We start from the raw sequence: 53,014 nt of genomic DNA, 5'->3' as shown, positions 1-53,014 counted from the left end.
GCTGGGCCAAGGATGGCCCATCGCGGCGGCCCACGGTCCAAAGCCGGAGTGAGGGCACACCGAGCCTAGGCGAGGTGCCGAGTGGTGGGGCAAGAGCGTTTTGCTTACTTTTGCGCTTTTCAAAAGTGAGCCGCTGTAAGAGCGGAACCAATAGTAGCCGTAACAAAACCAACGGATATGCCCCCAATCACCGCCCCCAACGCCATATGCCTGACGCCCCGAACCGCTGAGTGAGCCGTTGTTGGCCTACCAGCGGTGAGTCACCGAACTCGTACTGTTTGCCTTAGGTGGGCACAAACACTTGCCCGGCCTTGCTCACACCCGCTACCGGGAAGAACGATTCGCTGTAGCTCAGGTACGGTGCCAGGCCGTTGTCAGCCTTGTACACCAACCCTGCGCGCGAGGTGGTGGCCTCGTCGAACTTGATCTGGTCCTGGAAATACACGCCTTTTTGCAGGGAGTCGATCTGCGAACCACGGTCGGTATTCGGTGATCGGTTGACCACGACCGGCTGGTTGTTGATGGAGTTCGCAAGGTGCAACGACGGAGCATTGCCACGGAAGTTGTGGGCGGTGTGCGTGGAATGAAAGCAAGCACGGGCCAGGTAGGACCCCTATATTTATGCGGCCCTTGCTGATAAATAGAGCGGGTGAGCCCCCAAGCAGATACCCGGTGTAATCCATCATGAAGCGCCATTTCGAAGATTTGCAGCTGGGCAGCATCGAACTGTTCTGCCTGGCTGCCGAGGCCAGCAGCTTTACCGCCGCCGCCCAGGTGGCAGGCGTGACCCCGGCGGCGGTGAGCCGCAGCATCTCGCGGTTGGAAGAGCGCCTGGGCTCCCGGCTGTTTGTGCGCACCACCCGCAGCATCCGCCTGACCGATGGCGGCCGGACATTTTTCGAGCAATGCCGCCAGGCGCTGACGCAACTGGTGGAAGCCCAGCAGGAAATGATGGGCGCGCAATCGGTGCCGTCCGGGCTGTTGCGCATCAGCATCCCGACCACCTACGGCCATCACCGGATCCTGCCGCTGCTGCCGAAATTCCGTGCGCTGTACCCGCAAGTCAGCGTGGATATCCACATCAGCAACCGCAACATCGATTTCGTCGCCGAAGGTTATGACCTGGCCATTCGCGTGCGGGCCCAGCCGGACTCGACGCTGATTGCGCGGTTGCTGGAAGACGCCAGGCTGGTGGTGGTCGCGACGCCGGCGTACCTGAAGCGTGCCGGCACGCCCCAGGCCCTGGAGGATTTGCCGAACCACGAGTGCATCCAGTACGAATTGCCGAGCAACGGGCGGCGCATTTCCTGGCTGTTCCAGGTGGACGGCAAGGAGCGGGAGTTTGCCGGGGAAGCAGGCTACAGCTGCTCTGACGATGTGCTGGGTGGCGTAACCCTGGCCAAGCACGGCGCGGGGTTATTCCAGACCTACAAGTTCATCGTCGAGGAGGAGTTGGCCAACGGCAGCCTGGTGGAGGTCTTACAGCCTTACGGCGGGCGATCACGGCCGTTTACCTTGCTGTATCCCCACGGCCGCTATGTGCCCCATCGGGTGCGGGCGTTTGTGGATTTTCTGCTGGAGCATCGCGCCGAATGGGCGGCGCTGTAGCGGCGGATAAGTCCCAGGTCAGCATCAGTTGGCCAATGGCAGTATCGATGGCATCAGCGTCGACGCCATCCCGGGCCAGGATCGACACGCCTTGCAGAAAACTGTCGTAGACCGTGGCCATGGCACGGGCGTTGGTCTCGGAGGGTAACTGGCCCGCCCGGATGCCGCGCTCGACACAATGCACGATGCCCGCCCGTGTGCGCTCTCGCGAATGGGTCAGCCCATGGGTGACTTGTGCGTTCTCGGGGGAGGGCGCGCTCATCACGCCCAGGGCTACCATGCAGCCTTTGGGATGCCCCTCTTCACACTGCATGCGTGCCGATTGGCGCAACGCCGTCTCGATGGCCTGGCGCGGTGGCAGGCTGTCATCCCACAGGCATTCGGTGACCTGGGCGAACGTCGCCAGATAACGCTGCACGCACTCCTGGAACAGCGCGTCCTTGGAGCCGAACGCCGCGTAGAAACTCGGCGCGGAGATGCCGCCGCCCAATCCGGCTTTCAACTGGCTCAGGGACGTCGCGTCGTAACCGTGCTGCCAGAACAGGTGCATGGCCTGTTCCACGGCCTGGTCGCGGTCGAAGGTGCGGGGGCGGCCCATCTGTGCCATGTGGAAATCCTCTCGGGTGATGAGATAAATACTAGTCGATACATAAGTCGTTGACAACGCTGCGTGGGGCGCCCAACATTTATATCGATCGGTATTTAAGTCCTCTCGCTCAAGGAGTTTCCCTGTGACCCCCTCAACCACCTTATCGGCAGACGCCGTTCCCGACCGCTTGCCCGTCGGCGCCTTGCTCGCCCTGGCCATGACAGGTTTCATCTGCATCGTCACCGAAACCCTGCCGGCGGGCCTGTTGCCGCTGATCAGCGATGGGCTGGGAGTTTCAGCGTCCATGGCCGGGCAGATGGTCACCGCGTATGCGCTGGGCTCGGTGCTGGCGGTGATCCCGCTGACCATCGCGACTCGCGGCTGGCGTAGACGCAATGTGCTGCTGCTGACCATCGTCGGTTTTCTGCTGTTCAATTCGATCACCGCGCTGTCGTCCCACTACGGGCTGACGCTGCTGGCGCGATTCCTTGCGGGGATGGCAGCGGGGCTGGCCTGGAGTTTGTTGGCCGGCTATGCGCGGCGCATGGTTGAGCCACATCAGCAGGGCAAGGCGTTGGCGCTGGCCATGGTAGGAACGCCGATTGCCCTGTCACTTGGCGTACCGCTGGGCACCTGGCTGGGTGGGCTGGTGGGCTGGCGCACCACGTTCGGGATCATGTCGGCACTGACCCTGGTGTTGATTGTCTGGGTACTGGTGAAAGTGCCGGATTATCCCGGCCAGTCGGCCCATCAGCGCATGCCGTTGCGCAAGGTGCTGACCACGCCGGGTGTGCGGCCAGTGCTGGCGGTGGTGATCTCATGGATGCTCGCCCATAACATTCTCTATACCTACATCGCGCCGTTCGTGGCTCCGGCGGGCTTGGTGGACCGTGTGGATCTGGTGTTGTTGGTGTTTGGTATAGCGGCGCTGCTCGGGATTTGGGTGACTGCCCGGTTGGTGGATGTGGCGTTGCGCAAGACGGTGCTGGTCAGCCTGGCGGGCTTTGCGGCGACGTGCCTGGCGTTCGGTTTTCTCGCGCAAGTGCCGGGCGTTATTTACCTCGGCGTGGCGGTCTGGGGCTTGAGTTTTGGCGGCGCTGCGACGTTGCTGCAAACCGCACTGGCGGATGCGGCAGGCGATGGAGCGGACGTGGCACTGTCGCTGAACGTGGTGGCCTGGAACAGCGCGATTGCCGGAAGCGGCGTGGTGGGTGGCGTGTTGCTGGATACCTGGGGCGTGGCGTCTTTCCCATGGGCAATGTTGGTGTTGCTGGCGGTGGGCTTCGCGATTGTGTGGTGCGCGCGACTCCATGGCTTCAAGCCGGGGCACCGGGCCCACGGTAAACCTGTGGTTGGCGGGCACTGATATTTCCAAAGTCTTTGGAAAAACCGCTTCTAACATCAGACAAATCTTAAAATAACCTGCTGCTCGGCCGATATCCCGGGGCATAGGCTTTATCACCCCCGGGAGTATCGGCATGCGCATCAAGAGAATGTCTGCAATCCATGTTGGCCTGTTGTTCAGCCTGTCCGGTGCCTGCATGGCCGCGAGCCAGGTGGGGCAGGGAGTCATCTCGTTTCACGGCAGCATCGTCGAAGCGTCTTGCACACCGCTCGCCGTGGCCAACGGGATGAAACTCAACAATTGCCCTACGTCCGCACGCGGCAGCGCCATCAGCGTGCGCAGTGTGCAACCGGTGGGCTCGGTCACGGCCCTCGACCACAGCGCCGTGAACGTGAAGCTGGTCGCCGACAGTGGCCGGGGAGACCGCTATTACCAGCAGCAATATGCGTTGGTGGATGGCCAAGGGAGGCCTGTGACGTCGGGGCAGTATCTGATTACATTAACGTCACCTTGAGAGATGGCAGTGGATCAACCCGATGAACCTGACTGGACACAACCTCGCGCTCCTGACTTCCCTCAGCGTCTTGCTTGAGGAGAGGAACGTCACGCGGGCGGCGGCGAAGCTCAACCTGACGCAGTCGGCGTTATCCGCGCAGTTGTCGCGGTTGCGTGACCTGTTCGGCGACCCTTTATTGATGCCTGCTCAGTCCGGAAAAGGCATGGTGCTGACAGCACGTGCCGAACATTTGCGTCAGCCGTTGCGCCAGGCGTTGCAGGTACTGGGGACGGTGGTCGGTGACCTTCCATGCTTTGATCCTGCCAAGTCGGACCGGACCTTTGTGATTGGCGCGAACGATAACGCCGCTGCGATCGTCGCGCCCCGGCTGGTGCAGCTTGTGCAGGCTGCGAGTCCTGGGGGCATCCGGGTTTCGATACGTGCGATCGACCAGGTGTTGCTTGGCGATCAGTTGGAAAGCGGCGAGATTGACGTCGCGCTGGTATCACACAGCCGTATCGGGAACCTGTCGCACGAGTTGCTGCTGCAGGAAGAATTCAAGATGGCCCAGCGCGCCGATCACCCTCGCGGATCCGCGCCACCAACGCTGGAGGAATACCTGGGCCTGGAGCATGTGGTGGTGTCGGGTGCCGTGAACAGCTTTCACGGTTTTATTGATGATGTGCTCGCGCAGAAGGGGCGTGCGCGCCGTGTCGCGGTGTCGGTGCCTTACTACAGCATCGTTCCATTGCTGCTGCAGAACAGCGACTGTGTAAGTGTGCTTCCGTCCCGTTTCCTGAGCCGTTATGAGCGCTCGCTGGCGGCCCTTGCTCTGCCCCTCGAGGTGCGCGACTTCAGTTTGTTCTCTGCCTGGCATCCACGGTTCGACAAGGACCTGGCACATCTCTGGTTGCGCGAACAACTCAAGCTCTGCGTGCTTTCCTGACGACATCAGGCCCTGGCAGGTATCTACGCCACACATACCTGGCATGCGGAGTTTCGATTTCAACTATAAAAAACGCTTGAATAGGATGCCGCCGATTCCAACTGGAGAGCTGCACCATGACCAAGCTGACATTTACCCGCGTGTTGAATTACACGGTCCTTGCTGCTGCCCTGGCACTGGGAGCCATCGCGGCACCGGCGGTGGCAGTTGCCGCCGCGCCCCAAGTCAAAACCCAGGCCCCTGGTTACTATCGCACGATGCTTGGAGATTTCGAGGTCACCGCGCTGAGTGACGGCACCATCGATGCACCGTTCGACAAATTGCTGAATGAGCCGGCTGCCAAGACCACTACCGCACTGCGCAAGGCGTTCCTCGGGGTGCCCACCGAGACCTCGACGAACGCGTATCTCGTCAATACCGGCACTCGGCTCATCCTGATCGATACCGGCGCTGGTGCGCTCTTCGGGCCGACCCTGGGCAAGCTCGCGGCCAACCTGCAGGCAGCCGGCTACAAGCCGGAGCAGGTCGATGACATCCTTCTCACGCACATGCACCCGGACCACGTGGGTGGGCTGGTTGCCGAAGGGGTGATGGTGTTTCCGAACGCCACGGTACACGCCGACAAGCGTGACGCCGATTACTGGCTCTCGCCGGCGAGGCTGGAGCCTGCCTCGGCCGACGCCAACAGCTTCGTACCCGAGTTCGCGAAGGGTGCAATGGCTTCCTTGAACCCGTATATCGCGCTTGGAAAGTTCCAGCCTTTCCAGGGCAGCGGGGAGATCCTGCCGGGGTTCAAGGCGCTGTCCAGCTATGGCCATACCCTGGGGCACACCAGCTACCTGGTTGAGAGCAAAGGCCAGAAGATGATTGTCGCCGGTGATCTGATCCACGCCGGTGCCGTGCAGTTTGCCGACCCGTCGGTGACTATCGAGTTTGATACGGACAAGAAAGCCGCCACCACGGCCCGCGAGACCGTGTTCAGCCTGGCTGCGAAAGAGGGCGCGCTGGTCGGCGCGGCGCACCTCTCGTTTCCCGGCCTGGGGCATTTGCGTGGTCAGGGCGCCGCGTGGCAATGGGTGCCGCTGAATTACTCAACCGAACTGAAGTGACTCGCGATTAGTACGCTTCACGGGGAATCATGGAAATAAACTCCGACCTGAAGATACCTTCCATGACCTGCATGAAATCCGAGGCGAGCTTGGAGCGCTGCTGGTGACCCGGAAATACCATCGAAACCTCGAAGGGTATGTCCTGGTCCAGCGGTCTGAACGTAAGGCCCGGGTACTTCGAGTAGGAGGCGGTGAATGGATCACACACGGTGATGCCGAGCCCCCCGGACACCATTCCGCAGGCGGAGTGCGCGGCGGTGGTTTCAACGCTGGAGACGCCTGCAACACCCCGAGCCTCCATGGCTGATGTGATGCGTCGCTGCAAAGGATTGTTGGCGTTCAGGGTAATCAGGCGTCGCCCGTGCAAATCCTCCAGGGTCACCACGTCTTTGGTGGCCAACATATCGTTGGCCGGCATCACGCACACCGCGCTGATGGGTGGCAGGTTGATCACCTGGATCCCGGGATATTCCCCTGAAGGAATCTGCACAAAACCAATATCGATCTGGTTGGCAGACGTCAGTTCCAGGATGCCCACCGAGTTGCGCACATCCAACGAGGTTCTGACCTCGGGGTGCTTTCGCGCGAATCGGCATACCCCCTCAGCCACCACACTGAGCCCCAGCGTGCTCATTGAACTGATCCTCAATGTGCCGGTGCGCAGCGTCACAAGGTCCTCTGCAACCCGCTCGATGCGTTCTATGCCTTGATAAAACTTGTCCACCTCCGCGTACAACACCTGTGCTTCCGCCCCGGGAATGAGGCGATTGCCTTCACGGCGAAACAGTCGAATGGAAAGGACAATTTCGAGGTCGCGGATGAGCCGGCTGATGGCCGGTTGACTGACCTGAAGTGCCTCGGCGGCGATAGTCATGCTTCCGGTGAGCATGACCGCCCTGAAAGCTTCCAATTGGCGAGGATTGAGTTTCATTGTGGCTCTCGATCGAATGTTGGAGGGCGCATTTTTGCGAGCGTATAACATTTTGTTATGTGCGTCCAACCTGTTACCGGTTTGCTATAAGCATGTAACGGCGCGATGATTTAGTTGCGTGGTTTTACCAAAGAAAAGCCGTTCCCGTTATTAATATCGGGTGCCGCTTAAGTAAAAATAAAAAAGAGGATAGCGCGTGCTGAATTATACCGTCCGCAGGTTGTTACTTCTGCTTCCGATGCTGCTGGGAGTCTCCATTGTGGTCTTCCTGGTCATGCACTTTATTCCGGGAGATCCTGCGCAGCTGGCAGCAGGTCCGGATGCAACAGCGGAAGATGTTGCGCAAATAAGGCAAAACTACGGATTGGATAAGCCGCTAATCAATCAATACCTTATTTATGTCAGGAAAGTTGTCGTGGGTGATTTTGGCGAGTCATTCCAGACATTCACGCCCGTGCTCGAAGGTATAGCCAGAACTCTTCCCGCCACGATTGAACTGACCGCTGCCGGAATGTTGCTTGCCGTCATCATTGGCGTTCCCCTCGGTATTGCGGCCGCTTTGAAGCCCAGAGGCTTCCTTGATAGTTCGCTGACCACCGTTGCAGTTCTGGGCATATCAATGCCTGGCTTCTTTCTGGGACTGATATTGATGCTGATCTTTTCAGCCAACCTCGGATGGTTGCCGCCGACCGGCAGAGGCGGGCTGCAACACCTGATATTACCGGCCTTGACACTTGGTTTGCCGTATGTTGCAACTTTTTCACGGCTGGCCCGATCCACCATGATGGATGTGCTGAGGGAAGATTATATTCGTACTGCCTATGCGAAAGGTGTACCGAGTTACAAGGTAGTACTCAAGCATGCACTTTCCAATGCGGCCATTCCATTGGTGACAGTATTCGGTATGGACTTCGGCCGGTTACTGGGTGGCGCGGTTATTGTCGAGACAGTATTTGCCTGGCCGGGAATGGGGCGGCTCTTGATTGATGCAATCATGGCTCGGGATATTTATGTCGTCCAAGGCACAGTTCTTGTGTTTGCCGCGGTGGTGGTAATTATCAACTTAATGGTGGATTTGGTTTATGGCGTCCTCGACCCTCGCGTCACTTACAACTGAGGCCGATATGAAACTTCCGAAAAAATATCGGTTGGGCTTTGTCAGTTTCCTTATTTCCAATAAGCGCTGGTTCGCGTTTGCTTCATTGATCGTGATCCTGGTGATGGTTGCTGCGGCGATAGCTGCCCCTTTGTTGTTTGATTGGGATTCGGTCACCAAGATCAACTTATCAACGTCCCTTGTCGAGCCCGGTGCAAGTTCCTGGCTCGGCACGGACCAATTGGGCCGTGACTTGTTGGGTCGAGTCGTGTGGGGGGCACGAATTACGCTCACCGTCGCAGTTTCAAGTGTCAGCATTGCGATGGTCATTGGCATCGCTTTAGGTGCGGCGTGTGGCTATTACAACGGCGCCATCGCCGGGGTGGTGATGCGGGTCATGGACTCGATGATTGCATTTCCCCGGACACTGGTTGCCATTCTGGTCATCACGGTGGCGGGCAACAGCATAGTAAGCCTGACACTGGCCATCGCCATTTCAACGATCCCGATTTACGTGCGTTTCTTTGCCGGGCCGGTCATGGCATTGAGAAACCGCGAGTTTGTATTGGCCTCCAAGTCGATTGGCGTCAGCGATCTGCGGCTGCTGCTGATACATATCCTGCCGAATATCGGTTCGCTGGTCATTATCCAGGCCACCGTCTCGCTGGCTGAAGCAATCCTCATTGGTTCCGGGCTCAGCTTTCTGGGGCTTGGCCCGCCGCCGCCCACCCCGGAGTGGGGCTCGATGATTGCCGAGTCGCGGCCGTTATTGACCACCCATCCCTACGTATTGATTGCGCCCGGATTTGCACTGGTTTTGACCATATTGAGTTTCAACATTGTGGGGGATGCGTTGCGAGACTATATCGACCCGAAATCACGTAACGCATAAATGAGTTCGGCGCGGTTAAACACGCCCTGTGTGTCCACCAGAATTATCAAGCGAGAAAGATTATGCGGCGTCTGAATTGCCTGGAAGTATTGATACGGAGTTTCGCTGTTGTCGGCATCCTTGGACTGTCGGCGGGCCTATCGTTTGTTGCCAACGCCAAAGACCTGAAGAAGCTGACATTCGTTCAAGGCGCTGATATCGATACCCTGGACCCAGCGATTTCGCGCAGTGTGCCTTCCTATAACGTGATTAATCACCTGTTTAATCGGTTGGTCGCATGGGACGGTCACGGGCATAACACGTTTGTAGCTGATTTGGCGCAGTCATGGTCAAGGTCCGAGGATGGACGGCAATGGATTTTTATCCTGAAACCGGGAATTACCTTTCATGACGGCACGGCGTTTGATGCTGCAGCGGTGAAGTTTAACCTGGACCGAATCATGAACCCCAAGCTCGGTTCTCCGCACCGGTCCTACTATGCGGATATAGCTTCGGTGGATGCGCTAGCGCCGAATGAGTTACGCATCACCACAAAAAATCCGTCACCCACAATGTTGGAGTTACTGGCAAAAGAATCTTCGTCAATCAGCAGTCCGGCCGCTGTCGTTAAATATGGACGGGCCTATGGGCACCATCCCGTCGGTACCGGGCCCTACGTATTTGATAGTTGGATACCCAACGACCAGGCCGTTATTCATAAGAACAACGCTTTTTATGGAACAACGGCAAAACCGGAAACCATCGTGTTCCGTCCGGTCAGGGAAGATTCTTCCCGAGTCATAGAGCTGCGAACGAACAATGCGGATATCGCGGCAAATTTATCGCCCGAGGCGGCTATTGAATTAAAGGAACTGAATAAATCCACCTTGCTGCGGGTACCCAGCACATTCCAGGTGTTCTTTGAAATGAACCTGACCAAACCGCCCTTTGATGACCCGCGCATACGGAGGGCGGTGAGTATGGCGATTGATCGCCAGGCATTGGTCGACAAAGTGTTGTTGGGATATGGAAAAGTACCCACTGGCCCATTTCCGGAGGGTACGCAAGCCCGACGTGAATTCCCTCCGGTGAAGTACGATCCTGATGCGGCAAGAAAAATAATTAACAAGGTATATCCAGGCGGTTATCCAGGCACCGTAGTTATATGGACCCCGGCGGGACGCTATACCAAAGATCGTCAGGTCTCGGAAGTTGTCCAAGGCTATCTTAACGCCGTGGGGCTGAAGACCGAGTTTAAGGTATGGGAATGGGCAACGTATCAAAAGAACTTGTATCGCCCCGAGCCGGGCAAGGGCACGGGCAAAGGTAGCAATGACGCAAACATGTGGTTACTGGGAACGGGCATATCTGACGCGGATATTCGTTTGCGTCGAAAGTTGTCCAGCGGCGACCCGCAGAATCTCACGGGTTACAGCAACCCTCAGGTAGACAAATTACTTCAGTTGGCCTCGCGTGAACTGGATGAAAAAACACGCATGTCCTATTACGGCCAGATTCAGCAGATTCTATGGGAACAAGACCCGGACAATCTGCCGCTGTTTGACCAGGAGCAAATAATTGGTGTGCGTAAAGCGTTGAATGGCCTGGATGTCGATTATGAGGGGACCATCGATTTGACGAATGTAGAACTTATTGAGCGGTGATTTAAATGTCGAATTTACATGCCAACGAAACACTGTTAACCGACGCTCGCCTGAGTGCTCCTCCCGCTGAACGCATGGTCAAGTACCATGATATTCCGGCACTTGAGACCGAGAAACGTCAGTTTCACGAGTTTGTCGAAGTGGACCTGGCGCACACCGTGATGCTGGTTGAACAGCAGATTCTTTCTGTGTCGGTCGGGCAAGCCATCCTCGCGGAGCTGCGGTTGATTCGGGACATGGTTCCCGCCGACTTCCCGTTTGATGTAAAGAAAGGCAGCTTCCTGCTTCAGGTTGAATCGTACCTTTTCTCCCGGATCGGCGAAGACTCGGCCGGGCAGATGCACACCGGCCGCAGCCGGATAGACCAAGGGGCAACGGTACGCCGCCTGTACGACCGCAAGCGCATCCTGGCGGTGCTGGACCGTATCAATGAGTTCCAGGTGGCGTTGATTCAGAAGGCCTCCACGCATTCGGGCACCATCATGCCCGGCTACACCCATATGCAGCATGCCCAGCCCTGGGTGTTCGGCCACTACCTTTTGAGTTTTACGTCGAGGCTGCACGACAGCTTCAGCCGCTTGATGCACGCTTACACCCGGGTCAATCGCAACCCCCTTGGTGCCGTCGGCCTGGCCGGCACGTCCTGGCCGCTGGACCGTGGGCGCACCACGCACCTGTTGGGGTTCGACAGCCTGGTAGAAAACTCCAAGCTGGGCCGCGAAGCATGGTACGCAGCAGAGACGATTGGCGCATTGTCCTTTGTCATGGCCGACCTGAACGACCTGGCAACCGACCTGCATATCTGGTCGAGCGTCGAATTTGGAACGGTGGAAAGCCACGACGGCTATTGCGGCACCAGCAGTATTTTCCCGCAGAAGAAAAACCCCAGCGGCTTGGAAACCATCAAGAAAGCTGCAGGTGGATCGGTGACCTGGCTCAGCACGGCCCTGGCCACTTTCCGGTCCGAAGGTACCGGCGACCAGGCGATGCGCGACCTGCCGTTGATCCATGATGCGCTGGCCACCACCGAAGGCATGCTGGACCTGTTTACCGGCATCATTGAAACCCTGGTGGTGCATGAGGACCGGATGACAGCCCTGCTCTCCGGGAGTTGGTGCACCGCCAGCAACCTCGCCGATGTGATCGTTCGGGACCGGGGCATCTCTTTCCGCCAGGTCCACCACATCGTGGCCCGCCTGGTGCGGAACTGCCTGTACGAGGGCGTGGCTCCTGCCGGGGTGACCGGCGCCGCACTGGATCAAGCCAGCGTGGAAACTGTCGGCTCAACCCTGGGCTACTCGGATGCCCAGGTCCGCGATGCTTTGAACCCGCGCCGTTTTGTCGAGACCCGCACTTCCGCGGGCGGCGTCGGCCCGGACGAGGTCCGGCGATTATTGTCGATCGCCCAGAACGAACTGGAGCAGGACCGTGAGTGGGTTGCGCAGAGCCGGCGCAAGGTCGATCAATCCCGTGCCGACCTTGACGCGGCCATCTCGGCGATCGTCGATTAAAGGAGCGCCCCATGAACGAGAATTTGGTAGCCCGGGTGAAAAACCTGAGTGTCGGCTTCGGCACCAGAGGGCGCGAGACGCCGGTGGTGCGCGATGTGTCCTTCGAGGTGATGCGCGGTCAGACGCTGGCGATCGTGGGTGAGTCCGGCTCCGGCAAATCCGTCACCTCAATGGCGATGATGGGCCTGATCAAGCGCGCCGGCGGACGGGTGCTTTCGGGCTCGATGGAGCTGCAAACCAGGAATAACCAGATTGTCGACCTGGTGGCGGCGCCCGAGTCTGTCATGCGCACACTGCGGGGCTCGTCCATGTCGATGATCTTTCAGGAGCCCATGACTTCGCTGAATCCGGTCTTCAAGATCAGCGCGCAACTCATCGAAGGCATCTTGCTGCATCAGCGGTGCAGCCGTGCGCAAGCCGAAGCCCAGGCATTACGCATGCTGGACCTGGTGCGTATTCCGGATGCGAAGCAGGTCATGAACCGGTTTCCCCATGAGCTTTCCGGCGGCATGCGCCAACGGATCATGATTGCGATGTCGCTGGTCTGCGAGCCCACACTGCTGATCGCCGACGAGCCGACCACAGCGTTGGATGTGACGGTGCAGGCGCAGATCCTGCGGATTATCAAGGAGCTGCAAGATAGCCTGGCCATGGGTGTGATCTTTATCACCCACGATATGGGCGTGGTGGCGGAAGTCGCAGACCATGTGATGGTGATGAAGAAAGGCGAGACCGTTGAGCAAGGTCCGGCAAGGGCAGTGCTGCAGGAGCCCAAGCAGCCCTACACCCGGGCATTGCTGGCGGCTGTTCCAAAAATCGGCTCAATGCGTGGCACTCAACTTCCCGCAAAATTTGCCTTGATCGATGATGACGTCGCAGCGGGTGCAGAACCTGCGCCTGGCGTGGCCCCGGACTACCAGAGTCCGCCGGTGCTCAGAGTCGAGTCGTTGTCCATTCGGTACGACCTCAAAGGTGGTCTCCTCGGGAAGGTCCGGCGCCGTGTGCATGCCGTCGAAGGCATCGACTTTGATATCTACTCAGGTGAAACGCTGGCCCTGGTGGGCGAGTCCGGGTGCGGGAAATCCACCAGCGCTCGTGCGATTGCCGGGCTGATGCCGATACAGGGCGGGAATATCGTTTTCGGTGGCAAGAACCTTACGACGTTGAACAAGAGCGATATGAACTCGCTGCGCCGCGATATCCAGATGGTCTTCCAGGATCCCTATGCATCCCTGAACCCGCGTCTCACGATCGAGAACAGCCTGCTGGAGCCGCTGCATGTTCATGGCATTGCACATGGCGCGCAAGCACGAAAGCAGGTGCGAATATTGCTGGAGAAGGTGGGGCTGTCGGCGGAGCATGCACAACGCTATCCGCACGAGTTCTCGGGTGGGCAGCGACAGCGGATCTGCATCGCGCGGGCGCTGACTCTGTCTCCGAAGCTGATCATCGCCGATGAAGCCGTCTCGGCGCTGGACGTGTCCATTCAAGCCCAGGTGATTAATCTCCTGCAGGACCTGCAGCGCGAGATGGGCATTTCATTCCTGTTTATTTCCCATGACCTGGCGGTGGTCGAGCGGGTCAGCCACCGGGTCGGGGTGATGTACCACGGACGCATCGTTGAGATCGGGCCACGCCAGTCAGTGTTCGAGCAGCCTCAGCACCCTTACACCCAAAGGTTGCTGAGCGCGGTGCCCTCGGCGGACCTGAACGTGCCCAGAAAGCCGTTCAGCCTGATGGAGGAGAGCGTGCCCAGCAGGATTTACGAGGTGGGCTACAAGGCTCCGCCGATCAGTTACCGCGAGGTCGCCGCGGGCCACTTCGTTGCAATTTGAGCGCCGGGTATCACAGGTCGACACACCGCCCTGTGCGGGCGGGTTCAACTGCCCTTAACGAGCATGTACTTGCTGAAATTGTTGATGTGATCATCAAGATTATCCTCAAGCATCATCCGGTACTGATCACAGAAATACTTCAGCATCGCCTCACGCGCCTGGGCCATTTCTTCGCCGGATTTAAAGCTGCGTGCGCTGACCCAGGCATTGAAGCGTGTGGTGCCGAACATCATCGAGGCGCTGACTTTGCCCAGGTCGGCGAACGCCCTGAACTGCTCGTTGGACAGCTCGATGTGCGCGTCCGCGCGATCATAGAAGCCGTTGTCGGTGGTGTCTGGCATTGCGGTTACCTTCCTGTTCGTGAGTGCGGCGAAGGTACCGCCGCGCTCCACAGGAAGGCAACCACATCGGCCGCTTCAGGCCTTATTTATTGCGCGTCACCCTCCACACCGTGTTGGCCAGGTCATCGGCAATGATCAGCGCACCCTTCGGATCAACCGTGACCCCCACCGGCCGCCCGCGAGTCTTGCCATCGTCCCCGCGGAAACCCGTGGCGAAGTCCAGCGGCTCACCGGCAGGCCGGCCATTGCTGAACGGCACGAAGATCACCTTGTAGCCCACCGGATTGTCCCGGTTCCAGCTGCCGTGCTCGCCGACGAAGACGCCGTCGGCATATTTCTCGCCCATGGCCGGGATGGAAAAGTCGACGCCCAGCGCGGCGACGTGGGAACCCAGGCTGTAATCCGGCTTGATCGCGGCGGCGACCTTGGCCGGGTTCTGCGGTTGGGCGCGGGTGTCGACGTTCTGGCCCCAATAGCTGTAGGGCCAGCCGTAGAATTCGCCTTCGCGCACCGAGGTCAGGTAATCCGGCACCAGGTCCGGCCCCAGTTCATCCCGCTCGTTGACCACCGCCCACAGCTGCCCAGAGCCCGGTTGAATGGTCAATGCTGTCGGGTTGCGCAAGCCGGTTGCATAAGGCTTGTGGGCACCGGTGGCGGCGTCGATCTGCCAGACCATCGCCCGGTCGATCTCGACCTCCATGCCGCGTTCGGTGATGTTGCTGTTGGACCCGATGCCCACATACAGCGAGCGGCCATCGGGGCTGATCGCCAGGGATTTGGTCCAGTGGTGATTGATCGCGGCGGGCAGCTCGGTGACGGTGGTGGGCGGGCCACCGGCCTTGGTCTGGCCGTCTTCGTAGTCGAAGCGCACCAGCGCATCCTGGTTCGCCACGTACAGCTTGCCGTCGGCAAAGGCCAGGCCATAGGGCGCGTTGAGGTTTTCGGCGAATACGGTTTTCAACTCGTAGGTGCCGTCACCGTCGGCATCGCGCAGCAGGGTCAGGCGATTGCCGCCCTTGACCTTGGTGTTGCCCTCGGCCTTGATCACGCTGGCGATCACATCCTTGGGCTTGAGTTTCGCTGCGCTGCCGCCCCGGCCTTCGGCGACGAGAATGTCGCCGTTGGGCAGCACCAGGGTCTGGCGCGGGATCCGCAGGTCGGTGGCGATGGCCGTGATGCTGAAACCCTCGGGCACCGTGGGTTTCTGCTCGGCCCAGGCCACCGGTTCGGCGATCTTCATGCTGGGCAACAGGCCGCGCTGGGGTTCCGGCAGCTTGGGGTCGGGGCCGCGAGCCTGAGTGCTGTCGGCTTCGCCACCGCAGGCGCTCAACAACATCGCCATGCTTAAAACGGTCAGCGTGCTGGAAGGCTTCATTGGGCACCTCCCGAGCGCAGGTTGGTCAGCCCGACCCACGTGGTCACGCAGGCCAGCAGGGTCACGACGGCAGACAGCACCAGGCCCGAAGGCATCACGGCCCAGGCATCCTTCGCATGTTCAAAGGCATTTACCAGGCCCAGCGCCCAGGTCACCAGCAACAGCAGGAAGTACGCCGTGGGGCGCCCGGCCTTGCGGTCGGCACGCAGCAGGTTGACCAGTGCAAACAACCCCGCCAGCCCGCAGAACAGCAGAGCGCCGGCGATCAGCCAGGCGGCGAAGTTGCTCCATTGGATCTGGTAGGTCTGGTAGTAGGCAATGTCGCTCAGCAGGGCGCCGAGAAACAGCGGGACGGTACCGGCCAGCAAGGTCGCGTGAAGCGGACCAGGCGTGCAGCGGTAGGTGAGGGTGGTGGTGTCGGTCACGGGCGGCTCCTTATCGTTGAGCGGCCCTGATGAGGCTCATCAGGGCCGCGCTGACTGCGCTTAAGGAAGGAGCGTGCTGCTTGCGCGTTAGTTCACCCGCTATTCGTTTCCAAATATGTTGCGTCAGTTGATGCGTGGATGTTGCTGCACCAGGTTTTCACGCTTGGCTTCCAGCTCGGCGATTTGCGCGTCGATATCTTCGATCTTCTGCTCGATATTGTCTTCGTGCTCCTGCAGCAGCTCCTTGGCTTCCTCGATATCCGACGCCGCCGGTGCCGCGCCGCGCAGGGGTTTGTTGGCGGTTTCCTTCATGGTCAGGGCGGTGAAAAGCCCCAGTACGGCGAATACCATCAGGTAATAGGCCGGCATGTACAGGTTGTTGGTGGTCTCCACCAGCCAGGCCATGGCGGTTGGCGTGAGGCCGGCAATCAGGATCGAGATGTTGAAGGCGCTGGCGAGCGCGCTGTAGCGGATGTGGGTAGGGAACATCGCCGGCAGGGTGGACGCCATCACGCCGATAAAGAAGTTGAGCACCACCGCAATGATCAGCAGCCCCGAGAAAATCAGCCCGAGCTTACCGCTGTTGATCAGCATGAACGCCGGAATGGCGAGAAAGAACAGCGCGATGCTGCCGAACAGAATGAAGGGTTTGCGCCCGATCTTGTCGCTGACAAAGCCAATCATCGGCTGCACGAACAACATGCCGACCATGATCGCGATGATGATCAACACGCCGTGGTTTTCGCTGTAGTGCAGGTTGTGCGACAGGTAGCTCGGCATGTAGGTGAGCAGCATGTAGTACGTGACGTTGGTCACCACCACCACGCCGACACAGGTCATCAGGCTGCGCCAGTGCTTGGTGGCGACTTCCTTGAACGAGACTTTCGGGCCGCCCGCCAGGCCTTCGCGGTCACCTTGTTCGAGTTGCTCCACGTGCTGTTGAAAGGCCGGTGTTTCTTCCAGGGCATGACGCAAGTAGAGCCCGATCATGCCCAGCGGCAGGGCGAGGAAGAACGGCAGGCGCCAGCCCCAGGACTGGAAGGCGTCTTCGCCGATTACCGCCGAAATCAGCACCACCACGCCCGCGCCGAGCACGAAGCCGGCGATGGAGCCGAAGTCCAGCCAACTGCCGAGGAAGCCGCGCTTGCGGTCCGGGGCGTATTCGGCGACGAAGATCGAGGCACCGGTGTACTCACCGCCCACCGAGAAGCCCTGGGCCATCTTGGCCAGCAGCAACAGGATCGGCGCCCAGATGCCGATCGAGTCATAGGAGGGGATCAGCCCGATGGCGAAGGTGCTCAGGGACATGATCACGATGGTCGCCGCCAGGACCTTTTGCCGGCCGTATTTGTCCCCCAGCCGGCCAAAGAACAGGCCGCCCAGCGGGCGAATCAGGAACGGCACCGAGAAGGTCGCCAGGGCCGCGATCATTTGTACGCTGGGAGACGCTTCGGGGAAGAACACCTTGCCCAGCACATAGGCGACAAAGCCATACACCCCGAAGTCGAACCACTCCATGGCATTGCCCAGCGCAGCGGCGGTGATCGCCTTGCGCATCTTGGCGTCGTCGACGATGGTGATGTCATCCAATCCAATCGGATTGACGGTTTTCTTGCGTGATTTCATGGGAATACTCAGCCGCAGGTCCATTTCGATGCCACTGTTTTGGTGGCATGCGCTTAATGGGTCAGATACATGCGGACACTGAATAATTCACCACTGGCTGGATTTTTTTGTTAACGGCCAGCGCCTTACCGGGACAACGCCACCGCATCCGCCCCGGCCGGGATACGCATCGGGCTGTTTGGGTCAGTCGCCGCGCGCCATACGGCTTCAGCCACATCCTCGGCCAACGTGACCTCGGAAGGCTCCCCCCAGGCGGCAAATATGCGTTCCGCCAGGCCTGCGTAAGCCTCGGGAATCAGGATGCGGTTGCGGGCGTTTTCGCCGAAGCGGGTGGTCGGTGCGCGCCCTGGCAATACCAGGTTGGCGCGTACATTGAACGCCGCCAGTTCCAACGCCAGGGATTCGGTGAAGCCGTTCACTGCGCATTTGCTGGCGGTGTACACGGCGAGCAACGGCAACGGTAGCAAGGTCACACTGGAGGTGACGTTGATTACCACGCCGGCCTTGCGCTCACGAAATTGCGGGAGCACGGCCTGGGTCATCGCGATGGTACCGAAGGTGTTGGTTTCGAATACCTCGCGGATCGTTTGCATGTTGATGCCTTCGACCGCGCCCAGCAGGCCGATCCCGGCGTTGTTGACCAGTACATCAACCGGCCCGGCGGCTTCGATGGCCTGCTGGATGCTGGCCTCGTCACTCACATCAAGCGCCAGCACCCGCAGGTGCTCCGAAGGCGGTAGAAGGTCTTCCCGGGGCGTACGCATGGTGGCGACGACCTTCCAGTCCCGGGCCAGGAAGTAGCGAGCGATTTCCAGGCCGAAGCCGGACGAGCAGCCGGTGATCAATACAGTATTCATGGACGTTCCTGCCAGTGGTGAGGGTCGTAAAACGATAGGCCGCGTTGATTGGACTTGCTATGCTTCAAAGTCCAAATTTCATTTGCAGGAGTCCGGTCATGGTCGACCCGCTGGCCGAGATCGTCACATTGCTGCAACCCACCGCAGGCTTTTACAAAGTGGTCAGCGGCGCCGGTGCCTGGCGCGTGCAGCGGGCCCACAATGGGCAGCCGTTTTACTGTGCGGTGCTTGAAGGCCAGTGCTGGCTGACCTTCGACGGCAGGCCGGCGGTACCTTTGCAGGCCGGGGATTTTGTGTTGATTCCGGCTTCCCGGGTGTCCGGCATGTCGAGTGCCGTTGACCTGGAACTGCCGGAAACCACACCCGTTGTGCAGCCTGATGGGGAGTTCCGGATTGGCGAACAGAGCGGGCCGGCGGATATTCGCTTGTTGGTCGGGCATTGTGCGTTTGCCTCACCCGACGCAGCCTTGCTGGTGTCGTTGCTGCCCGAGCTGGTGCATGTGCGCGGGGAGCCGAGACTGGCAACCCTGGTCCATCTTGTGGGTGAGGAGTCACGCAGCCAGCGGCCTGCACGGGAAGTGATTCTGGATCGGTTGCTGGAAGTGTTGCTGATCGAAGCCTTGCGCTCGACAGGCAGTACGACGGCATCCCCCGGGTTGCTGCAGGGCTTGTCTGACGAACGACTGGCGGTCGCTATCCGCCTGCTGCACGAACAACCCATGCGGGCCTGGACGGTGGCGGAACTGGCAAAACACGCCGCACTGTCGCGCTCGACGTTTTTCGAACGCTTCAACCGCGCCGTGGGTGTCGCCCCGATGGCGTACCTGTTGGCCTGGCGCATGGCGCTGGCGAAGAAGCTGCTGCGCAATCAGGCAGGCGGTATCGCCGACATTGCCGAGCAGGTCGGCTATGGCTCCGCCAGTGCCTTCAGCGTGGCGTTTACCCGGTATGCCGGGCAGTCGCCGACCGTTTATGCTCGCGGCGAGGGCGCACCGGTGGATTAACTGATCCGCTCGCCCCCCAGGGAATCACGCTGCATCGACTGCAGGTTTTTCTCGATGGTTTCGCAAAGGGCTTCCATCTGGATCTGGTGCTCGCTGTCGCGGAACGGGCTTTGCAAATCGGTGCCGATGCGTTCGATGGCCAGCAGCATGAAGCCCACCACCGTGGACGCCAGAGGGGTGAACCAGCCCAGGGATTCCACCAGGCCCACCGGCACGATCAGGCAGAACAGCGAGATGAACAGCCGCGGGAAATACACGTAAGGGTAGGGCAGCGGCGTATTGGCGATGCGCTCCATGCCGCCCTGGCTGTTGGACAAATCCACCAGGGTCGACTCCAGCCGCGCCAGGCGAATGCTGTCCAGGCGCCCGGCCTTGTATTCCTGGGCCAGCAGGGCTGCGGAGCCGTTGATGATGTCGTTGGAAAAGTTATTGGTACTGGTGCTGCGGGCGAACTCGTTGGCCGGCAGGAAGGCGCGGATTTCATCCGGGCAAGGCTGGCCCCGCAAGTGCGCCGCCAGGCAGTTCACATACGCCACGTGACGGCGCAGTAAGGTCGCCTTTATCGGGTTGACCTCATTGTCCGGGTCATCCAGCAGCGTCAGCACTTGCCGGGCGAAGCTGCGGGAATTGTTGACCATCGCCCCCCACAACGTGCGTGCCTCCCACCAGCGGTTGTAGGCGCTGCTGTTGCGGAAACTGATCAGCACCACCAGCGCCGAGCCGAGTAGGGTGAGCGGCATCAGCGGCAGGTTGATCTTGCTGTTGAGGAACAGCATGAAGTCCACGGTGACGGCGATATCCCAGAGCAGCAGCCAGAACAGCGCCCAGCCTACATAGCCCATGGTCTTGATGATCAGGCGGTATTTTTTGATGATGGCAGCTTTCAAACGGAAACCTCGCGGCGAGCGGTAAACATCAATGCCCTAGCTCGGACGGTGTTTACCGGGTAAAGGTTCGCCGGGGGGCCGGGTCTTCAGGCCTGGAATGTCAGGACAAAGCGGTTTTCGCCCTGGGGCTTGCCGTCCGGTGCGGGCTGGTCGGGCACGAAACCGCAGCGGGTCAGGACTTTTTGTGAGCCCACATTCTCGGGGTACACGTACGCCACCAGTTGGGTCAGTGCCCAGCGCGCCTGTGCCTCGCGGATCAGATGGTTCAGCGCCAGGGTTGCCAGCCCTTGCCCGCACGAGCGCTCACCCACGCGGTAGCCGACTTCGGCAGAGCCCTTTGGCGAGTCGATGCTTTTCAGGTTGGCGCGACCGACGATTTCGCCGTTGGCGTCTTCGATCACGAACGGGTGCCATGTGCCGGTGGCCAGGCCTGATAGATAACCGTCAATATGCTCGGCGACGCCCTGCACCGAGTAAAACGATGGGTCGCGCGCCTCGATATGCGACTCGAACCAGTCACGGTTACGGGCTTCGAAGGCCAGCAATGTTTCAGTGTCCGTACTGCTCAGCTCGCGAACGCGAAATGACGTCATTGCTCGAATCTCCAGGGTTGTTCTGTCCATTTAGTCATGTTTTCGTCATAAAGGCGTGTGAAATTTGCCTGCCAAAAATATGAAATCATGGAGTTTTTCCGATGAGGGTAGTCACCTCCGGCTCGGCGTATCTGGACATCGATGCATACGCCTGCTGCATTGCGTATGCCGAGTTGTTGAATCGTCAGGGAATCGAGGCGCGTGCCGTCAGCAGTGCTCCACTGAATGCCAGCATCTCCAGGACCGTGCTCGGCTGGCGATCGTCACTGGATGACTACCGACCCGGGCCCGGCGATGAGTTTGTGATGGTGGATATCTCGGACTTCCACCACTTCGACCCGGTGGTCGTGCTCGATCAGGTGGTGGAGGTGATTGACCATCACCCGGGGTTTGAAACCTATTGGGCGCAGAGGCTGGGAAGTGCCGCAGACATCCGTTTGATCGGTGCAGCAGCGACGCAGGTTTTCCTGCGTTGGGAAGCGGCCGGTTTGTTGCCGCTGATCAGTGAGCACAGTGCCGCGCTGCTGGCCACGGCAATCCTGGACAATACCCTGAATTTTACCGGGCAGTTGACCACCGCGGCGGATGTTCGGGCTTATGAAACCCTCGCGCTGCTGGCGAAACTCGCGGCAGACTGGCCTGAGCGGTATTTCTCCGAGTGCCAGGCCACTATCGAGTCAGACCTTGCAGGCGCGTTGGCGGGTGACCTGAAGTGGCTGAAAGCCGACAGCAACCTGCCGCAGGTTTTTGCGCAGATGACGGTGTGGGATGCCGGTGCGCTGATCCGAAAGCATCGCTCGATCATCGCTGATTGGCTGGCGGCGCAGGGGGAGGACTGGCTGGTGAATCTCATCAGTATCCGCGAGTGCAGAAGTTATTTCCTGGCTGAGCCCAAGGTCAGCCAGGAAAAACTGAGCCAGTTGCTTTCCATCGACTGGCAGGCCGGGATGGCGGTGCTGGATCGTTCGCTGTTGCGCAAGGAACTGGTAAGGCTGGCGGCCACTGATTGACGGCGCTCACCAAAGTGACGTTCCTCTTTGATGAACCCGCAATACAATGGCCAGGGTATTACCGAAAAGGAACGGCAGTTGAACGAACACACATTGTCCATGCGCCTTGAGCGCGTGGCGACGCACGTCCCCGCCGGGGCGCGCCTGGCGGATATCGGCTCCGACCACGGCTACCTGCCGGTGGCATTGATGCGCCGCGGCGCCATCGTGGCGGCGGTGGCGGGCGAGGTGGCCCTGACGCCGTTTCGCGCAGCCGAGCGCACGGTGCGCGAGAACGAGCTGGAGCAACACATCACCGTACGCCTGGCCAGTGGCCTGGCGGCGATCGAGCCGGGAGACGGGATCAACGCGATCAGCATCTGCGGCATGGGCGGCGAGACCATCCGCGACATCCTCGACAGCGACAAGGCGCGTCTCAGTGGCGAGGAGCGCCTGGTGCTGCAGCCCAACGGCGGCGAGCAACCGTTGCGCCAGTGGTTGATGGAGAACGGCTACCGCATCGTGTGCGAAGAGCTGCTGCGGGAAAATCGCTTCTTCTACGAAATCATCGTTGCCGAGCACGCCGGGCCTGTGACCTACACCGCCGAAGAACTGTACTTCGGCCCGCTGCAAATGCAGGCCCGCAGCCCGGAATTCCTGCTCAAGTGGCAGCGCATCCTGCGCCACAAACAGCAGACCCTGAGCGACTTCGCCCAGGCGCGGCAAGCGGTGCCCGAGGACAAGATGCAAGAGGTCGCCCAGCAGGCGCGGTGGATCGCAGAACTGCTGGCGTGAGGGTCAGCCTGCGAGGGTGTTCAGCTCTGCGAGTACCTCATCCGAAAGATCCAGCTCGCCCACCGCGATGTTTTCCCGTAGATGGGTGACCGAGGACGTTCCCGGGATCAGCAGGATATTGGGGGAACGGCGCAGCAGCCATGCCAGGGCCAGTTGCATCGGGGTGACGCCGAGGCGCTGTGCGACGTTCGACAACACCGCTGACTGCACTGGCGAGAACCCGCCCAGCGGGAAGAATGGCACATAGGCAATGCCGTCCCGGGCCAATTCGTCGAGCATCGCGTTATCGTGTTGGTGGGCGATGTTGTACAGGTTCTGGACGCACACGAAGCGCACGATTTTTCGCGCCTCGGCGACCTGCGTCGGGGTAACGTTGCTGATGCCGATATGGCGTATCAGGCCCTGTTGTTGTAGCTCGGCAATGGCACTCAGGGGTTCTTCGATCGAGCCTTCGGCAGTGCCCATCACGCCGTGCATGGCCCGCACATTCACCACGTCCAGCACATCCAGGCCCAGGTTGCGCAGGTTGTCGTGCACGGCCTGGGTCAGCTCGGCCTTCGACGAAGCGTTGAACCAGGCGCCATCGTCGCCACGGCGGGCGCCTACCTTGGTGACGATCGTAAGATCGTCTTTATACGGGTGCAGTGCCTCACGAATAATCTGATTGGTGACATGCGGCCCGTAGAAGTCGCTGGTGTCGATATGGTTCACGCCGCAAGCGACGGCCTCGCGCAGTACGGCCAGCGCTGCATCACGGTCCTTGGGCGGGCCAAACACGCCTGGGCCGGCCAGTTGCATGGCGCCGTAGCCGATGCGGTTGACGGTACGATCGCCGAGATTGAATGTGCTGGTGGTCATGGTCGGAGCTCTTGCTTGACGGGAGGAAGCCTATAATATGAAGGATCCTTCAGGTTTAGAATTCGCATTCCATGAGCCCTCTCAAAGCGTCGTTAAAGCCAAGAAAATCAGCGGTCCAGGCCCGGTCGGCGGCGACGGTGGAAGCGCTGCACACGGCAACCCTTCAGGTTTTGACCGCTCAGGGCCTGGTGCGCTGCACCACGACCCGCGTGGCCGAGCGGGCGGGCATGTCGGTGGGCAGTCTCTATCAGTACTATCCGAACCGCGATGCAATGCTTGCTGCGGTATTGGAGAAGCATCTGGTGCAGGTGGCCGAGACCGTCGAGCAGGCGTGCGATCAACACCAGGGCACCACGGTGGCGGAAATGGCATCGGGGTTTGTCACGGCTTTTCTCGCCGTGAAGCTGATGGACCCGACGGCGTCCAAAGCCCTGTATGCCATCGCAGGTGAGCGGGGCGGTGCGGAGCTTGTGGCGCGGATCAACAAGCGGGTGGTGGCCGCGATTGCAGCGATGTTGGCGACGGCGTCGGATGCCCGGTTTGAAGACCCATCCCTTACCGCCGCCATCTCGCTCAGCGCGGTGGTGGGACCGGTTCGGGCGTTGCTTGAAGGCAATGCATCTGCGGCCTTTGAAGCCGGCCTGGAACAGCAGGTGACCCGCATGCTGCGAGCTTATCTTCAAACCTATCAGTCACTTACGTAAACCGTGTTCAGGGTATTTTGCAGCGCTGCTTCGCACTAAAGTCACATCCATGGGTCCATAAGCCCCGCAATCGAACTTTGAAGATTTAACCCATGCACCTACGCAAAATTGCAGTTGGGCTGTCGGCCCTTGTTTTGCTCTCCACCGGGGCGCAAGCCCGTGGCCTGCTGGACCTCATCACACCACCTCAACCCCATACCTCCCGCTCGGGCTCCATCAGTCAGGGCGCGGCCCTGGGTCTGTATTCAAGCCAACAGAAAAAGCCATCGTTCGACAGTTGCGCCGACCTGTTCCCGGCCGCACAACCGATCAACACGGCCACCGTGCCGGCCACCATGAAACCCCTGGCGCTGTGTTCCGATAATTTCGCGGTGCTGTACTCGCAAACCAGCAAGACCCCGCTGGTGGTGGTCGAACGCCTGAATGCCGGCCAGTTGAAGGATGCCAAAGGCGAAGAACGCACCAACCAGTTCTACCCCGACCCGCGTATTCCCAAAGGCGCGCGCGCCGAGTTGAGCGACTACCGTGGCCAACACCCGGCCGTGGACCGCGGCCATCAATCCCCGGCGGCGGATGCGCCGAGCACCAACGCCATGGCCCAGTCCTTTGCGCTGTCGAACATGGTCCCGCAAGACCCGACCAACAACCGCAAGATCTGGAGCAAGGTCGAGGCGGACGTGCGCAAGTTTGCCAAGCGCGCCGACGGCAATGTGTTCGTGTTCACCGGGCCGTTGTTTGACCCGGGCTACAGCACCATTGGCGACAACAAGGTCTGGGTGCCGACCCGCCTGTTCAAGCTGGTTTACGACGTGTCGTCCAAGCGCGCCTGGGCGTATGTACTGCCCAACGCTGAAACCCGTATCGAGAAGCCGATGGACTACGCGACGTTTGTGAAAACCACCGGGCTCAAGTTGCTCGGGAATTTGCCGGTGACGGGGTCAGTCGGGCGTACTTGACGGCCTGAAACCGGGTGCGTCACTTGCCCTTTTTCAACGTCTTCAAGCGCAACGTTGCGCGCTGCACAGCGGCCATCTTCTCTGGCCGCTTCATCTTTTTCCATTTGCGAATATCGTCCTTGGTGCGTCCACAACTCACGCACAGCTCACCACTGAGCTGGCAGGTTGAGACGCACGGGTTCTCGATATCTTTAGCCAAGGCTTTACCCCTTTACCGCATACAGTTTGAGCAGGCGCAGGCGCCAATTGCCGCCATGCTGCAGGTGGCATTCTTCCTCGGAGTCGAAGCGCACGTAGCGGTGCGAAGAAGGGCGATCCACCCCGGCATCCTCCAGCGCGGTGGCCGTCAGTTCGCGCATGCGCAGGTCCAGTCCGGTAGAAAGGGCCAGTTCCCGGTTCGCCCTGGTATCGAATACCCAGATGACCAGCAGGCTTTGGGCAAAGGCCTGGTAGTCGACTTCGTGGGTCAGCCAGTCGAAGCCGGTAATTTCGGCTTTCGCGATCTCACAGGCATAGGTCAGGGTCGCGACCAGGCGACGTTCGATGCGTGCGCTGTCGCGTTTGCTTGAAGACATGGGGAGTCCTTGAGGAGCGAGGAGGGTGATGATACGCGAGAGATCCACTGTAGGAGCTGTCGAGCTTTAGCGAGGCTGCGATGGCGGACTGTCAGGCGACATCTTTATTGCCTGACAGGACCTCTTCGCAGCCTCGCTAAAGCTCGACAGCTCCCACACTGGATCGTGTTGCCCTTCAGATATTGATCGTTCCCACGCTCTGCGTGGGAATGCCACCTCGGACGCTCTGCGTCCAGCTGACGATGCAAGGCTCAAGCCCTGCGCAGGGGTGACGCGGAGCGTCACAGGATGTATTCCCACGCAGAGCGTGGGAACGATCAACTGTGCGAGCCTGCGAAGATCAACTGAGGGAGCTGTGTTGCCCATCACATATTTTTAGGCCGATCCAGCTTGCGCGTCATGGTGTACACCGCCACGCCGGCCGCCAGGATGCCCGAGGCCGCGCCGACCGCCAACGCCCAGCGCGGGCCAAGATGGTCGGCCACCCAGCCCACAATCGGTGCGCCAATCGGTGTGCCGCCCAGGGCCACGCCCACCCGCAGGGCGATTACCCGGCCGCGCATGGAGGGTTCGGTGGTGAGTTGCATCAGGCTGTTGGTGGTGTTGCTGAAGGTCAGGGCGCCCACGCCGATGATCACCAGCGCCCCGGCGAACAACCAATAGTTCGGGGCAATCGCCGCCAGCGTGCAGCCCACCCCGAACACCAGCGCGCCGATCAACAACGCCTTGAAGTGTGGCCGCTCGCGACCGGCTGCGAGCAGCGCCCCGGCAACGGTGCCGATGGCCAGGGTCGACGTCAGCAGGCCATAGCCGCGGGCATCGGCGTGGAACACGGTGACGGCCATGGTCGAGATGAAAATCGGAAAATTCATGCCGAAGGTGCCGATCAAGAACAGCATGATCAGGATCGCCATCAGGTCCGGCCGCGCCCACACATAACGCAGGCCTTCAGTCAGGCTGCCCTTGGTGCGCAGCGCCCGCAGGCTGGTGTGCAGGCCGGAAACCCGCAGCAGAAACAGCGAGGCCAGCACCGCGAAAAAACTCGCGCCATTGAGCAGGAACGCCCAGCCGGTGCCCACCGATGCGATGGTCACGCCGGCCACCGCCGGGCCAATCATGCGCGCCATGTTGAACGAGGTGGAATTGAGCGCGATGGCATTGGACAGGTCCGCTTCGCCCACCAGCTCCGCCACGAATATCTGCCGCACCGGTGCATCGAAGGCCGAGGCGCAGCCAGACAAAAACGCGAACACATACACGTGCCACAGCTGCACGATGCCGGTCAGGGTAAACACCCCCAGCATCAGCGCCAGCACGCCCATCACGCCCTGGGTGACCATCAGCAGCTTGCGCTTGTCGTAGTGATCGGCGGCGAAGCCGGTCCAGGGCAGCAACAGCAATTGCGGCCCGAACTGCAACGCCATGACGATGCCGACGGCCGACGCGTTATGCGGCGTGAGCTGGGTCAGCACCAGCCAGTCCTGGGCCGTGCGTTGCATCCAGGTGCCGATATTCGACACCAGGGCGCCGGCGGCCCAAATGCGGTAGTTGACGCTGCGCAGCGAGCGGAAAATGCCCATCGAACTCACACCGGCCCTGAGGAATGACCACCGTTGAAGCGCCCGAAATGCTGCGCCAGGAATACACTCAGGGCCAAGGCCCCGAGCCCGAGGGCGAGCACATCAGCGGTGCTTTTGAGGTCGAAGTCCCCGACCCGGCAGACCAGCACGTAGCCGATCACCAGGTTGAGAAAACCCCAGAGCACATTCAGCGTCGAGGAGGACCGCCCCTGGCCGCGCGGCTTGGCAAACGGCGTCTGGAAGGACTGGCCCATCAAGCCACTGAGGCAATGGGGCAGCGCGTTGGCGAGCAATACGCCGCCGAAGAAATAAGACACCAGCTCATGCCATTGCATCGTCACGCCCCCCTTGTTGCAAGCAAGCCGATGATCTCTTGCGCCGTGCCGGTTTCCCCCAGCTTCGGGAATACCTGGTTCAGGCTGTAGTGATGGGCCTCGGCGTTCGCGTCGGTCATGGCATCGACGGCCAGGGTCACGTTGAAGCCGGCCTCGTAGGCCTGGCGCGCGGTGGACTCCACGCCGGTTCCGGTAGCAACGCCGGTGATCACTACTTGGGTCACGCCGCGTGCTTTGAGTTGCGCCTCAAGATCAGTGCTGGCGAAGGCACCCCAGGTGCGTTTGGTCACCCCAATGTCGCCGGGTTGCTGATCGAGTTCGGGCAGCAGGTCGGCCCATCCCGGTGGAAATACATCGCTGCGCCGTGGCCGCTCGGTACGCCCGGGGGCGAAGCCTGTGACGTTGACCAGCACCACCGGCATGCCGCGCTCGCGGAACGCGTCGAGCAGTGCACGGGAGCGTTCCACCACGGCGCCGATGGGGTGGATGAACGGGTATTCGGCGATGCCTTTTTGCAAGTCCACGATGATCAGCGCGGTGTTGGGATCCAGCAAGGTGACGGCCATGGGATGTCCTCGAACGGATAGGGGGCTCAAAAGTCGGCGAGGCGCTCCAGCAGCTTTACCGCTGCCGCGAGTTCAGCTTGTTCTTCGGCAGACAGTTGCTCCTGCAGCGCCCGCAGCAGCCAATCGTCCTTGGCCGCCCGGCTGGCGATCAGGTGCTTACGAAAGCCGGGAGTCAGCTCGATCAGGGTTTGGCGCCCATCGCTGGGGTCGGGTTTGCCCCTGATCGCTTTCATCGTTTCCAGCCCGGCCACGGTGATGCGCATGGACTGCGGCCGCACGCTCTCCGCCCTGGCCAGGGCCGAGACGGTGCTGGGCCCGTCTCGGTCCAGGCGCAGCAGCACCGACTTCTGGGCGGAAGTGAAATCGTTCGGATGGGTTTGTTCCCGCAGCCGGCGTATCAGCTTGCCCAGGGAGATGCGCAGCTCGGCAGCCAGGGCGGCGGATTGGGTTTCGGAGGTGATGGAAGGTTTGTTCATGCTCGGACATTAGCATGCGTGCAGAAAAACTGTACAGTTTAGCTGTATGAATTTTTTGTCATAAAAGCCCGCGTCAACGGTCCTTTTGCCGGGGCGTTACCTGGTGTCGCGGCTGGGCGTGCTGTCGTTCATGGACCGGGATGGTGCAAGACCGAATGCTATGTGGGTGACCGATTGTTGGGCGTGGATGATGAACGGGTTCTGCAACTGTTCACGGACTTGATGAGCCGCGCATTGACCTGATCGATATTCATGCGCGGCTTTTTCCCGGCCTATCAAGTGTGTTGATAGCGGTACTCCTGAGTCACCCCTTCATAGCCGTAGGCACTGGCCCGGCAGTCGATGATGTGCACATTGGAGTGCGGGTGCAGGTTGCCGATCAACTCCGCCAACAGCGTGTAGGCCTCACGATGAAAACGCGCCTTTTGCGCCTTGGTGTTGGTCTCATCGGTCACGGTGACTTCCAGGCGGAATGCGTTGCGCCCATGTTCGGCCAGCGAGCGGTTATGAATGAACCACTGGTCATGCGGTACAAAATCGAGAATCAGCAAGGTCTGCTCCGGGCGTTTCTCGAGCACTTCACAGGTCAGTGCAGTGAGCTGTGGGACGAGCTGGCGCACCAGTTCGGGATTCCGTTCTCCGGATATTTTCAGGGTGATGCCTGGCATGGCGAATTCCTCGTAAGGGTAGGGTGAGGTGCCAGATTAAGAAAATTATTCGGATCTGAAAAACGGGAAGATATAATGATATCTATCGGAAAAAACGCAGGTTAGACATGCGCCCCTTTGACCTTGAGCAACTGCGCTCCTTCGTCGCCATCCTGGAATCCGGCAGCCTTTCGGCGGCCGCGCCCAAGCTGTGCCGTTCCCAGTCCGCGCTCAGTGAGCAACTTCGCAAGCTGGAAACCTTCACCGGCGTGACGCTGCTGGAGCGCGGCAAAAAAGGCGTGAGCCCCACACCTGCCGGGGAGCGCCTGCTGGCACATGCGCGTGAATTGCTCGCGCTGAGTGACTGCGTGCTTGAGGACATGCGCGGCGTGACCTTGAGCGGCGAACTGCGCCTGGCCATCACCGACTATTTTTTGCCGAGCGCCATCGCGGGCATGTTGAAGGGTTTGCGCACGCGATATCCGCAGCTTCGGTTGCATGTTTCGGTGCGCAAGAGCCTGCAAATCGAAAAGGGCGCCAACAGCGGCGAATTCGACATTGGCCTGTCGATGCGCATCCTCGATGGTCGCAGCCTTCCCGAAGGCATTCCCGTACGACGAGAGGCCCTGCGGTGGGTGGCACTCAGTGGGTTCGACGCACAGCACGAACTCGTGGCGCCGCTGCCGTTGGTGGTACTTCCCCAGGATTGCAGCTTGCAGCGGTTCACCATCGACCTGTTGGATGCGCGCGGGGTGCCGTATGTCATTGCGCATTCCGCGTCCGGGGTGGCGGGCCTGCAATCGGCACTGATGGCGGGGCTGGGCGTGGCGTGCCTGAACAGCTCGGCCGTGCCTGCCGGGGCCGAGGCATGCCGGTCGATTCAAACGCTTCCGGCGCTGCCCGATGTCGAGTTCAGCCTGTTACCGCCGCGTCCGGGCGAGGCTTCGCTGGTCAGTGCAGTGCGAGAAATGTTGATCACGCACTTTTCCTAGCGGCTCAAGATCGCCGGCTGGCCCCCGGCGGCTGCCCGGTGACGCGCTTGAATGCCCGGCTGAACGCGGCCTGGGAGTTATAGCCAAGGCGCTGCGCCACGGTTTCAATGGGCAGCCGCTCCAGCGTCAGCCACTGGCTGGCCAGGCGCATCCGCAGTTCGGTGGCGTAGCGCAACGGTGGCGTTCCGATTGTGGTTTGAAAGTGTTGGGCGAACACCGAGCGCGAGGTATGACACTGCGCCGCGAGCTCTTCCACCGTCCAGTCACGCCCAGGCTGTTGATGCAACGCCAGCAGGGCCTTGGCCAGGCGCGGGTCGCGTAGCGCGGCCACCAGGCCGGACGCATTCCCGCAGGCACATTCGACCCAGCCCCGAACAACCATGGCCGCCACCACGTCCGCCAGGCGCGCCAGTATGCCGGCGAAGCCGATGCGGGCGCTGCTGACTTCACGCTCCATGGCCGCCAGGATCGGCATCAACCCCGGATAACGTTGGCCCTTGGCGTCGATCAGCATCAGGTCCGGCATCAGGCGGCCAAGGCCGTGCAAACTCCCCAGTTCAAACTCCATGCAGCCGCTGAAGAGCAGGGTGCTTTGAGCCACGCCTGCATCGGCGCGGGCATCCACGGCACACACCGCATCGCCGAGGGCTGCGGCGTTGAAGCTGTCGATGTCCTGCACCGGCACCTCCGGGCTGGAGAGCAACTGATGGGCGCCCCCGTGGGAGATGAACACGGCGTTGCCCGGCGTCAGTTCGTACTGCGTGCCGTCCTCGGTACGCAGGGTGACGCCGCCGGCGGCGACAAGGTGGAAGTACGCATGCCCGGGTTTGGTCGCAAAGCCCAGGCCAAACGCCGGCCCGGCCTGGATACGGCGGTACTCGACGCCCCGCAGGCGCATGCCGCGCAACAGCTCGTTGATGAGGTCAGAGGACACGTCGAACGGTTCTGGAGGCATCATTTTCGGGGTTTCGGTAAAGAATTCAAGATTTTGCATCATAGATCATCCTGCCCTGCGTACCTAGACTGGCGGTCGCGATAACTTTTGGAGGGTGACCAGTGATGAGTAGTTGTGTGTGTGACGCCGTAACCGGTGCAGATGCAGCGCCCGCGACACCGGCCTGGATGGCGGTGTTTTCGTTGGCGATGGGCGTGTTCGGATTACTCACGGCGGAGTACCTGCCGGCCAGTTTGTTGACGCCGATGGCGGTCGAACTCGGCGTCTCGGAAGCCTTGGCAGGGCAGGCGGTGACAGTCACGGCGGTGGTGGCGTTGTTCGCCGGTTTGCTGGTACCGGGCCTGACCCGCGGGATCGACCGGCGCGTGGTGCTGTTGTGCTTCAGCGCACTGATGATCTGCTCCAACCTGCTGGTGGCGGTCTCGTCGAGCCTCACGGTGTTGCTGCTGATGCGCGTCCTGCTGGGCATCGCCCTGGGTGGCTTCTGGAGCATGGCGGCGGCGGTGGCGATGCGGCTTGTACCGGCGGCACTGCTGCCGCGTGCCTTGTCGATCATCTTCAGCGGCATCGCGGTGGGCACTGTCGTGGCGGTGCCGCTGGGCAGCTTTTTGGGTGGGCTGTACGGCTGGCGCAGCGCGTTTCTCGCCGCCGCCGCAGTGGGCGGCGTGACCCTGGTGTTCCAGCTGTTCACCTTGCCGCCGCTCGCACCCCGCAGGACCGCCCGCTTGAGGACGGTGCTGGAAGTGCTGCTGCGCCCGGGCATTGCCGTGGGCATGTTGGGGTGCGTGCTGGTGCACACCGGGCACTTTGCGCTGTTCACCTATATCCGGCCATTCCTGGAAAGCACCACTGGCGTCGATGCCGAGGGGCTGGCGTTGATGTTGCTGGGATTCGGTGTTGCGAACTTTGCCGGCACGCTGCTGGCCGGCTGGCTGCTGGTGCGTCTGCCGCGTGGAACATTGGTGCTGATGCCCGCGCTGGTGGGCGTTGCGGCGCTCGCCCTGGCGCTGTTGCCGGCAACCGTGACCGGCCAGGTGTGGTTGTTGATGCTCTGGGGCCTGGCGTTTGGCGGGGTGCCGGTGGCCTGGTCGAACTGGGTGGCGCGGGCAGTGCCTGACCAGGCTGAAAGCGCCGGGGGCATGGTGGTGGCTTCAGTGCAGTCGGCGATTGCAGCCGGTGCGGCGGCAGGCGGCGCGATGTTCAGTTTCAGTGGTATCGGCGGGGTCTTTGTCGCGGCAGGTATCTTGATGCTGTTGGCGGCACTGTTGATTGCGCTGAAGGTGAAGGTTGAAGCGCCTCCACAAGGTGCAGAGGCGGGGCCGGTGTTTCATCTCTGAAACCGTGTTAGAGGCAGGGGGTGAGAATAAACGCATGCGCTTCGCCCCCTTTCAGTTCGCTTGATCAATCCTGCTGGTTTTGGGCTCAGTTCCGACTCCGAGCAATCGTAGCTGAACGACCGCCTGCTGATCATTGACCTGCAGCGACCCTCGTATCTCTCTTTACTTCGGTAGCTGCGCAAAATAACCTCTGCCTCGCAGGCACCGTCCTGCTCCTTCAGGTTTGGCAAGGCGCTTCACACTCACCAGCACCGCCTGGCAGGTGTCATGGTGCTTGCACGTTGAGGTTCTGCGATGAGCGCAGTCGTTGATCATGGCGTCCGTTTCGGACGAATTGCAGTAACGCTTCCCGTAAAGGACATGGGCAGGGCCCATGATTTTTACACCAGGGCCCTGGGGTTTACGAAAGCATTCGAAAATGGAAACCCGATCGGCTTCATGATTCTGCAGCGCGACCAGGGCGAGCTGCATTTGACCTTGCAACCCAACCACCCAGCCGCCGCGTTCACGATTGCCCACCTGATGGTGGACGATGTCGACAGGCTGCACGCCGCTTGCGTGCAGCATGGGGCGAGGATCATCAAGCGCCTCAAGGATCAGGATTACGGGTTGCGGGCGTTTGTGTTCGAAGACCCGGACGGGAATCGTATTGATGTAGGTCAGCCGCTCTAACCGAGCAATCAGGGAAGATAATGTTGACGACTACCGATGTTGTTCACACGCTGCGTGCACCGTCAGAGCTTGATTACTACGACACCCGGTCAGCCCCGCTGCCTACTGAAATCACCGCGCTGGATGCCTGGAACATCATGACCGGCGAACCGGGGCCGTTGATGCAGGTGGCTTTCCGAATCAGGGATGCCATTTCCTCGTTGTTTGGTGTGAAGCGCATCGGTGGGTTCTCCGGCACCTTGCGCGAGGCTGTGCAGGTCGGCGACCGGCTGGACTTCTTCCTGGTGGAACGCAGCGCGCCCGACATGCTGGTGCTGACCGAGCGTGACCGGCACCTGGATGTGATGATCTGCCTTTCAATCGCTGACCGTGTACTCACGATCACCTCGTCGGTTGTCACCCATAACACCTATGGGCGCCTCTACATGCTGCCAGTGGGGCCAGCGCACAAACTCATTGTGAATGCTCACCTACGACGACTTGAACGAACGCTGCAAGAGACAGCCGCAACGCCCGGCGGGTAGGCACGTTCACCGCCCGCCGGGAGGTGGATCAATTGCCTTTTTCAGCCGCCAAGAAGTACGCAACCAACGCATTGGCGTGACCATGGCCCATGCCGTGTTCAGTCTTGAGCAAGGCCACAAGCTCCATATGCTTCCTGGAACTGGCGGCCTTGAGCAGATCCAGCCAGTGGCTAATGGGTTGCCCATAGTTTTTTTCGATGGAGGGGAAGTACGACGCTGGCCCTTTTGTTTTTGTGTCGTCGGTCATGATGCAAACTCCCTTTTTGCTGAGGTGATAATGCCCGGATAACGTTACCGCTCTGGACTCACCGGGTCCACCGTACGGCCCGTCCCTACACGCCCCCGTTGGCCTCGCCAATCAGAATATCCTCGAAGAACGCCCCGACCGGTTGTGTGGGATGGCAGATCTGTATCTCCAGCACCCAGACCATCTCGCTCGGTACGATCTCGACTTCAGCCAGCTTGTCCTGCCCGAACAGGGCATGGGGGAAGTCGGCGATGCGGTGTCCGGCCAGGTTGCGCTCAAGGCGCCAGCCCTTGGAGAGGGCGCTACCCTCAGCGAAGTCGTACAGCTCGCGCCCGGTCAGCCCGCGGTGCCAGGCGTTGCGGGTTTCGTCGAACACTTCATGCAGGGCCTTCGTGCAAGCGTCATGCAATGGGTGCTCGCCGAATACGAAGGTGTCGCCATAGTCGCCTTCATAGCCATCCCACACCGGGCCAAGGTCCACCACGGCGATATCGGTGGGCCGCAGCTTGCGCAGCAGGTCGATGCCTTGGCGGGGTGTGCGGACGGTGTCTTCGCCAAAGCGGATATAGGTGGGATGCCAGGTGTGAGACGCGCCCATGGCCTGCAATGTCTCGCTGGCCATTGCGAGGGCTTGCGCCGTGGTCATGCCGACTTTCAATTGATCGGCGATGGCGGCCAGGGCCCTGACCGTTTGCTCGCGGGCCGCGAGCATGCCGTCCAGCGAGTAGCGCGGGCCGACTTTTTCCAGCACCGGGTGCCGCGTGTTGAGCGACTCCGCTGGCGTCAATGCACCGCTGGGGACGAAGGCTTCGGCGACGAAACGATGCGCCTGCGCACCCGCCGCCAGGCAGGCTTCGCGGGCCTGGTTGATCATCGTGCTATTGCCGCAGGCGTAGATTTGGCTCTCGGCCCAGTCATGGGGCTGTGTCAACGCGACCTGCTGTACGCGGGCGTCTGCCGACAAAACCCGATGCCAGAGAAAGCGTGGATGGGCCTGGCTGGCCCGTTCGAGAAACTCGACGTCATAGAAGTCTGCAGGTGCCGAGTTACCCCAATACAGGGTGACCTCGGCCTGGCGGGCCAGGGCCGTCAGCAACAAGGGCTTGATACCGGCATAACCGGTCCCGGTAGCGAACAGCACAACAGGGCGTTCATCGTCGTGTTGCCAGGTGCAGGCGCCCACGGGGCCTTCGAGTTTCACCGCATCACCCACTTGCAAGGTCGGCAGGATGCGTTCGGAAAACAGGCCGCCGCTGACCTGGCGAATATGAAATACCAACCGGCCTTGATCCTGCGCGGGCAGATTGGCCACGGAGAAACAGCGGCTGTCGCCATCGTCGAGGCGAAACCTGAGGTACTGGCCGGCCCGGACTTCGAGTGGCTGGGCAGTCAGCAACACCAGCTCGACGATGTCGGCGCTCAACGCGCGTTTGCTGATCACCTGTGCGCTGGCTTCCAGCGCGGGCGTGTCCAGTGACCAGCCGGGGATTTCCAGGCGCATGTCGCTGCAGGCATGGCTCTGGCACAGCAACATCTCGTCAGCCGCGAGCGGGTAAGAAGGGGCAGGGGTGTCGGGTGTGCGCAGCTTTTCCCGGTGCTGGCCCGACACCACCTTGACCTTGCACGATCCGCAGGCGCCGCGCCGGCAGGAAAAGGGTACGGCGAGACCGCTGGCCAGCATGGCGTCGAGCAGCAATTGATCGGCAGCTTCGAAGGATTTGCCCGAGGGCAACAATTCAACGACATGGCGGTTTTGCATAAACACCTCGGGGCAATTGAGGCTCGATTGTTGCGGTAGACTAGGACCAGGAGAACCTCCAGTTTTGGATAATTCATATGGTCCAGCTTCGCAAATGGCGCCCGCTGCTCAAACTCGATGGGGAGCAGCCGCAGGCGTCCTACAGAAAGATCGTCGAGGGCCTGGTGAGCGCGATTGTCGAGGGCCGCCTGCGCCCCGGAGCGCTGTTGCCCGGCACGCGGGAGATGGCGCAACTTCTGGACGTCAACCGCAAGACGGTGATCCTTGCCTACGAGGAGGCGGTGACCAAGGGCTGGCTGGTCAGCCTTCAACGTCGCGGTACCTTCGTCAGTTCGCAGCTGGCGACAGGCGCGGTGCCGGCCACCCGCGCCCCGAAGTCGTTTGCCCCGGCATTGCGGGAGGTGCCTGCGGCGGCCTATTTCACCCCGGGCGAACAGGTGACAGCCCTGCAACACCGGCCCGGCGCGCTGTTTTTCGACAATGGCGCCTGTGACCATCGCTTGCTGCCGCAAGCCGTGCTGCACCGCTATTACCGCAATGCCTTGCGCAACAGCTTTACCACCAACACCGTGCGCCATGGCAGCGAAGGCAGCGGCCAGTACCTGCGCAACGCCCTGGCCGAAATGTTGCGCCACAATCGCGGCCTGACGGTCGGCGCGCCGCAGATTTGCCTGACCCAAGGCGTGCAGATGTCGCTGTACCTGACCGCCAGCGCGCTGCTCAAACCCGGTGATGTGGTGGTGGTCGAACGCCTGAGTTACCCACCGGCCTGGGAGATTTTCCGCCAGTTGGGCGCGCAACTGGTCACCGTGGACCTGGACGACGAAGGTTGCCGGGTCGACCAACTCGCCGAGCTGTGCCGCCTGCATGACGTACGGATGATGTACGTCACCCCCCATCACCAGTTTCCTACCACCGTCAGCCTGCGTGCCGGACGTCGCCAGCAGCTCCTGGAACTGGCCCGGCTGCATGACTTCTGCATCATCGAGGAAGACTACGACCACGAGTATCACTTTGCCGGACGGCCCTATTTGCCCCTGGCCAGTGACAGCGCCCAGCGTCATGTGATCTACATCGGCTCGCTGTCCAAGTCCCTGGGCAGCACCTTCCGTTGCAGCTATATCGTTGCCCCGTCGAACCTCATCGAAGTGCTTGAGCGTACGGCGGCGGTGAGCCTGGGCCAGGGCGATGCCGTGATGCAGCGGATGCTCGCGGACCTGATCAACGATGGCGAATTGAAGAAGCACCTGCGGCGGGTGTCCAGGGAATACCGTCGGCGTCGGGAGACCCTGCTCAGTTGTTTGCTGGAAGCTTTTGGCGAGCAGATCTCTGTGCAGGAACCCGAAGGCGGGCTGGCGCTGTGGGTAAAGTTCGCCGACTCAATCGACGTCGACCGACTGGCCGAAAAAGCACTGGAGCTGGACCTGGTGGTGCGCAGCGGTCGCCTGTTTTCACCGTTTGATCATCCTGAAAATGCCTTGCGCCTGGGCTTCGCCTCGCTCAATTCGGAGGAAATCCGCGTCGCTACGCAGCGTTTGGCTCAGGCGGCGCGGGCGATTGGGGAAGTGGCTAAATAGTTACGCCGGCTGACGCCCACACTGTTCAGTCCGGAAGTGGAGATCTAACAAGCAAAGAAAAACCAATGTGGGAGCGGGCTTGCTCGCGAATGCGGTGGGCCAGTCAGCACATTTTTCACTGACAGACCGCATTCGCGAGCAAGCCCGTTCCCACAGTTGATCTTTGTTGGATTGGGCATTGCGTTCACACCAGCCGAACCTAGCGCGACAACACCGGCGCTGCGCCTTTTTCCTCCACGCCCACCTCATGCAGCGAAATCCGCGACGTCTCCGGCAACGCCAACCCGCCCGCCAACGCCAGCACCGCCACCGCAATCAGATAAAACGCCGGCGACAGGTTGCTGCCCGTGGTACTGATCAACCACGTCGCCACCAACGGCGCCGTACCGCCAAAGATCGTGTACGCCATGTTGTAGGTAATCGCCGAAGCCGTATACCGAGTGCGTGTCGGAAAGGTCTCCGACAACAACGCCGCCGTCACCACTCCACACAACACCGCGCCCACCGCCAGCAACATCACCCCCACCACCGACGCCGCGAACGACCCGGAACTGGCCATCAGGAACGACGGGTACACCACCACAATCAACAACACACACGCCGTCATCACCGTGACCCGACGCCCCACCCGATCCGAATACAACCCCGCCAGCGGGCAGATCGCCGCCGCGAAAATCAGCGCAATCAGCGACACCAGCAACGCCACCGCCCGACTCAAGCCACCCGCCACCTGCAGATACGTCGCGAAGTAGGTGGTGAACATATAGAACGACAACGCCGTAAGCGACACAAAAGCGCCCAGGCAACAGATCGCCGCACCATGGTTGCGCAAGGTTTCCCTGAGGGGAGAGTGCGCGACCGCGTGCTCCTGCTTCACCGCCTGGAAGGCCGGCGTCTCATCCAGCTTCCAGCGCAGGTAAAGCCCCACCAGCCCCAGCGGCGCCGCGATCAGGAACGGCAAGCGCCAGCCCCAGCTGCCCATCGCCTCGGCGGACAGCGAAGCCTCCAGTGCGTACGCCACCACGGCCGCCGCAGCGAACGCAGAAAACGTCGACACCGGCACAAAACTGCCATACCAGGCGCGCTTGTCACTGGGCGCATGCTCCATCAGATAGGCACAGGCCCCGGCGTATTCGCCCCCGGCGGAAAAGCCCTGGCCGCAGCGAATCAACGACAACAGAATCGGCGCCGCCACGCCGATGGCGGCATAGGTGGGCAGCAGGCCGATCAGCGTGGTGGCGCCGGCCATCAGCAAAATCGTCATGGCCAGCGTGCGTTTGCGCCCGATCCGGTCGCCGAGCATGCCAAAGAAAATCCCGCCCAGGGGCCGGAAGGCGAAGGCCACCGCGAACACCGCAAAGGTCTTGAGCAACGCCGCGCTGGCGTCACCGCTGGGGAAGAATTGCTGGGCGATGGTGGTGGCGAGAAAGCCGTAGACGGCGAAGTCGAACCACTCCACGAAGTTACCGATGCCGGCGGCGATGATCACTCTGCGCAGGGTTTGGGGGCTGACCTGGTCGGTGGATGGGCTCGTCATGGGGGAAGGCCTCGGCGGTGGTAAGGGGATGCTTGATTATCGGGGGCGGGGATTGGGCGGCGGGGCTCAAAAGAGTCGTCCGCGTAGTTAGTAGCGACTTGGTGGGAGTGATGCAGGCAGGATTTGAGCCAGGTAAGGCGGGGAGCTATCCAGGGAGGGGGTGGGTGATTTCTACGCAAGGACCACAACGGAAAAGGGGTCAGACCACGTTTTCACTATCTGCCAGATGTAAAAGACAGTTCGCCGAGAGAAGTTTCGTGTGCCTTGATTCCCGAATGAGGATGAAGAAGACTCCATCAATTATCTGAGGTCGAACCAACGACCGAAGTTGTCGAAATGGGATTACTTTTGAGCATGGGGCCGCCGATGCAGGGAAAAACGTTCGAGATAGTGCGAATAGATCAGATCCACGAAATTGTTTCGCCAACCGTAGAGTCACTTTTACAGCCGTTAGGATTCGAAGTTCAGGGCCCGCTGTCCTGGCTTCGTAGCGTCGATGCTCCCATTCGCCAACTCTTTCGCCTTGAGCAGTGGAAAGGCGGCGCGCTAGCGCCGTCATGGGCTCTGTCACTGGACTTCGTTCCCCATCTTTCCGGCAATGAAATCAAATGGCACAGGACGTCAAAATCAGCACGACCTGATCTGACTTTCGATGTGCGCGATCGAGCGTTTGATATCTCATGCAGCTACGGACCTGATGCCATAGCAACCAGCGCACCCAATATCCTCCGGGCTGCCATTCCAAAAGCTGAATCGTTTTGGGACGAGGCTCGTTCGATAGCCGCCCTGCCTGGTGCTTTCGAGCGGGTCAAGCAGCATTTGTCGACGGGTGGCCTGGGTTTCTACAACTACATACAACATCCTCTTGCATACGCGTTTGTATTGGCCATGAACGGCAAGCCCGATACAGCCGAAGAAGAGTTTCAACGCTATTCACAGCGTCTTTCAGAGGCGGCTCGAAAAAACTCCGCAAGCTATTCATTGATGCAGGCGGTCACCTTGGCTAAGCGAGTACGGCTTTTTCAACAGAATCGGCCAGAAGCGGCCGCTCATGACCGACCGCTTCCGACCCAAAGCTGACTTTCGTCAGTGAATCAAATTCCTCCAAGCGCCCGTGGAGGTATGCAGAATAAATCACTCCAACTCAAGTTCCATGTGAATGATTTCTATGGGTTGCCCACCCACACCATGGCTGAAAAAACCGTGCTTTTGTGTCACAAAGCCATGTTTTTTATAGAAGCCTTCAGCATTCAAAGTCGACTCTACCTTTATGACGCGGATGCCAGGCCCACGCGCATTATCAATACCTGTCTTGAGCAAATGAGCACCGAGCCCCTTACTGGAGGCCTCGAGAAGAAGAAAAAGCCGTGTAACTTCTCCTGGCTCTGAATCCACAAATCCAACGATCCTTCCCAGATGCAGCGCCACGACCATTTGCCCTTGCTTTATCAGTTGCTCATAAAACTCTGGGGTTCTTTCGCCCATCCAGCCATTGAGTTGCTCTGGGGTATAGAGTCCGTTCGACAGCTCGGTTATTGACTGCCGAGTGACATGGAAAATAGCTAGGCCATCTCCTGGCAGTGCAGTCCGAAGGGTAAATTCCTTTTTCATGTCCGCTACTCTTTTTTCTGATTTATGGTGCCCTTGAATATTGTTCGAAGGTCAGCTTTTGGCCGAAACCAGCCCTTTAATTCCCATACCGGTCTACCATGGCCCCCCCGGCAGTGGTTCCACGCGCTACCGACCTCAATCTCAAGGTATCGCCCATGACCTCTTCACCCCGCATCACCCCATCCCGCACCTCATCCGAGGCATCCCAATGAGCATCGACCAAATCAGCCTCCCAAAAGGCGTAGGCCCTCACGCCATCAAGCTCCTCGACGCCATCACCGGTGCTGACACCAAAGAAGACCTCAACCGCGCAGGCGGGAAGGCTGAAGGTTTTGTATTGGGTCTGGAAAGCGCCAAGGCTATCAAAAGCCAAATCGCCGAGTCGCTGTATGTGGCATACGACGACGCGGCGAGTAATCGGTTGAGTGAGTTGAAGGGCTAGTCCCGCTGGACCGCGTTCGGCTTTAGCTTCGAGGTGTTTCGCGGTCCATCAGTTTGCGATCAGCAATTCGCTCAATTCGTTCAGTTGGTGGATGGTCAGTGCCGCATCGCGGTCTGTCCGGTCAGTTCGTCGGACAGCTCGAGCAGCAGGGCACCGACTGAGCAAACGGTTTTGTGTTTGTTGGCTATCAGAATTTCGCTGCTGACGCCGGAGAGTGCGCTGAAAAGGGCGGTCGTCTCTGGGACGGTAGCGGGATTCAGGCCGTGATCAAGAAGGAAAAGAAGTCTGGTTTTTTAATCGAAAAAATAAAGCCCCTTTCTGTTCAGCGTGGTGCCGGGTTATCCAGGCATATCAAGTCATTTCATTACCTGTCGGGCCAGGAAATATCATCAGAATTCAACCATGTTATCCGAGCTGATTTAACTCTCGGATTCTTTAAAAAATCTTCCACCGCTAACCATGCTACATCGGGCTTTAAAAATGAGCCTTCAGGTACGAACTGATCATCACCACAATTCTTAACGACATTAATTTTATTCAGTGTACCCACTGAATAAAACTCAGCGCCTGTTCGTTCTCCGGATATTCGGATGTTGTATCTAACTGAAATACCTAACTCTTTATTCTCTAGCACTGATAGCTCGGACTTGTCACCTTCGTCACTAATATAGCTAAATACTCCATCACCGGACCCTTTCTGCCACTTTGAAGATTGATAGTTCAAGAAGAACTCAGCATATGCCTGAGGATCTGGATCAATATCAACGTCATGATCAAGAAAGAAACATTTTAATTCAGGCATAGCACGCTCGCTAAAATTGAGTTAGGCAACCATCACATACAGTCTTTTAGAAAAGACGTGAAGTGATTCTGACCACATCAATCAATGACATTTGCGGCTTTGCCATTCACTCCAGCAGTTCTCCGCAACTATATCCGGATAGCCGCGTTCCCTTTCCATATCAAGCGCCACGCTGAATGGCAGGGTAATACAAACCGCCTGGTCTCGAATATTGCAGACCTCAGCCTCGGTAAGAGGTGAACCCTTTCTGTCTTCAGCGGCGGTGAGAACGGCTACGAGGGCTGGTACAAATACTAGGCATAGCGGATCAGCGTCCATGAATCACCTGTTGGGTTTCGACTAGGCCCATTACAACGAACCAGGCGGGGTTCAGCAATGGCTGAATGCACCGTGCGCCTCTCGCCGCGTCGCTGTATATGACATACGACGACGCGGCGAGTAATCGGTTGGGTGAGTTGAAGGGCTAGTCCCGCTGGACTGCGTTGGGCTCTATGCCCGAGGTGTTTCGCGATCCATCAGTTTGCCGATCAGCAGTACGCTCAATTCGCTCAGTTGGTGAATGGCCAATGCCACGTCGCGGTCTTTGCCGGTCAGTTCGTCGGACAGGTCGAGCAGCAGGGCGCTGACGGAGGAAACGGTTTCGTAGCTGTTGGCGATCAGGATTTCGCTGCTGACGCCGGAGGTGACGCTGAAGAGGGCGGTTGTCTCTGGGACTGTCTCGGTGCCGGGATTGAGGTAGTGATCAATGGCGCGCTGGGCAGCCTGGTGGAGTTTTAGATCCGGTTTCTTCGGAGGATTCGGCGTTACTTTGAACATGGTGCAATTCCTGAATGGGGCCGACACCCTTTCGCTACTACACAAGAGGGTGGCAGCTGTACGCAGGTTAGTAGACCGGGGAATTACACAAAGCCGGCGCACCCGAAGGCGCCCTACGCACAGCCACCATCAAGCACAGACAGGAACGTCTGATAGATGCAGCTCATGCACTATGTGTAATTGACCCTAGGGCTACTAAACCCGATCACTGAGTTTTCAGCGACCGAGCAACCTTAGAGATGACCAACCAGGTGCACAAGCCGGCGGATTCTGACGCAAGCGTAGGCAAAGGAGCAAGGTGCTACGGCCTACGCAAAGTCTCCTTTATCCCGCAAATGCAACCACCAGCCCATCGGCCTTTACGGTCCATTCACCTTTCAAACCGTGCTCCAACACTTCGGCGGTGGCCGCGAACAATTGCCAGTCGGACGTTTCCGAAATCTGTATTTCCATAAAGTTTCGCCGAAAGGTACTTGTCGTAGAATGTGACAAAACCTGCGCAGCTTTCAAAGGAATGACCCCCTGGCAACGCGCGCAACGACCTGCCGTGTCCGTTATGGAAAACCTATGCGCTCTTATCGCCTGTTGTACGTGTTACTGGCCCTGATCCTCAGCGGCTGCAGCATTCCGTATCAAACACCCGAAGCCCGGCAGCAAATCGAGCACGACCTACAGATTGCCCCCGGTTCGGTGCGGGCCCTGAGCCAGACCAACTGGTGCTACTTGCCCTACGGCTCGGAGAATGGCGGCGATGGCCAGTGCCGTGCCACTCAGGGGCTGGGCGTTCTGGTGGACGATGGCTTGATTCTGAGCACCTATTCCGGTGGCCGTTATCAGCGCTTTATCACACTGCGTACCCGCGATGTGCTGTGCGTGAAAACCTTCCGCAGCCGTGAAGCCGCCGCGGCGTTTTTCGCGTTCACTCGGGCGGGGGCTGCTCAGATCATTCCGCTGACGGCCGAGGGGCAGTTCAACACGCCGGTGAAAATCCAGTTTCTGGATTACCTGCTCGGTGAGAACCAGCCGGGCGATCTGACCACCGACAAGACCTATGTGCGTGACACCGGCAAAAATGCCTACTCCGTCGGGATCATTCCAGGCACGAAAATTCCGTATGTGTCTGCGGTGGCGGCGACGGAAGTGTTCAATCCCTGTCCGGAAAAGTAGTCGCCGGCAGTAACCCAGCGCGTATGAATCACTATCAAGGAGAGCGACATGGCGGGTGGCGAGATTGGGTGTGGTTCGTTTCAGGGCAGCGACAAGTCGGGGTCGGCCTTTGAGGCGGTGCTGGACGCGCTGCCGTTGCAGGCGCGGGACTGGGTCGAGGCGGCCAGGCAGCAACTGGACTCGGCTGACGTTGTGCTGCTGGAGGTTGATCATGCGCAGGGCTTGCTTCCCTTTTTGAAGGACTACCAAACACGCTTGATCGCCGATATCGGCCACGATGATTGGGAGCGGGCCGCGCGGGATGAAGCGGCGTCGTTTGATGATGTGGCTGCCAAGTGGGGCGCGGGCAAGGGCTGGCGACTTTATTGTGTACGGGATCTGGTGCGTGCTTGTGAGCAGTCGGCGGTGGAGCAGCAGCCTGTTTACATCGCGTTCAGCTAGGGCATCTGTGGCGGGGCACGGAGCAAAGAAAAATACACTTTTTGCTGCGCGGGGCGTCCAACCCTGAAACCGCCGTCAAGGCTTTCATCTCCAGGCAGCTGCTCTCAGCTAAGGACCGATCATGGTGACGTTGTTTATTTTTCTTCTGGCCTGCGGTGCTGCTGCGAGCACCGGCATTATCTTCAAACCGGGCGACTGGTACGCCACCCTGGTCAAACCCAGCTTCACCCCTCCCAACTGGCTGTTCCCGGTCGCCTGGACCATCATCTACCTGCTGCTGGCTTGGGCTGGCTATCGCTTGACCCTGATTCCCAGCAGCGAAATCGTGCTGGCTCTATGGGCCGCACAGATCGCCCTCAACACCCTGTGGACGCCCGTGTTCTTCGGTGCCCACCGGATTTTCGCCGGGATGGTGATCATCACGCTGCTGTGGCTGGTAGTGGCCGCCATGGTGCTGCTGACGGTGCGGCTGGATTTGATCACCGGGCTGATCCTGTTCCCGTACCTGGTGTGGCTCAGCGTTGCGGCTGCGTTGAATTTCTCCATCCTGCGCAATAACCGCTGAGCCTGGCGGCGTGGGCAGAGGGCGGAAACATCATTGCCATGATGCCCACGCACACTGGCCAAGGTGAACATCTCTTTTAGAGATAGAGGGAATATCGAATTGGAAACTCACACGCTGTGGCCTGCTGAAGAACATGAACTGGCGCAAATGCAGCGCTTTAACCAGAAGCTCGCCTGGATGCCGCGCTTTCGCATCCGCAACCGCGTGACGCCCCGGGTGATCCAGGCGCTGTTGCGCTCCAGTCAGATGGTGGCCGGCAACAAGTTGCTCAAGCATGGCCTGCAGGCTGAAAGCCGGCGGGTGGGCTCGGTGCCGGTGCGCATCATCCGGCCGAAGGGCAAGGCCAAAGGCGTGGTGCTGGATATCCATGGCGGCGGCTGGGTGATCGGCAATGCGCAGATGAATGACGACCTCAACGTGGCCATGGTGAATGCGTGCGAGGTGGCGGTGGTGTCGGTGGATTACCGGCTGGCGGTGAATACACCGGTCGAAGGGATTCTGGAAGACTGCCTGGCCACGGCGCGCTGGTTGCTCGGGGACTGTGAGGAGTTCGCCGGCCTGCCGGTGATCGTTGTCGGCGAGTCTGCCGGTGGGCATCTGGCGGCGGCCACGTTGCTGGCGCTGAAGCAATCGCCCGAATTGCTGGCGCGGGTGAGCGGGGCGGTGCTGTATTACGGCGTCTACGATTTGACCGGTACACCGAGCGTACGCACGGCAGGTCGCGAAACGCTGCTGCTGGACGGGCCGGGCATGGTGGAGGCGCTGCGCTTGCTGACGCCGGGCCTGAGTGACGAGCAGCGTCGGCAGCCGCCGTTGTCACCGTTGTATGGCGACCTTGCCGGGCTGCCGCCGGCACTGATGTTTGTGGGGGAGCTGGACCCGTTGCTGGACGACACGCTACAGATGGCCGAGCGATGGGCGGGGTCCGAGGTGTTTTTGTTACCGCAGGCGGCTCATGGGTTTATTCATTTTCCGACGGCGATGTCGGGCCGCGTGCTGGCTTACAGTCGCGAGTGGATAACGGGTCGTTTACGCTCGGTTGGTTGATATTGGATTTTTACAACAAGGCCACATGGAAAGATGAGAGCAAAAACATTCATCGCGTCGCTGGGGATTTTATCGCTGGTTCAAACATCACTGTCCTTTGCGGACAACGCTAACGGGAAAAACATTTATCTGCAGCGCTGCGCCATGTGCCACGGCGCGGATATCAAAGGCACGGGACCCTTGGCGAATAAAAGCAATCCGCCTACGCCTGACCTGACAACGGCTACTTTCAAAAAACGCTTGAGTGATTATCCGGGCGTTATCGTGTCGTCCGTCATTCTTCGTCCAAATGGCGACCTGATTCCCAGAACGTTGCGGGAGAACGGTGTGAAGTTGTCACCGTTCACCTGGAAAGTTCAGGACTTCCGCGACTTGAATCAGTACATGAGTGGAGTGATTTCAAAAAGCCGATGATGCTGCTCGTTCCCACGCTCCGCGTGGGAATGCATCCCGTGACGCTCCGCGTCACCAACAGCGGGACGCAGAGCGTCCCTGGCGGCATTCCCACGCGGAGCGTGGGAACGATCAGTCAGCAACCGGTCAACGCTACCTGCGGACGCTCACCTGCAAAGAAGAACGGCCGCAACCGCACGCCCACGCTATTCCCGATAAACGCCGCCACCAACCACACCCAGCCATGCAGACTGCCCGACGCAATCCCGCTGAAGTACGCGCCGATATTGCAGCCATACGCCAGGCGCGAGCCGTAACCCAACAGCAACCCACCGATCACCGCCGCAAACAGCGAGCGTGCCGGAATTTTGAGGCTTGGAGCGAAACGCCCGGCCAATCCCGCAGCCAACAGCGCACCGAGGATGATGCCGATGTCCATTACGCTGGTAACGTCTTCCCACACCGGCGCCGCCAGGGCCTTGGCATTGCCCGGCATTTGCCAGAACGCCCAGCTGCCTACGTCCACGCCCAACCCGCCGGCAACCTTGGCGCCCCACAGGGCGAACGCCGAAGTGATACCCCATGGCCGCCCGGCCAGTGCCAGGGTGGCGTAGTTGAGCAGGGCCAGGCCAATCGCGCCCCACACCAATGGCCATGGCCCGCGCAGGAAGCGGCGCAGGCCCTGGTGTTCGCTGGTCACGCCGGCTTCGAGTTGCCCGTGACGGCCTTTTTCCAGGCGCACGGTGACTGCCGCGATGATGCCAAATACGGCCAAGCTCAGCAGCAAGGCCGGCACCACGCCGAAGCTTTTGACGATGGAAACCGCCGGGAACGAAGGCAGCGAGAACCACCAGTCGACGTGGTGAGTCGCAATCAACGAACCACAGATAAAGAAGAACAGCGTCACCAGCATGCGCGCGTTACCACCGCCCACAGTGAACAGGGTGCCGGACGCACAACCGCCGCCCAGCTGCATGCCGATGCCGAAAATGAATGCCCCGAACACCACCGAAACCCCGGCCGGTGCCACCAGCCCGACCACGGGCTGGCCGAACAGGGTGCCGGCCCCCAGCGCGGGGAAGAACAGCACCACGGCAATCGCCAGCATCACCATTTGCGCACGCAAACCCGCGCCACGCCGGTCGGTGATGAACACCCGCCAGGCCGAGGTGAAGCCGAAAGCGGCGTGGTACAGCGTCAGGCCCAGTGCGGCGCCGACCACCAGCAACAGCACCTGGCGCGAGCCGACGCTGTTTTGCAGGAAGACGGCGCCGAACAGCAGGATGGCAAACGCCAGCAATGGCGCGACCGGCTTGCGCGCTGGGGTTGTGGATAGGGAAAGGCTCATCGGGAATCTCGGGTGATGTGGGTTAAGGGCGAGGTGGCGAAGTATAAACCTCGCGCTCCGCCACTGGCGCCTTGAAAAGCAACGCCAGCGCCACGATCACCGAGAGCGCCACGGCCACTGCGCCCGCCAGGTACACCGATGCCACTCCGGCCACGCCGGCCAAGGCGCCGATCAGCGGGGTGCTGACCCCCAGCGAAATATCCAGGAACGCCACATACGCACCCATCGCCAGGCTGCGGGATTGGGGCGGCGCGCGCTTTATCGCCTCCACCCCAAAGCCGGGAAACGCCAGGGAGTAGCCGAACCCGGTCAGCGCCGCGCCCAGGTAGGCGGTCAAGGCGCTGTCTGCGCCCCAGATCAACAGCTGACCGGCGGCTTCAATTATCACGCACACCAGCGCGACCTTGGCACCGCCGATCTTGTCGGGCAGGTGCCCAAAGAAAATCCGCGCGCCGATAAACGCCAGGCCAAAGGCGGTAAACGCCAATGACGCATTGCCCCAGGCCTTGGTGGCAAACAGCAGCGCGATAAACGCGGTAATCACGCCAAACCCGACGCTTGCAAAGGCCAGGCCCAACCCCGGTACCCACACCGAGCGCAGCACCTTGAAAAACGAGGTGCGCCGCTGGCTGGTGGGCGCAACGCCTTGCGCTCCGGCGACGATGGCCAGTGCCAGCAGCGGAATCACCATGGTCCCGACGGCGATCCCGCTGAAACCCCACTGGCTATTCACCGCCACCCCGAGGGGCGCGCCCAGGGCAAACGCGGCGTAGATTGCGATGCCGATCCAGGCCATGACCTTGCCGGTATTTTGCGGCCCCACCAACCCGACACCCCAGCCCATCGAGCCGGTCACGATCAGGCTTTCCCCCAGCGCCAGCACCACGCGCCCGGCGAGCAACACCCACACCGAGACCACCGGTGATGCCACAAACGCCAGGGACGCGAGGTAGATCAAGCCGGAGCTGGCCGCCACCAGCATGCCCACAAGCATGGCGCGCTTGGGGCCGCGCATATCGGCAAAATTGCCGGCCCAGGACCGCGACAACAATGCCCCGGCAAACTGCGCACCGATCACCACGCCCACCACCAGCGTGTCCATGCCCAAGGTGTTGTGCAGGTGCAGCGGCAGCACCGGCAGTTGCATGCCGATGATCAGGAACCCGACAAACACCGCCAGGGTGATGGGCAGTAATTTCAGTACCACAGGGCTTACCAATCCAGACATGAGTTGAATCCTCTGACGGGCATCAGCCCAGGCGAACGGAAAGCTCGACGTCGTCACCGATCGGCACCGACAGGTAGCCGTTTGCCGGCGAGCGCACCCGGGCCAGGTAGTCGGGGCAGTAGTCGGTGTTGTCGGCGATGATCAGCGCGCCGGGCTTGAGGCGGCTTTCCACCAGGTTCAGTACATCGCCATACAGGGCTTTGGCGCCGTCGAGCAGCAGCAGGTCGACGCTGTCGGGCAGGCCGGTGGCCAGGGTGACCAGGGCATCGCCTTGGCGGATCTCCACGAGGTCGCTCACGCCGCCTTGCTCCAGGTGTTGCCGGGCGAGAGCGATCTTCGAGGGCTCGAACTCGCTGCTGATCAGCGTGCCGCCGCCGTTGTCCCGCAGGGCGGCCGCCAAGTGCAGGGTGGACAGGCCGAACGAAGTACCGAACTCGACGATGGCCTGCGCTTTGCTGCTGCGTGCGAGCATGTACAGCAGGGTGCCGGTGTCGCGGGAGACGGGCAACCACAGGTCTTTCAGCATTCCGTAGAGTGCCAGGTAGTCGGTCTTGCTGCGCATCAGGCGGTCGCGTTCTTCGTGGGTCACTGTGTTGATGATGGGGCTGGTGGCGGCATCGGCCTGTGTGTACAGCCGTTCAATCAGGGCCGCCATCGGGGCCGAGGTAAGCGTATTCATGGGGATGTCCTGCTGCAGGTTGAGCGCCGTGAGGCGCCGGGCTAGTATGCGAATGATTCGTCGCATTTAAAGTATGCGAACAATTCGTCACATTCGCTATTCGCATTCCAACGGCAGCAGGAAGGCCCCATGACCGATCGCCAGACCTCGCAGATTTCCTCACGCAAAGAGCCCAAACAGGCGCGATCCACCGGGTTGGTGACGGCCATTCTCGAAGCGGCTATTCAGGTTTTGGCCAAGGAAGGCGCCAGCCGTTTCACCACCGCCCGTGTCGCGGAAAAGGCCGGTGTCAGCGTGGGGTCGGTGTACCAGTACTTTCCCAACAAGGCGGCCATCCTGTTTCGGCTGCAGACCGATGAGTGGCAGCAAACCTCGCAGATGCTCAGCCGCATTCTGCAGGACGTAAGCCAGCCGGCCCTTGAGCGGTTGCGGGCGTTGGTGCATGCGTTTATTCGTTCGGAATGTGAGGAGGCGCAGATGCGCGTCGCCCTGAGCGACGCCGCGCCGCTGTACCGTGATGCGCCCGAAGCCCATGAGGTTCGCGCAGAAGGGCAACAGATTTTCCAGGCGTTCATGCTGGAACTGCTGCCGCAGGTGCCTGAAGCCACCCGCGCCCTGGCCTGCGATTTGATCGCCACCACCTTCAGTTCGGTGGCAAAGGAATTCTCGGGAAACCCGCGCACCGAGGCGCAAATCACCGCCTATGCGGATGCCATGGCGGATATGTTCAGTGCCTACGTGACGGTGCTGAATCAGACAGCACGATGACCCGCAGGGCGGGCCATCGTTTGCAGCGCGTGCCTTAGCGGCGGTTCAGCCACACGGTCTGCGCGTTGCAGAATTCCCGCACACCAAAGTGCGACAACTCCCGCCCGAAGCCGCTCTTTTTCACACCACCAAACGAGACCCGGGGATCGGACACGCTGTAGGCGTTGATAAAGATCCCGCCGGTTTCCAGTTGGTTGGCGATGCTGCGTGCCTTCTCTGGGTCGGTGGTGAACACACTGGCGGTCAGGCCGAACTCACTGTCGTTGGCGAGGGCCACGGCGTGGTCCGCATCGCGGGCGGTGATGATGGAGGCGACCGGGCCGAACAGTTCCTGTTTGAACGAGGTCATCTGGTCGGTGACGTTGGCCAGCACGGTGGGGGCGTAGTAGTTGCCCGCGCCTTCGACTTTGCTGCCGCCCAGCAGCAGGGTGGCGCCTTCGGCCAGGGTGGCCTGGACCTGGCCGTCGAGTTCGTCCCGCAGGTCGAAGCGGGCCATCGGGCCGATGTAGGTCTCGGTAGCGGTCGGGTCGCCCATCACCAGGTTGCGGCTGGCTTCGAGGAATTTGGCGGTGAAGGCTTCCACCACGCCTTCTTCGATGATCAGGCGCTTGGCGGCGGCGCACACCTGGCCGGAGTTCTGGAAACGGCCGATCAGGGCGGCTTGCACGGCTTCGTCGAGGTTGGCGTCGTTGAGCACGATGAACGGGTCGGAACCGCCCAGTTCCAGTACGCATTTTTTCAGCGCGGCCCCGGCCTGGGAACCGATGGCCATGCCGGCGCGCACGCTGCCGGTGAGGGTCACGGCGGCGATGCGCGGGTCGGCGATGGCTTTGGACACGCCGTCCTGGGTGACGTTGATCACTTCGAACAGGCCATCGGCAAAGCCGGCGCGCTGGAAGGCTTGTTTCATCAGGTACGCGCTGCCCATTACGTTAGGCGCGTGCTTGAGCACGTAGGTGTTGCCGCTGAGCATGGTTGGTACCGCGCCGCGCAGCACTTGCCACACCGGGAAGTTCCACGGCATTACAGCGAGGATCGGGCCCAGCGGGCGGTATTCGATCTGGGCGGTGCCGTTGTCCACCAGGGTGGCTTCCGGGGCCAGCATGGCTGGGCCGTGGGCGGCATACCACTCGGCGAGTTGCGCGCATTTTTCGATTTCGCCACGGGCCTGGGCGATGGGTTTGCCCATTTCCAGGGTGATCATCTGGGCCATTTCTTCGGCCTGGTCGCGCAGGGTGCTGGCCAGGGCCAGCAGCAATTCGGCGCGCTGGGCGACGGGGGTATTGCGCCCGTTGCGGAAGGCGTTGATCGAGCGGGTCAGGGCGGCATCCAGCTGCGCCTCGGTTTCGTACGGGTAGCTGGCGACCGTTTCACCGTTGGCGGGGTTGATCGACAACGCGTGGGTCTGGGAGGAAATGGAGTTCATGGCACCGTCCTGCGCAGTGAATGGGATGGAGGCCAGCGTACGGGGCTGTATCTTTTTCGGAAACTGAATAATATTAAGCAATACGTTCACGTTTGGAGAATGACTTGGATCTGGTCCAGCTGGAAATTTTCAAAGCCGTTGCCGAGCAAGGCAGCATCAGCGCTGCCGCGCAGCTGATCCATCGGGTGCCGTCGAACCTGACCACGCGGATCAAGCAATTGGAGCAAGACCTGGGCGTGGACTTGTTTATTCGCGAGAAGAGCCGGCTGCGGTTATCGCCGGCCGGGTGGAATTTCCTCGGGTATGCGCGGCGCATTCTCGACCTGGTGCAAGAGGCCCGGGCGACGGTGGCGGGGGAGGAGCCCCAGGGCGCGTTTGCGTTGGGCTCGCTGGAGAGTACGGCGGCGGTGCGCATCCCGGCGTTGCTCGCGGCGTATAACCAGAAGCACGCCAAGGTCGAGCTGGACCTGACCACCGGGCCGTCCGGCACGATGATCGAGGGTGTGTTGTCGGGGCGGCTGGCGGCGGCGTTTGTCGATGGGCCGGTGTTGCACGCGACGCTGGAGGGCGTGGCGGTGTTCGAGGAGGAGATGGTGGTGATTGCGCCGTTGCATCACGCGCCGATCACCCGGGGGCGGGATGTGAGCGGGGAGAGCATCTACACGTTTCGTTCTAACTGTTCGTACCGGCATCACTTCGAGCGTTGGTTTTCACAGGATGGCGCGGTGCCGGGGAAGATCTTCGAGATGGAGTCGTACCACGGGATGCTCGCCTGTGTGAGTGCCGGTGCCGGGTTGGCGCTGATGCCGCGGAGCATGCTGGAGAGCATGCCGGGGTTTACGGCGGTGAGTGTGTGGCCGCTGACCGATACGTTCCGGATTCTGAATACCTGGCTGATCTGGCGCCGGGGTACGGTGTCGCAGAGTCTGAACAGTTTTGTGCAGTTGCTGGAAGAGCGTGGCCTGGCCCTGGCATTGTAGCCGTAGCAGCTGTCGAGCCCCGGCGAGGCTGCGATGGCGTCGGCACAGTCGACATTTATGGTGCCTGACCCACCGCTATCGCGGCCTCGCTAAAGCTCGACGGCTCCCACA

60 protein-coding genes are annotated in these 53,014 nt (G+C 60.5%); 29 read left to right on the top strand and 31 right to left on the bottom strand.

All coding sequences use genetic code 11. The features are described 5' to 3' along the window. Positions 1-283 precede the first annotated feature (283 nt). Entirely contained in the window at positions 284-541 is a 258-nt protein-coding gene (locus tag HYE77_RS20860; protein ID WP_177021321.1) for a hypothetical protein, read from the bottom strand. A gap of 143 nt (positions 542-684) precedes the next feature. Here HYE77_RS20860 and HYE77_RS20855 point away from each other — a divergent pair, with 143 nt between their 5' ends. Beyond that, the gene (locus HYE77_RS20855; protein ID WP_087692928.1) at positions 685-1,608 is read left to right on the top strand and encodes a LysR family transcriptional regulator; all 924 of its coding nucleotides are present in this window, start codon (positions 685-687) and stop codon (positions 1,606-1,608) included. On the opposite strand, the gene HYE77_RS20850 is transcribed toward HYE77_RS20855, so the two are convergent. Continuing rightward, on the bottom strand, positions 1,511-2,215 hold the full coding sequence (locus tag HYE77_RS20850; protein ID WP_102368481.1) for a TetR/AcrR family transcriptional regulator: 705 nt from the start codon (positions 2,213-2,215) through the stop codon (positions 1,511-1,513). The two genes, HYE77_RS20855 and HYE77_RS20850, sit on opposite strands and share 98 nt — an antisense overlap. Positions 2,216-2,339: 124 nt before the next feature. Between HYE77_RS20850 and HYE77_RS20845 the strand changes: the two genes are divergently transcribed. The 4 genes from HYE77_RS20845 (at position 2,340) to HYE77_RS20830 (ending at position 6,093) form a co-directional block, all read left to right on the top strand. Further along, a complete protein-coding gene (locus tag HYE77_RS20845; RefSeq protein WP_003207907.1) occupies positions 2,340-3,563 on the top strand; it encodes an MFS transporter in 1,224 nt (407 codons plus the stop codon). Positions 3,564-3,675: 112 nt separating this feature from the next. Then, the gene (locus HYE77_RS20840; RefSeq protein ID WP_177069255.1) at positions 3,676-4,056 is read left to right on the top strand and encodes a type 1 fimbrial protein; all 381 of its coding nucleotides are present in this window, start codon (positions 3,676-3,678) and stop codon (positions 4,054-4,056) included. 22 nt (positions 4,057-4,078) lie between these two features. Beyond that, the gene (locus HYE77_RS20835; protein ID WP_003207910.1) at positions 4,079-4,984 is read left to right on the top strand and encodes a LysR family transcriptional regulator; all 906 of its coding nucleotides are present in this window, start codon (positions 4,079-4,081) and stop codon (positions 4,982-4,984) included. 116 nt (positions 4,985-5,100) lie between these two features. Then, positions 5,101-6,093, top strand: a complete 993-nt coding sequence (locus tag HYE77_RS20830; RefSeq protein ID WP_177069254.1) for an MBL fold metallo-hydrolase — start codon at positions 5,101-5,103, stop codon at positions 6,091-6,093. Between the two features lie 7 nt (positions 6,094-6,100). On the opposite strand, the gene HYE77_RS20825 is transcribed toward HYE77_RS20830, so the two are convergent. Further along, the gene (locus tag HYE77_RS20825; RefSeq protein WP_177069253.1) at positions 6,101-7,024 is read right to left on the bottom strand and encodes a LysR substrate-binding domain-containing protein; all 924 of its coding nucleotides are present in this window, start codon (positions 7,022-7,024) and stop codon (positions 6,101-6,103) included. A 196-nt stretch (positions 7,025-7,220) separates the two neighbouring features. Here HYE77_RS20825 and HYE77_RS20820 point away from each other — a divergent pair, with 196 nt between their 5' ends. The 5 genes from HYE77_RS20820 to HYE77_RS20800 all read left to right on the top strand — a co-directional run bounded on the left by HYE77_RS20820 (position 7,221) and on the right by HYE77_RS20800 (position 14,001). Further along, a complete protein-coding gene (locus tag HYE77_RS20820; RefSeq protein WP_003207915.1) occupies positions 7,221-8,141 on the top strand; it encodes an ABC transporter permease in 921 nt (306 codons plus the stop codon). A 7-nt stretch (positions 8,142-8,148) separates the two neighbouring features. Further along, positions 8,149-9,012, top strand: coding sequence for an ABC transporter permease (locus HYE77_RS20815; protein WP_008433279.1), 864 nt, complete (start codon positions 8,149-8,151; stop codon positions 9,010-9,012). A 62-nt stretch (positions 9,013-9,074) separates the two neighbouring features. Then, positions 9,075-10,655, top strand: coding sequence for an ABC transporter substrate-binding protein (locus tag HYE77_RS20810; RefSeq protein WP_177069252.1), 1,581 nt, complete (start codon positions 9,075-9,077; stop codon positions 10,653-10,655). A gap of 5 nt (positions 10,656-10,660) precedes the next feature. Beyond that, complete coding sequence (argH, locus tag HYE77_RS20805) at positions 10,661-12,166, top strand: argininosuccinate lyase (protein WP_023659030.1); 1,506 nt, start codon at positions 10,661-10,663, stop codon at positions 12,164-12,166. An 11-nt stretch (positions 12,167-12,177) separates the two neighbouring features. Continuing rightward, positions 12,178-14,001, top strand: a complete 1,824-nt coding sequence (locus HYE77_RS20800) for an ABC transporter ATP-binding protein (protein WP_003207919.1) — start codon at positions 12,178-12,180, stop codon at positions 13,999-14,001. A gap of 44 nt (positions 14,002-14,045) precedes the next feature. Here the strand turns inward: HYE77_RS20800 and HYE77_RS20795 are convergent, their stop codons facing one another. The 5 genes from HYE77_RS20795 to HYE77_RS20775 form a co-directional block, all read right to left on the bottom strand. Then, positions 14,046-14,342, bottom strand: coding sequence for a DUF3144 domain-containing protein (locus HYE77_RS20795; protein WP_003207921.1), 297 nt, complete (start codon positions 14,340-14,342; stop codon positions 14,046-14,048). A gap of 82 nt (positions 14,343-14,424) precedes the next feature. Further along, entirely contained in the window at positions 14,425-15,717 is a 1,293-nt protein-coding gene (locus HYE77_RS20790; protein WP_177069251.1) for a sorbosone dehydrogenase family protein, read from the bottom strand. Further along, the gene (locus HYE77_RS20785) at positions 15,714-16,142 is read right to left on the bottom strand and encodes a DUF2231 domain-containing protein (RefSeq protein WP_177035759.1); all 429 of its coding nucleotides are present in this window, start codon (positions 16,140-16,142) and stop codon (positions 15,714-15,716) included. Before HYE77_RS20785 ends, HYE77_RS20790 begins: the two co-directional genes overlap by 4 nt. 123 nt (positions 16,143-16,265) lie before the next feature. Continuing rightward, a complete protein-coding gene (proP, locus tag HYE77_RS20780) occupies positions 16,266-17,768 on the bottom strand; it encodes a glycine betaine/L-proline transporter ProP (protein WP_003207926.1) in 1,503 nt (500 codons plus the stop codon). A 125-nt stretch (positions 17,769-17,893) separates the two neighbouring features. Further along, positions 17,894-18,625 carry an SDR family oxidoreductase gene (locus tag HYE77_RS20775; protein WP_177069250.1) on the bottom strand — a complete coding sequence of 244 codons (732 nt, stop codon included), beginning with the start codon at positions 18,623-18,625 and terminating at the stop codon, positions 17,894-17,896. 98 nt (positions 18,626-18,723) lie between these two features. On the opposite strand from HYE77_RS20775, the gene HYE77_RS20770 reads away from it, so the two are divergent. After that, complete coding sequence (locus HYE77_RS20770; protein ID WP_177069249.1) at positions 18,724-19,629, top strand: AraC family transcriptional regulator; 906 nt, start codon at positions 18,724-18,726, stop codon at positions 19,627-19,629. Here the strand turns inward: HYE77_RS20770 and HYE77_RS20765 are convergent. Both HYE77_RS20765 and HYE77_RS20760 read right to left on the bottom strand, forming a co-directional pair. Then, positions 19,626-20,516: a bestrophin family protein gene (locus HYE77_RS20765; RefSeq protein WP_134326048.1), complete on the bottom strand. Its 891-nt coding sequence runs from the start codon at positions 20,514-20,516 to the stop codon at positions 19,626-19,628. The two genes, HYE77_RS20770 and HYE77_RS20765, sit on opposite strands and share 4 nt — an antisense overlap. A gap of 86 nt (positions 20,517-20,602) precedes the next feature. Further along, the gene (locus HYE77_RS20760) at positions 20,603-21,109 is read right to left on the bottom strand and encodes a GNAT family N-acetyltransferase (protein WP_177069248.1); all 507 of its coding nucleotides are present in this window, start codon (positions 21,107-21,109) and stop codon (positions 20,603-20,605) included. 101 nt (positions 21,110-21,210) lie between these two features. On the opposite strand from HYE77_RS20760, the gene HYE77_RS20755 reads away from it, so the two are divergent. Next, the gene (locus HYE77_RS20755) at positions 21,211-22,119 is read left to right on the top strand and encodes a bifunctional oligoribonuclease/PAP phosphatase NrnA (RefSeq protein ID WP_177069247.1); all 909 of its coding nucleotides are present in this window, start codon (positions 21,211-21,213) and stop codon (positions 22,117-22,119) included. A gap of 78 nt (positions 22,120-22,197) precedes the next feature. Then, the gene (locus HYE77_RS20750) at positions 22,198-22,893 is read left to right on the top strand and encodes a tRNA (adenine(22)-N(1))-methyltransferase TrmK (RefSeq protein ID WP_177069261.1); all 696 of its coding nucleotides are present in this window, start codon (positions 22,198-22,200) and stop codon (positions 22,891-22,893) included. 3 nt (positions 22,894-22,896) lie between these two features. Here HYE77_RS20750 and HYE77_RS20745 read toward each other — a convergent pair whose 3' ends face one another. Continuing rightward, positions 22,897-23,751 carry an aldo/keto reductase family oxidoreductase gene (locus HYE77_RS20745; protein ID WP_008433296.1) on the bottom strand — a complete coding sequence of 285 codons (855 nt, stop codon included), beginning with the start codon at positions 23,749-23,751 and terminating at the stop codon, positions 22,897-22,899. Positions 23,752-23,822: 71 nt separating this feature from the next. On the opposite strand from HYE77_RS20745, the gene HYE77_RS20740 reads away from it, so the two are divergent. Further along, complete coding sequence (locus HYE77_RS20740; RefSeq protein WP_256347395.1) at positions 23,823-24,455, top strand: TetR/AcrR family transcriptional regulator; 633 nt, start codon at positions 23,823-23,825, stop codon at positions 24,453-24,455. A gap of 92 nt (positions 24,456-24,547) precedes the next feature. Beyond that, entirely contained in the window at positions 24,548-25,411 is an 864-nt protein-coding gene (locus HYE77_RS20735; protein ID WP_177069246.1) for a DNA/RNA non-specific endonuclease, read from the top strand. A gap of 19 nt (positions 25,412-25,430) precedes the next feature. Here HYE77_RS20735 and HYE77_RS20730 read toward each other — a convergent pair whose 3' ends face one another. The 7 genes from HYE77_RS20730 to HYE77_RS20700 form a co-directional block, all read right to left on the bottom strand. Then, positions 25,431-25,610: a DUF1289 domain-containing protein gene (locus HYE77_RS20730; RefSeq protein WP_003207939.1), complete on the bottom strand. Its 180-nt coding sequence runs from the start codon at positions 25,608-25,610 to the stop codon at positions 25,431-25,433. 4 nt (positions 25,611-25,614) lie between these two features. Further along, a complete protein-coding gene (locus HYE77_RS20725) occupies positions 25,615-25,986 on the bottom strand; it encodes a hypothetical protein (protein ID WP_177069245.1) in 372 nt (123 codons plus the stop codon). Positions 25,987-26,351: 365 nt separating this feature from the next. After that, the gene (locus HYE77_RS20720) at positions 26,352-27,566 is read right to left on the bottom strand and encodes an MFS transporter (protein ID WP_003214526.1); all 1,215 of its coding nucleotides are present in this window, start codon (positions 27,564-27,566) and stop codon (positions 26,352-26,354) included. Between the two features lie 5 nt (positions 27,567-27,571). After that, the gene (locus tag HYE77_RS20715; RefSeq protein ID WP_102368490.1) at positions 27,572-27,901 is read right to left on the bottom strand and encodes a hypothetical protein; all 330 of its coding nucleotides are present in this window, start codon (positions 27,899-27,901) and stop codon (positions 27,572-27,574) included. 2 nt (positions 27,902-27,903) lie between these two features. Beyond that, complete coding sequence (locus HYE77_RS20710) at positions 27,904-28,467, bottom strand: isochorismatase family protein (protein WP_177069244.1); 564 nt, start codon at positions 28,465-28,467, stop codon at positions 27,904-27,906. 26 nt (positions 28,468-28,493) lie between these two features. Beyond that, the gene (locus HYE77_RS20705; protein ID WP_003214523.1) at positions 28,494-28,943 is read right to left on the bottom strand and encodes a MarR family winged helix-turn-helix transcriptional regulator; all 450 of its coding nucleotides are present in this window, start codon (positions 28,941-28,943) and stop codon (positions 28,494-28,496) included. Between the two features lie 275 nt (positions 28,944-29,218). Further along, complete coding sequence (locus tag HYE77_RS20700) at positions 29,219-29,611, bottom strand: tautomerase family protein (protein ID WP_003214522.1); 393 nt, start codon at positions 29,609-29,611, stop codon at positions 29,219-29,221. A gap of 107 nt (positions 29,612-29,718) precedes the next feature. Here HYE77_RS20700 and HYE77_RS20695 point away from each other — a divergent pair, with 107 nt between their 5' ends. Continuing rightward, positions 29,719-30,582, top strand: coding sequence for a LysR family transcriptional regulator (locus HYE77_RS20695; protein ID WP_177069243.1), 864 nt, complete (start codon positions 29,719-29,721; stop codon positions 30,580-30,582). Between the two features lie 4 nt (positions 30,583-30,586). Here the strand turns inward: HYE77_RS20695 and HYE77_RS20690 are convergent, their stop codons facing one another. Next, positions 30,587-31,576, bottom strand: coding sequence for an AraC family transcriptional regulator (locus HYE77_RS20690; protein WP_177069242.1), 990 nt, complete (start codon positions 31,574-31,576; stop codon positions 30,587-30,589). A 65-nt stretch (positions 31,577-31,641) separates the two neighbouring features. Here HYE77_RS20690 and HYE77_RS20685 point away from each other — a divergent pair, with 65 nt between their 5' ends. From HYE77_RS20685 to HYE77_RS20675, 3 genes are all read left to right on the top strand, one after another. After that, complete coding sequence (locus HYE77_RS20685; RefSeq protein ID WP_177069241.1) at positions 31,642-32,874, top strand: MFS transporter; 1,233 nt, start codon at positions 31,642-31,644, stop codon at positions 32,872-32,874. A 294-nt stretch (positions 32,875-33,168) separates the two neighbouring features. Then, positions 33,169-33,546: a glyoxalase/bleomycin resistance/extradiol dioxygenase family protein gene (locus HYE77_RS20680; RefSeq protein ID WP_003214518.1), complete on the top strand. Its 378-nt coding sequence runs from the start codon at positions 33,169-33,171 to the stop codon at positions 33,544-33,546. A 20-nt stretch (positions 33,547-33,566) separates the two neighbouring features. Further along, positions 33,567-34,070 carry a DUF2867 domain-containing protein gene (locus HYE77_RS20675; RefSeq protein ID WP_102368493.1) on the top strand — a complete coding sequence of 168 codons (504 nt, stop codon included), beginning with the start codon at positions 33,567-33,569 and terminating at the stop codon, positions 34,068-34,070. Positions 34,071-34,098: 28 nt separating this feature from the next. Here the strand turns inward: HYE77_RS20675 and HYE77_RS20670 are convergent, their stop codons facing one another. Further along, complete coding sequence (locus tag HYE77_RS20670) at positions 34,099-34,317, bottom strand: DUF4287 domain-containing protein (RefSeq protein ID WP_003214516.1); 219 nt, start codon at positions 34,315-34,317, stop codon at positions 34,099-34,101. A gap of 85 nt (positions 34,318-34,402) precedes the next feature. After that, complete coding sequence (locus tag HYE77_RS20665; RefSeq protein WP_177069240.1) at positions 34,403-36,076, bottom strand: M24 family metallopeptidase; 1,674 nt, start codon at positions 36,074-36,076, stop codon at positions 34,403-34,405. Positions 36,077-36,153: 77 nt separating this feature from the next. On the opposite strand from HYE77_RS20665, the gene HYE77_RS20660 reads away from it, so the two are divergent. Continuing rightward, positions 36,154-37,653: a PLP-dependent aminotransferase family protein gene (locus HYE77_RS20660; RefSeq protein ID WP_008438849.1), complete on the top strand. Its 1,500-nt coding sequence runs from the start codon at positions 36,154-36,156 to the stop codon at positions 37,651-37,653. A gap of 199 nt (positions 37,654-37,852) precedes the next feature. Here HYE77_RS20660 and HYE77_RS20655 read toward each other — a convergent pair whose 3' ends face one another. Beyond that, positions 37,853-39,190, bottom strand: coding sequence for an MFS transporter (locus HYE77_RS20655; RefSeq protein WP_177069239.1), 1,338 nt, complete (start codon positions 39,188-39,190; stop codon positions 37,853-37,855). Between the two features lie 336 nt (positions 39,191-39,526). On the opposite strand from HYE77_RS20655, the gene HYE77_RS20650 reads away from it, so the two are divergent. After that, positions 39,527-40,270 carry a hypothetical protein gene (locus HYE77_RS20650; protein WP_256347393.1) on the top strand — a complete coding sequence of 248 codons (744 nt, stop codon included), beginning with the start codon at positions 39,527-39,529 and terminating at the stop codon, positions 40,268-40,270. A gap of 54 nt (positions 40,271-40,324) precedes the next feature. Here the strand turns inward: HYE77_RS20650 and HYE77_RS20645 are convergent, their stop codons facing one another. Then, positions 40,325-40,801 carry a GNAT family N-acetyltransferase gene (locus HYE77_RS20645; protein WP_003214507.1) on the bottom strand — a complete coding sequence of 159 codons (477 nt, stop codon included), beginning with the start codon at positions 40,799-40,801 and terminating at the stop codon, positions 40,325-40,327. 208 nt (positions 40,802-41,009) lie between these two features. Between HYE77_RS20645 and HYE77_RS20640 the strand changes: the two genes are divergently transcribed. Next, a complete protein-coding gene (locus HYE77_RS20640; protein ID WP_008438825.1) occupies positions 41,010-41,243 on the top strand; it encodes a hypothetical protein in 234 nt (77 codons plus the stop codon). A gap of 364 nt (positions 41,244-41,607) precedes the next feature. On the opposite strand, the gene HYE77_RS20635 is transcribed toward HYE77_RS20640, so the two are convergent. The 4 genes from HYE77_RS20635 to HYE77_RS32630 all read right to left on the bottom strand — a co-directional run bounded on the left by HYE77_RS20635 (position 41,608) and on the right by HYE77_RS32630 (position 43,314). Then, positions 41,608-42,045 (bottom strand): hypothetical protein, encoded by a 438-nt coding sequence (locus HYE77_RS20635; protein WP_157222886.1) that lies wholly within the window; start codon positions 42,043-42,045, stop codon positions 41,608-41,610. Between the two features lie 81 nt (positions 42,046-42,126). Beyond that, positions 42,127-42,363, bottom strand: coding sequence for a hypothetical protein (locus HYE77_RS32635; protein ID WP_083853257.1), 237 nt, complete (start codon positions 42,361-42,363; stop codon positions 42,127-42,129). Between the two features lie 171 nt (positions 42,364-42,534). After that, positions 42,535-42,861, bottom strand: coding sequence for a DUF6124 family protein (locus HYE77_RS20630; RefSeq protein ID WP_008438824.1), 327 nt, complete (start codon positions 42,859-42,861; stop codon positions 42,535-42,537). A 324-nt stretch (positions 42,862-43,185) separates the two neighbouring features. Then, positions 43,186-43,314 (bottom strand): hypothetical protein, encoded by a 129-nt coding sequence (locus HYE77_RS32630; RefSeq protein WP_256346977.1) that lies wholly within the window; start codon positions 43,312-43,314, stop codon positions 43,186-43,188. Positions 43,315-43,428: 114 nt separating this feature from the next. Here HYE77_RS32630 and HYE77_RS20625 point away from each other — a divergent pair, with 114 nt between their 5' ends. The 5 genes from HYE77_RS20625 to HYE77_RS20605 all read left to right on the top strand — a co-directional run bounded on the left by HYE77_RS20625 (position 43,429) and on the right by HYE77_RS20605 (position 46,495). Continuing rightward, complete coding sequence (locus HYE77_RS20625) at positions 43,429-44,028, top strand: hypothetical protein (RefSeq protein ID WP_008438818.1); 600 nt, start codon at positions 43,429-43,431, stop codon at positions 44,026-44,028. A 48-nt stretch (positions 44,029-44,076) separates the two neighbouring features. Continuing rightward, positions 44,077-44,469: a hypothetical protein gene (locus HYE77_RS20620; protein ID WP_008438809.1), complete on the top strand. Its 393-nt coding sequence runs from the start codon at positions 44,077-44,079 to the stop codon at positions 44,467-44,469. 124 nt (positions 44,470-44,593) lie between these two features. After that, positions 44,594-45,034, top strand: coding sequence for a TspO/MBR family protein (locus HYE77_RS20615; RefSeq protein ID WP_008438802.1), 441 nt, complete (start codon positions 44,594-44,596; stop codon positions 45,032-45,034). Positions 45,035-45,181: 147 nt separating this feature from the next. Continuing rightward, positions 45,182-46,081 (top strand): alpha/beta hydrolase, encoded by a 900-nt coding sequence (locus HYE77_RS20610; protein ID WP_050550331.1) that lies wholly within the window; start codon positions 45,182-45,184, stop codon positions 46,079-46,081. A 33-nt stretch (positions 46,082-46,114) separates the two neighbouring features. Then, positions 46,115-46,495, top strand: a complete 381-nt coding sequence (locus tag HYE77_RS20605; protein WP_177069238.1) for a cytochrome c — start codon at positions 46,115-46,117, stop codon at positions 46,493-46,495. Between the two features lie 115 nt (positions 46,496-46,610). On the opposite strand, the gene HYE77_RS20600 is transcribed toward HYE77_RS20605, so the two are convergent. Genes HYE77_RS20600 through HYE77_RS20590 form a run of 3 tightly spaced genes read right to left on the bottom strand, consistent with a single transcriptional unit; the run spans position 46,611 to position 49,729 of the window. Continuing rightward, positions 46,611-47,822 carry a YeeE/YedE family protein gene (locus tag HYE77_RS20600; protein WP_177069237.1) on the bottom strand — a complete coding sequence of 404 codons (1,212 nt, stop codon included), beginning with the start codon at positions 47,820-47,822 and terminating at the stop codon, positions 46,611-46,613. A 22-nt stretch (positions 47,823-47,844) separates the two neighbouring features. Continuing rightward, a complete protein-coding gene (locus HYE77_RS20595) occupies positions 47,845-49,050 on the bottom strand; it encodes an arabinose transporter (protein ID WP_177035784.1) in 1,206 nt (401 codons plus the stop codon). 22 nt (positions 49,051-49,072) lie between these two features. Further along, the gene (locus HYE77_RS20590) at positions 49,073-49,729 is read right to left on the bottom strand and encodes an O-methyltransferase (RefSeq protein WP_003214482.1); all 657 of its coding nucleotides are present in this window, start codon (positions 49,727-49,729) and stop codon (positions 49,073-49,075) included. Between the two features lie 129 nt (positions 49,730-49,858). On the opposite strand from HYE77_RS20590, the gene HYE77_RS20585 reads away from it, so the two are divergent. Then, positions 49,859-50,497, top strand: coding sequence for a TetR family transcriptional regulator (locus HYE77_RS20585; RefSeq protein ID WP_177069236.1), 639 nt, complete (start codon positions 49,859-49,861; stop codon positions 50,495-50,497). Between the two features lie 34 nt (positions 50,498-50,531). Here the strand turns inward: HYE77_RS20585 and HYE77_RS20580 are convergent, their stop codons facing one another. After that, positions 50,532-51,923, bottom strand: a complete 1,392-nt coding sequence (locus HYE77_RS20580; RefSeq protein ID WP_087694345.1) for an aldehyde dehydrogenase family protein — start codon at positions 51,921-51,923, stop codon at positions 50,532-50,534. Positions 51,924-52,027: 104 nt separating this feature from the next. Here HYE77_RS20580 and HYE77_RS20575 point away from each other — a divergent pair, with 104 nt between their 5' ends. Next, on the top strand, positions 52,028-52,903 hold the full coding sequence (locus HYE77_RS20575; protein WP_177069235.1) for a LysR family transcriptional regulator: 876 nt from the start codon (positions 52,028-52,030) through the stop codon (positions 52,901-52,903). Positions 52,904-53,014: the final 111 nt, after the last annotated feature.

This window comes from Pseudomonas sp. IPO3774, from assembly GCF_013386835.1.
Taxonomy (GTDB): Bacteria; Pseudomonadota; Gammaproteobacteria; order Pseudomonadales; family Pseudomonadaceae; genus Aquipseudomonas.
This window is presented reverse-complemented; position numbering and strand designations above follow the sequence as displayed.

Bases quoted from the DNA above. Each gene is read 5' to 3' on its own strand.
- HYE77_RS20855 (WP_087692928.1), top strand. From the start codon at position 685: ATGAAGCGCCATTTCGAAGATTTGCAGCTGGGCAGCATCGAACTGTTC.
- HYE77_RS20850 (WP_102368481.1), bottom strand. From the start codon at position 2,215: ATGGCACAGATGGGCCGCCCCCGCACCTTCGACCGCGACCAGGCCGTG.
- HYE77_RS20840 (WP_177069255.1), top strand. From the start codon at position 3,676: ATGCGCATCAAGAGAATGTCTGCAATCCATGTTGGCCTGTTGTTCAGC.
- HYE77_RS20835 (WP_003207910.1), top strand. From the start codon at position 4,079: ATGAACCTGACTGGACACAACCTCGCGCTCCTGACTTCCCTCAGCGTC.
- HYE77_RS20830 (WP_177069254.1), top strand. From the start codon at position 5,101: ATGACCAAGCTGACATTTACCCGCGTGTTGAATTACACGGTCCTTGCT.
- HYE77_RS20825 (WP_177069253.1), bottom strand. From the start codon at position 7,024: ATGAAACTCAATCCTCGCCAATTGGAAGCTTTCAGGGCGGTCATGCTC.
- HYE77_RS20815 (WP_008433279.1), top strand. From the start codon at position 8,149: ATGAAACTTCCGAAAAAATATCGGTTGGGCTTTGTCAGTTTCCTTATT.
- HYE77_RS20810 (WP_177069252.1), top strand. From the start codon at position 9,075: ATGCGGCGTCTGAATTGCCTGGAAGTATTGATACGGAGTTTCGCTGTT.
- argH (WP_023659030.1), top strand. From the start codon at position 10,661: ATGTCGAATTTACATGCCAACGAAACACTGTTAACCGACGCTCGCCTG.
- HYE77_RS20800 (WP_003207919.1), top strand. From the start codon at position 12,178: ATGAACGAGAATTTGGTAGCCCGGGTGAAAAACCTGAGTGTCGGCTTC.
- HYE77_RS20795 (WP_003207921.1), bottom strand. From the start codon at position 14,342: ATGCCAGACACCACCGACAACGGCTTCTATGATCGCGCGGACGCGCAC.
- HYE77_RS20790 (WP_177069251.1), bottom strand. From the start codon at position 15,717: ATGAAGCCTTCCAGCACGCTGACCGTTTTAAGCATGGCGATGTTGTTG.
- proP (WP_003207926.1), bottom strand. From the start codon at position 17,768: ATGAAATCACGCAAGAAAACCGTCAATCCGATTGGATTGGATGACATC.
- HYE77_RS20775 (WP_177069250.1), bottom strand. From the start codon at position 18,625: ATGAATACTGTATTGATCACCGGCTGCTCGTCCGGCTTCGGCCTGGAA.
- HYE77_RS20770 (WP_177069249.1), top strand. From the start codon at position 18,724: ATGGTCGACCCGCTGGCCGAGATCGTCACATTGCTGCAACCCACCGCA.
- HYE77_RS20760 (WP_177069248.1), bottom strand. From the start codon at position 21,109: ATGACGTCATTTCGCGTTCGCGAGCTGAGCAGTACGGACACTGAAACA.
- HYE77_RS20755 (WP_177069247.1), top strand. From the start codon at position 21,211: ATGAGGGTAGTCACCTCCGGCTCGGCGTATCTGGACATCGATGCATAC.
- HYE77_RS20745 (WP_008433296.1), bottom strand. From the start codon at position 23,751: ATGACCACCAGCACATTCAATCTCGGCGATCGTACCGTCAACCGCATC.
- HYE77_RS20740 (WP_256347395.1), top strand. From the start codon at position 23,823: ATGAGCCCTCTCAAAGCGTCGTTAAAGCCAAGAAAATCAGCGGTCCAG.
- HYE77_RS20735 (WP_177069246.1), top strand. From the start codon at position 24,548: ATGCACCTACGCAAAATTGCAGTTGGGCTGTCGGCCCTTGTTTTGCTC.
- HYE77_RS20725 (WP_177069245.1), bottom strand. From the start codon at position 25,986: ATGTCTTCAAGCAAACGCGACAGCGCACGCATCGAACGTCGCCTGGTC.
- HYE77_RS20720 (WP_003214526.1), bottom strand. From the start codon at position 27,566: ATGGGCATTTTCCGCTCGCTGCGCAGCGTCAACTACCGCATTTGGGCC.
- HYE77_RS20715 (WP_102368490.1), bottom strand. From the start codon at position 27,901: ATGCAATGGCATGAGCTGGTGTCTTATTTCTTCGGCGGCGTATTGCTC.
- HYE77_RS20710 (WP_177069244.1), bottom strand. From the start codon at position 28,467: ATGGCCGTCACCTTGCTGGATCCCAACACCGCGCTGATCATCGTGGAC.
- HYE77_RS20705 (WP_003214523.1), bottom strand. From the start codon at position 28,943: ATGAACAAACCTTCCATCACCTCCGAAACCCAATCCGCCGCCCTGGCT.
- HYE77_RS20700 (WP_003214522.1), bottom strand. From the start codon at position 29,611: ATGCCAGGCATCACCCTGAAAATATCCGGAGAACGGAATCCCGAACTG.
- HYE77_RS20695 (WP_177069243.1), top strand. From the start codon at position 29,719: ATGCGCCCCTTTGACCTTGAGCAACTGCGCTCCTTCGTCGCCATCCTG.
- HYE77_RS20690 (WP_177069242.1), bottom strand. From the start codon at position 31,576: ATGCAAAATCTTGAATTCTTTACCGAAACCCCGAAAATGATGCCTCCA.
- HYE77_RS20685 (WP_177069241.1), top strand. From the start codon at position 31,642: ATGAGTAGTTGTGTGTGTGACGCCGTAACCGGTGCAGATGCAGCGCCC.
- HYE77_RS20680 (WP_003214518.1), top strand. From the start codon at position 33,169: ATGAGCGCAGTCGTTGATCATGGCGTCCGTTTCGGACGAATTGCAGTA.
- HYE77_RS20675 (WP_102368493.1), top strand. From the start codon at position 33,567: ATGTTGACGACTACCGATGTTGTTCACACGCTGCGTGCACCGTCAGAG.
- HYE77_RS20670 (WP_003214516.1), bottom strand. From the start codon at position 34,317: ATGACCGACGACACAAAAACAAAAGGGCCAGCGTCGTACTTCCCCTCC.
- HYE77_RS20665 (WP_177069240.1), bottom strand. From the start codon at position 36,076: ATGCAAAACCGCCATGTCGTTGAATTGTTGCCCTCGGGCAAATCCTTC.
- HYE77_RS20660 (WP_008438849.1), top strand. From the start codon at position 36,154: ATGGTCCAGCTTCGCAAATGGCGCCCGCTGCTCAAACTCGATGGGGAG.
- HYE77_RS20655 (WP_177069239.1), bottom strand. From the start codon at position 39,190: ATGACGAGCCCATCCACCGACCAGGTCAGCCCCCAAACCCTGCGCAGA.
- HYE77_RS20650 (WP_256347393.1), top strand. From the start codon at position 39,527: ATGGGATTACTTTTGAGCATGGGGCCGCCGATGCAGGGAAAAACGTTC.
- HYE77_RS20645 (WP_003214507.1), bottom strand. From the start codon at position 40,801: ATGAAAAAGGAATTTACCCTTCGGACTGCACTGCCAGGAGATGGCCTA.
- HYE77_RS20640 (WP_008438825.1), top strand. From the start codon at position 41,010: ATGAGCATCGACCAAATCAGCCTCCCAAAAGGCGTAGGCCCTCACGCC.
- HYE77_RS20635 (WP_157222886.1), bottom strand. From the start codon at position 42,045: ATGCCTGAATTAAAATGTTTCTTTCTTGATCATGACGTTGATATTGAT.
- HYE77_RS32635 (WP_083853257.1), bottom strand. From the start codon at position 42,363: ATGGACGCTGATCCGCTATGCCTAGTATTTGTACCAGCCCTCGTAGCC.
- HYE77_RS20630 (WP_008438824.1), bottom strand. From the start codon at position 42,861: ATGTTCAAAGTAACGCCGAATCCTCCGAAGAAACCGGATCTAAAACTC.
- HYE77_RS32630 (WP_256346977.1), bottom strand. From the start codon at position 43,314: ATGGAAATACAGATTTCGGAAACGTCCGACTGGCAATTGTTCGCGGCC.
- HYE77_RS20625 (WP_008438818.1), top strand. From the start codon at position 43,429: ATGCGCTCTTATCGCCTGTTGTACGTGTTACTGGCCCTGATCCTCAGC.
- HYE77_RS20620 (WP_008438809.1), top strand. From the start codon at position 44,077: ATGGCGGGTGGCGAGATTGGGTGTGGTTCGTTTCAGGGCAGCGACAAG.
- HYE77_RS20610 (WP_050550331.1), top strand. From the start codon at position 45,182: ATGCAGCGCTTTAACCAGAAGCTCGCCTGGATGCCGCGCTTTCGCATC.
- HYE77_RS20605 (WP_177069238.1), top strand. From the start codon at position 46,115: ATGAGAGCAAAAACATTCATCGCGTCGCTGGGGATTTTATCGCTGGTT.
- HYE77_RS20600 (WP_177069237.1), bottom strand. From the start codon at position 47,822: ATGAGCCTTTCCCTATCCACAACCCCAGCGCGCAAGCCGGTCGCGCCA.
- HYE77_RS20595 (WP_177035784.1), bottom strand. From the start codon at position 49,050: ATGTCTGGATTGGTAAGCCCTGTGGTACTGAAATTACTGCCCATCACC.
- HYE77_RS20590 (WP_003214482.1), bottom strand. From the start codon at position 49,729: ATGAATACGCTTACCTCGGCCCCGATGGCGGCCCTGATTGAACGGCTG.
- HYE77_RS20585 (WP_177069236.1), top strand. From the start codon at position 49,859: ATGACCGATCGCCAGACCTCGCAGATTTCCTCACGCAAAGAGCCCAAA.
- HYE77_RS20580 (WP_087694345.1), bottom strand. From the start codon at position 51,923: ATGAACTCCATTTCCTCCCAGACCCACGCGTTGTCGATCAACCCCGCC.